Genomic DNA, 57,671 nt, shown 5'->3' with positions numbered 1-57,671 from the left:
TTCCTGTATACTCTTTTAGAAATTGCTCTAACCACTCGACTGCAAATAAGTCCAGATGATTTGTTGGTTCATCTAATAAAAGTAAATCTGGTTTCTGCAATAGCATATACGCAAGGCTTACTTTTGTTTGTTCTCCACCACTTAACTCCATAAATGATCGGGAAAATAGTTCCGTCACCTGTAGACCATTTGCTACCTTCATAATATTCGCTTCTATTTCATAACCACCGAGAAACGCGTACCTTTCTTGAATTACTCCGTATCTCTCCATCAATTTTTGTAAAGCAGATGATTCCTGTTCTTCCGCCATATTTTTTTCTAAAGCATGCATTTCTATCTCCAACTCTTTTTCCTTTTTAAAAGCGGAGCTTAATACATCATATACATTCATTTCATTATTGAATTTTGGAATTTGTGCTACATGACCGATGCGTGTACCTTTCTTTATATGAATGGCTCCTACATCCAAACTCTCCATTCCTGTTAGAAGCTGAAAGATAGTTGTCTTCCCACTACCGTTACGACCAACTAATCCAATACGTTCTCCATTCTTTATTTCAAGCGATATATTTTCAAATATGATGTTTCCACCAAAAGATTTCGTTACATTATTTACACTACAAATTGTCATTTTCCGTACTCCTTTCAATATAAAAAACCATGGGAAAGAAACGTTCCCCATGGTTTTTGGCATAGAAAAAGGAAGCCAAATAGCTCCCTTTTCACACGTTTATCAAAAATGGGTGAAGAGATTTCTATCGTTCAATAGCTACTATGCAATTGTTAAAAAAGGGCATACGTATCCCGTTAACAACTACATCATGAAAAATCGCACGACAAATATAGATATAATCTAAAAATTTTGTGCGCGTAGCTAAAGAACATTTCATCTCATTCACCCCTTTCGTACGGAATTTAATACTTACTTCTTTATTATACTTTCCCATTTCATGTTTGAATAGTCATTTTTCTGAAAATAATGAAGATAGACTAAACATTTCAATAAGTGACATCAAATCTTACAAAACTGTTATGTTCACGTAATGGAAAGCGATAGTACGAAAAGACGCCTCCCTATACAATAAAGATGTAAACAAGAGAGACAAATAAAGGAGGAAACAATCATGATAAAAGAAATCGTAAAAGCAATCTTTGAGGTATTAGTGAACGGACAAGCAGTTGTAAAAGAACTAAACGAATTATAAAAAGGAGTGAAGGAATATGATGAACATGGTAAAAATGGTTTTACACGCTTTAGTCGATGCAAAAGCAGTTAGCCAAGAATTAAACCAACAATAAAAAGGGGTATATGAATATGAAGAAAGCCATTATTGTAATCGCAAGTACAGCAATTGCCTTATACACAATAAAAAATAGAAAAAAGAAACAAAATGAAAGTGCTCTATATTATCCATACACACTATTAAAGAAAAAATAAAAGACAAGGTACCCTATTGTAATGAGGATATCTTGTCTTTTATTTTTTCTCTATTTCCTTTAAAGGATTTCCCCCTCCTTTTCCCGAATGTATTAGACGGAAGTTTTACACACATTTAAAAGGGGTATAGAGAAATGGATACACAACAACTATATTTTTTAAACGATATCGGTAAACAAAAACCAGAAAGCATTCGGAACAGAAGCGCTACATGTCCTTTTTGTGACAGAGAAAATTTAACTGATATTTTAGCAACCGAGGGTTCTATTATTTGGTTGAAAAATAAATTCCCTACACTAAAAGATACATTTCAAACCGTGCTAATCGAAACGGATAATTGTGATGATCATATCGCAACATATACAGAAGAACATATGAGATCACTAATTCGTTTTTCCATTAAACACTGGTTAGACTTACAGAAAAGTGATGAATTTACATCTGTTATTTTATATAAAAATCATGGTCCATTTTCAGGTGGAAGTTTGCATCATGCACATATGCAAATTATCGGAATGAAATATGTAGACTATCTCGCAAACATAGAAAACGAAAATTTCCAAGGGGTAATTGTACAAAAAAACGAACGCATTGAACTTAATATTTCAGAGCGCCCCATTATCGGTTTTACTGAATTTAACATCATCATTGAAGATATTGCATTTATAGATGAAATGGCAAGTTACATTCAGCAAACTGTATGTTACATATTAACGGATTTCCATAAAGGGTGTAGTAGTTATAACTTATTCTTCTATCACCTGAACGGAAAAATCATTTGTAAAGTTGTTCCCAGGTTTGTAGTTTCACCGTTGTATGTAGGCTATAAAATACCGCAAGTTTCTACAAAACTAGAAGATGTGAAAATACAATTAGCGCAGTATTTCACGAGGCAAGAGGATACAATTATTCATAGAAAAACAGAGTAGGTATAGAAAACCTACTCTTTAATTACACCTTTATTTCGATAGTACACATCCTCTAATCCGATGTTATACTTCATATTGTTATCCGTCCACTCTGGTCCTAAATTCCCTGGCCATCCAGATGTATTCGCTATATATTTCAGTAATGCAAAATCAGTCAAACCTTTTTGCACCCCGCGCTTATAACCTTTCATTAAATGCGGCATTGCAATTTGTGCATTTATACGTGGATCTTTCAGCTCTTCATCAGTTAAATGATCTGGCGCAAGCCCACCACCGCGGTGTAATTGAAACAATCCGAATGAAGTTCCGTTATCTCCAACACTTCTTGGATTTAACCTACTTTCATGTTCGGCAATTGTAAGAGGTATCCATTCCGGAAGGTTTACTTTCTTTGCTTCCTCTATAATGATTTGTTTCATCTGTTTTACTTCTTCTGAATCAACATAGCTTGTTTCATTCATTAGCTTACCCATTCCTTCAGACTTTCCTTGGAAATATAAATACACTCCAAGAACAACTAAAAATCCTACAAAGAATTTCTTCACTACCTCTACCTCTTTCTCCGCTGAAATTTGTCCCCCTTCAGCCTTCCCTTTACAATTACCTACACTCTATCATTCTCTTACCCTTCAATCATAGCAAATAACTATACATATTATCATCATGCTTTAGACCGATTTTGTGAAAAAAAAGGTGGTAAATACGTACAAAAATGTAACTTACATGGACTACAACTCATTTATTGTATATAATTGTAAATTGAATTCTATATAGACTAGGAGCATATATAAATGAAAAAATTCCTACTACTCTTTTTTAGCATTTTACTACTCTTTCCTATACATATCTCTGCACAAACATCATCCAAGCCAAAAGTACTTATTTTGTATAGTACAGAAAACAACAAAATTACAAACAATGTACAAATCCTTAATACTCAGTTAGGACACTTTACAAATAATATAACAGTAAAAAGTTTAAAAGAAATGAATGAAACTACTAACTCATCTTCTTATACACATATTGTTTATATTGGAGAGAAAAAAGAAGATTTTTCTACTAAAGCAAAACAATTTCTAGAAAACTTCTCGGGTCCAGTATTAGTTTTAGGACAAAATGTTGAACAATTATCTAATCGTTTTTCTTTCATTACCTCGAAAGAAACCGATATACGAACTCACACTATAGAATATCCGACTCACCAGTTAAAAAATGAATTACATGAAGAACGCTTAATGAAGAAGGTTGAAACAAAAGGAACAGCTCTTGCTTACGCCTTGAGTGCCGATGGAACCCATCCGTTAATCGTTCAGCAAGGAACATCATATTATGTTGCAACTCCGAACCTTTTTGATTGGATGTCCCATTACGTCGGTGAAATGCTATTTTCTTACTTCGAACAAAAGCCTATGACAAATAAAACTACAGCTTATTTACGTCTTGAAGACGTTCACCCAGCTGTAGATGTAAAGCAATTAAAAGAAATCGCTGAATTACTAAAAGAGAAAAAGCTCCCTTATATGATTACCGTTATCCCTGTTTACAAAGATCCAGACACAGGAAAAACAGTACATTTAAAGGATAACTCTGAATTAATCGATGTTTTACGCTTTATGCAAGATAATGGTGGCTCTATCGTTATGCATGGTTACACACATCAGTTTTATGATAGTGAAACTGGCGAAGGTTTTGAATTTTGGGATGTAAAAACTGATCAACCAATTCGTCAACCGAACCATGAAAAACCAAAAACAAAAGACGATTTCCAATCTACAGAGGACTATAATAAATACGTTAAAAACGGAAAAGCCTTTGAAGAAAAGTATATTAAAGAGCATATTGAAAAAGGGATTACAGAGCTTGTAGAAGCTAAATTGTATCCAGTTGCTTTTGAAGCTCCGCACTATACAATGTCTCAAAAAGGATATGAAATACTATCACAATATTTTTCAACTTATGTAGGACAAATACAACTAAACGATAAAACTTGGAAATCGATGCACTCACCGGCTTATATAAGTACACCTTCATTTTTACATGGGATGAAATTAATTCCTGAAACTGTTGGCTTTATTGAAGAAGATAAACCACAAGCTATAGCAAAAATGAAAGAACGTGCTTTATCTGTCGAAAAATTATCCGATGGAATTATCGGTGCATTTTATCATCCTTACTTGGGCGTTAAACCATTAAAAGAAGTATTAAAAGAACTAGAAAGTATTCCAAACATAGAGTGGATTGATTTACAAAAAGAAACGAATGAAGTAAAAATGAAAGATATTCATATTACTACTAATAAAGACGGCATTCATGCTGAACAGCCAACAAGTGCGAAGGACATAATTGATTATATAAAACAACATGGGTTCTTCCTTATAATTGGGTTCATTATAATTGTCTTTCTTTTATTATTAAGACGCGCGAAAAAATTAGAGTCATAATAAAAACACCAAGCGAGATGCTTGGTGTTTTTATTATGACTCAATAACTTGATAAAATCGCACCGTATTCTCATATATTTGCTCTGCAACTTTCTCTACAGACATTCTTTTTATTACACTAATTTCTTGTAATACATCTTTAATCATTTTAGGGTGCGTCATAACACCATCTTGAAATTCCCATGGCCCATCTGTTTCTACCATCATATATTTTAAAGGATAATACGAAACAATTTTTCTAATTTTCTCCTTATGTAAAACATCCGGTGTGATAGAAATATAATAACCGTTCCTCATCATCCGTTTCATTGTCTCTTCACTTCCTTTAAACCAATGGAAGTGTGCACGTGAAACTTTATATTCTTCAAGTAAATCACATACAGTGTCAGCATCTTCATAAACCGCATGCAGTATAATTGGTAAATCGTATTTACTAGCTAGTTCAACAAACTCTTTTAACACCGCTATGTATGGATCGACAGCAATATTTTCATCTTCTTTCCTTAAATAATATGGGAGCCCCACTTCACCAATCGCAACGATTTCCTCTACATGATCTTCAATTAATTTATAAATTTGCTCACATTCCTCTTTATGAGTCGGTTGCTCCGGATGAAAACCTATTGCTGGATGTACAAAAGGATATCGCTTTGCTAAAGATAGAGTTTCTAGACATGATTGATAATTCATAGATACTGCAATAAGCCCTTGTATCTCTTTACTGTTTTCCACATCTATAAGTAATCTACTTTTCTCTTCATTCTCATATTGATCAACATGTATATGGCTATCAATCCATTTCATCTTTATGCCCCCATAAAAAAAACAAGAAAGGGTCTCCTTTCTTGTTTTATCATCTATATTAGTTAACAATTAAATTTGTTATTATATCAAATAATCCAATACATACTATGGCAACAGTAAAGTAGCTACAGAAATCTTTAATTGGAAACTTCACTACTTCTTCTTTACGCATCCCGGTTTTCTCCCTTCTTAATATATCCCTAATTATTTTTTATCTATTTGTATCTATTATGCAAAAAATATGACAAAATTACTATCGAATTAACTTACGTAAACCTTACAATATTGTAAGGTTTTAAAAAAGGCCCTCATCTTAAGCTAAGATGAGGGCTATTCAAAGTTAGTTGGTTTTTCGTTCTTCATTAACATTACGAATCAGAAAGTAATAAAATGAGACTTTCTAGTTACACTATATTAAATTTACTATCTTTTAACTATCGAATTGCATTACAGAAGGCTTACATGTTTGTAAGATATGTGTAATGTAATTCGATAGTTTCCCTTACCTATATTTCGTACAATAAGGTTAGAAAGTAAGCCAAATAAGAAGCATACTCACATAACCAAATTACATTGCCGGTAGCCCAATCTTCTTATACTTTCATTTTTATTACTGCAATGTGTCCCCTTCCCCTTTATATAAAAAAACCCCTAGTTTATACGAACTAGGGGGTTTTTTTATGAGTCAAAAATATACCCCAACCCAGTATTTTTACTTTCGACAAAAAATAGATGGGGGTATATTTCGCTATCTCATCACCAAAAGTTTACTCTTCGCATTTATAGGAATACTTGTAGTCTCAATCTCTTCAATTGACTCACCGTAACGCCCTTTTGCGAACACCTTTAACGCTTCATCTCTCTTTAACATATGTTTAACAGTTTTCTTTATTTTTTGTTCTCTTCCACGTTCATCAAATGCAATAAATTCATATTCATACCATTCATCACCGACATGCTGACCGATCGTATCCACAATTGTATAGTATTCTTTCGTCGTATAAAGCGGATTATACTTATCAATAACTGGTCCAAGTTTCGTAGGTAGCAATACTACTACTATCGCTACCATAGCTATTACAGTAGTAATCATTTTTTTCTTCATAATACTGATCTTCCTCCTCTGCAGGATACTTATACATCCATTCTAAAGAGCGGGAATTTGATCTACCATTCAATCCCATTACATTACCCTTACATTTTTGTAAGAATAAAAAAAGATGAACGAATTTTCTCGTTCATCTTTTAGCTCGCTTTAAAGCCACCACCAAGTACATCACGCACATCGTGAATGACAACGAAGGCATCTTCATCAACTCTACTAATAACTTGCTTTAACTTAACAAGCTCTTGTTTATTAATAACGACATACAATACTTCTTTATTTTTACCAGTATATCCGCCACGTCCTTCTAATACAGTGACACCGCGTGTCATGTTTTTCGTAATAGTCTCTCGAATTAAGTCTGGTTGATTCGAAATAATCGTAACAGCTGTTTTTGTATCCATACCTTCCACGATGAAATCAATCACTTTCGCTCCGACAAATACAGCTACAAGTGTATACATCGCCTTTTCTTGTCCTATTATAAATACAGAACCAGCAATTACAATGATATCAATAATAAGTACGCCTTTTCCGACGCTCCAACCTAAATATTGATTTGCTAACTGCGCTAAAATTGCCGATCCTCCTGATGTACCTCCAGCTTTGAACATACATCCTAATCCGACACCTACAAATACACCAGCGAATAAAGCCGCTAATAATGTATCACTATTTACTTGATACTGAATGTGCTCTGTAACGTATAAAAACAAAGATGTTTCCACAATACCTATAATTGTGTAAACCATCGTTTTCTTATCAAAAAATTTATAACCTACAGCTAATAAAATTGCATTTAAACCAAAATTCACAATTCCTGGTGACCAATCAAATAAATAATAAGTAACAACCGTTAAACCGATGATTCCACCCTCTGATAAACGGTTTGGAATTGCGAAGTAATTAATACCAATTGCAAATAGTAATGAACCGATTGTAATTAATGCGATTTCCTTTATACGTTGATTAACCATAGTTCATCCCTCCCCCCATTTGACATTGTATCACTATCTCCTAGAGGTTTAGAAGTGGTTTTTATTACGCATTCTTTCTCATAATGACCATAATATTATGTTTAAACAAAGGGGTGATTAATTATTCATATTTGCTCTAACTGCACGAACAAATTGCTCCACATTCCCTTTCTGAATATACTTAGCTCTAACGGTTTCATGATTACAAGTAAACTCGAAACATGGACGGAAATCTATGTCATCTATATGCAAATATGAGTAATCTTTAAATATTGCGGGATAGTACGGAAATTTCCCGTAAAAAAGGAGACGTCTAGTCGTGGCAGCAAAAATTCCATGTTGATAACATAGCGTGAAATTATCATTCTCAAATATCCCTACCATAAAGGCTAAAATCTCTTCGTCATCCTTTACATATTTTTTCATACTCGATAAAAGTTCATTCATGCATATTCCTCCAAATTCTATTCATTGTTTTAACACTCGAAAAGAATCCATGGATTATTACATACCGGTGTAAATCATTTATAAAGTATGAAACGCGTTTCCTGTCAAAGACATTTCAAAAAAATAATCCGTTATGCGATTATACACATAACGGATAAAGGCTAAACTGTAGAACGCTCCACAAGTTCATACGGAATTTCCACCTTTTCTTGTCTAGGAAAATTCTCATCGCTTACTTGCCTGTAAAACATTTCAAAAGCCGTCTTACCTATTCCCTTTAAATTTTGGTCAATGGTTGTCAGTTGTAAGACTTGAGAAATCGGTTGATTATCAAAACCAATAATCGCTAAATCCTCAGGAACTTTAATACCTAATTTTTCAACTTCTGTCATGATCCCAATAGCAACTTCATCCCCTGCCACTATTAATGCTTCAGGAGGATTCTCCATCTCCTTGAATTGATGTGCAACTCTTACACCATCTTCTAATGTAAAGCATTCTGTGAAAATCCGATCTTCCATCACTTCTTCATCTATTAATTGCAGCTGTTGTTTATAAGCATCAAAACGTTTCTTACTACTTGGCCCTAACTTTCTTCCCGTACAATATCCAATCTTCTTATAACCTTTTTCAATAAGGTAACTCATCCCTAATTGAAAGGCATTAAAATGATCTGTATATACACTCGATATGCTTTCAATATCATTATCCTCACAAGCAATAACCGCCCCATATGCTGCATAAGGCTCTATAATTTCCCACTCATTGGCACGAGAACAAATGATAAGACCGTCTAGTTGCTTTGTTTTCAACATATGTAAACTTTTCATTTCTTCTTTTTTATTGTAGTTCGTTTGACAAAGAAGCACTCGATAATTATGAGCTAACGCAACTTCCATCATTCCACCCACCATCGCATCAAAAGACGGATGATTAATATAAGGTAAAATCACGCCAACAATATTCGTCTTCCCTTTTGATAAATGAACAGCATTTGCATTTTGTGAGTAATTCAATTTCTCAACTATTTCTAAAACAACTTTCCTTTTTTCTTTGCTTACATACGGATGATCATTTAATACCCTCGAAACAGTCGTAACTGAAACCCCAGCCATCTTTGCAATATCTTTAATATTAGCCATACACTCACCTCTACTTTTAACTTAATAAATCACATGAACATATGTCAAATCTTCTCATCATTACACTTTCATTTGTTTTTCTTACAAAAGTGTAATTTTCCTGTAAGCTAATTCGATAGTGACTCTCCTCAATATTTCATACAATTAAGTCAGAAACAAGGCAACAACTATTCGAAAAGGAGCGGATCTATATGATGAACAAAATGAAAACGAACAATTTCTTAAATACAATGGGCATGGTGTTTTCCGCTCTTATCGATGCAAAAGCTGTTGCTTCTACATTAAACAAGTAAGGAGAATTTATAATGAATAACATGACTTTTAACAAATTAGATTTTTTAGGCCTAGCTAGCGGCTCGATTCTTCTTACTGCTTTCATTTACGCTGCTACGCTTATATAACTTTGTGTCCCCTTTCCCCTTTATATAAATAATAATAGAAAAGACGACCGTCTATGCCCGGTCGTCTTTTCTTACTTTTAATTTGGCTGTAAAACTTCCTTTAGTTCTTCAAACTTTGCATTTAATTCATCTGTCATCATTTTCATAGCCGTTTTTCGATCTATTTGTTCTTCAGCATCAATTTGAATTGGTTCTCCAAAAACTAATTGCGCTTTTTTTCCTTTTATCAATTCTTTTACACTTGATGGACCAACATAAGCGGCCGGTATTAACGGAACGTTAGAACGCATTGCAATCGTAACAGCCCCAGCTTTTAATGAAACGTCTTCTGATGATCTCGTCCCACTTGGGAAAATCCCTACTACTTTTCCCTCTTTTAATAAACGCGATGGTATTTTCAATGTGCTTGGCCCTGGATTCGCACGGTCTACAGGGAACGCATTTACATTTTTAAAAAACCAATTTTTAAATTTACCTTCAAACAATTCTTTTTTTGCCATGTAATGAATTTGAGTTGGATACATTCCTGCAGCTAACATTAAAACATCCATAAAACTTGTATGTGTGCACGCAACAACGTAAGGGCCACCTTCCGGTAATTTCTCTCTCCCTTGTACTTCTACTTTCCCAGCTGTTTTAAATATATATTTCAACGAAAATGTAATTAGTTTATACATTTGTTTCGTTCCTTTCTGAATATCCGAAGTATAATCATTTTCTTATAACGATTATAACACTAAGTTTTAGGAGTTGGTAATAAAAATAAGTATTTATTGTTAAATTTCAATTCTTACAAAAGTGTAATTTTCTTGTAAGCTAATTCGATAGTGACTCCCTCCACTATCGTATACAATTAAGTCAGAAAGTAACAACAACCATTTGAAAAGGAGCGGATCTATATGATGAACAAAATGAAAACGAACAATTTCTTAAATACAATGGGCATGGTATTTTCCGCTCTTATCGATGCAAAAGCTGTTGCTTCTACATTAAACAAGTAAGGAGAATTTATAATGAATAACATGACTTTTAACAAATTAGATTTTTTAGGCCTAGCTAGCGGCTCGATTCTTCTTACTGCTTTCATTTACGCCGCTACGCTTATATAACTTTGTGTCCCCTTTCCCCTTTATCCCGCTATTTGCGGACAGTAAGACTCCCACCTCAAAATTCGGCTGTAGCAAAGAAGTTAGGTGAGAGATCCACTGCCCGTAAACGCCCGATTGGTGAGGACTAATAATCAGTGAGGAATGAACAAAATCCCCACTAATTAAAGTTTCACTTTATATAGAAAAAGACGACCGTCTATGCCGGTCGTCTTTTTAATTTTTTCTTTCCTTCAATTCTTTTAAAAGCTGTATCAGTTCAGCTTGTTGTTTTATATTCTTACGACCATTTCGATTAATTGCTGCAAGCTCGCAGGCAACTCCAGCAGCAAAGAAAAACAATAAACTTTCTAACATGTAAAAATCCTCCAGTTGCCTATTAAACAGCTTGACGCAATTGCTCTTCTTGTAAAACTTGTTTATTTATATTTTCTTCTTTTCTCTGACAAACATTATTACGAATAAGCGCTGCAATAACAAATAATGTTCCTAATACATCAAATGTCGTTATTTTATATCCTTGCATCATCATAATAACTAAAGTAGTAATTGGCACAAAGTTAATAAATAAAATACCATTAATTGATGATAAGATTTTCACACCGTAGTTCCAAGCAAGTAGTGCTACGATACCTGGTAATGTCATCATAAATAACAAGTCATACTTCACAACAGAAATCGTTCCCATACTTGGAACTGATACATATCCAAGTGAGGTAATGATCATAGTTATACTTCCTGTAACTGCTGTCCCAAATACACAAGTTAATGTTGAATAACGTAATGTTGACCAATCGCTACACGTTTGACCACCCATCGTATAAATAACCCAGCCTACAACACCAACAAATATAAATGCTAGTGAAAATATATTATCTTTCAATGTTAAAAAGAAACTCATATCACCTTTCGTAATAACAAATACAGCCCCTACAAATGCGATAATCATGCTCGTTATCATATACTTCTTCGGCTTTATATTTTTATATCCCCATAAAATACAAATTGAAATCATCGGCATAAGCGCCTCCATAATAGAAGCTACCATTACACCTGATTTTCCCATTAACATTTGTCCTAGAAAAATTAATACATTGTATACGGTAAACGCCATTGTTCCAAAAAAGACGAGTAACTTTCCTCTTCCTTCTAAGCGAAATGCTTTCTTTCCTTCTTTCATTAGCAATAATACCATCAGTACAATTGCTACCGCCCCATAACGAATTAACGAAAAATAAAACGGATCTATGTATTCTAGCGCATGATCAGCAACCGGAAACATCGCTCCCCATGACATACTTGCAATTAAACATGCCAACGCACCTATTATCATTTGACTTCTTCTCACCGCAATCCCTCACTTCTTTCTATTTGCACAAAGAGAATTGTAAAAGAAAAAATATATCACGTAAAATGATTCAAAATGATGTTAACTATCATTTATAATGATAGTTAACATCAAGGGGGAGCATACAATGGAATTACGAGACTTACAAATCTTCCAGAGCGTTGCTGACCGAGGTAGTGTAAGTGGCGCAGCAAAGGAATTAAATTACGTACAATCAAATGTAACCGCACGTATTAAACAATTAGAAAACGAGCTAAAAACACCGCTCTTTTACCGTCATAAACGAGGCATGACTTTAACAGCTGAAGGAAGAAAAATGCTCGTTTATGTTCATAAAATTTTGCAAGATGTTGAAGAGCTAAAACAAGTGTTTTTAGATAGTGAAACACCATCTGGTATATTAAAAATTGGTACAGTCGAAACAGTCAGTACACTACCTACCATTTTGTCTTCTTACTATAAGAGCTATCCAAATGTCGATTTATCATTACAAGCCGGTCTAACGGAAGAACTTATTAGAGAAGTACTCGATCACCATTTAGACGGTGCTTTTATATCAGGTCCTATTAAACATCCACTAATTGAACAATACGATGTTAGCACCGAAAAATTAATGCTGGTTACACAAAATAAAGCTTTTCATATAGAAGAATTTACTACGACGCCCCTACTCGTTTTTAATCAAGGATGTGGATACCGTTCCAAGCTAGAACGTTGGCTTAAAGATGAAGGTTTGCTACCAAAAAGAATTATGGAATTTAACATATTAGAAACCATATTAAATAGCGTAGCGCTCGGTCTTGGGATTACACTCGTCCCCCAGTCTGCGGTGCAGCACCTTTCTAGAGCAGGTAAAGTACACTGCCATCCAATTCCGGAGAAATACGGTAGTATTTCAACTGTTTTCATACGCCGTAAAGATAGTTACATGACCAATTCGATGCGTAGCTTTTTAAAAACAATTGAAGAGCATCATCATATCAATATGCTGTGAAGGACATTCTTACACGAATGTCTTTTTTTCTTACAAAAGTGTAAGTCTCCCGTAAGCTAATTTGATAGTTGCAGGCGGCCATATTTCATATAATTAAGACAGAAATTAGGGCAACAACAATTCGAAAAGGAGCGGATACGCATGATGAACAAAATGAAAGCAAACAAATTTTTCAATACAATGGGCATGGTGCTATCCGCACTTGTCGATGCAAAAGCAGTTGCAACTACATTAAACAAATAAGGAGAGATTATAATGAACAACATTACATTTAACAAATCAGACTTTATCCCGCATTAACGGGCAGTAAGACCCCTACCTCAAAATTCAGCGAAAGCAAGGAAGTTAGGCAGGGGATCAACTGCCCGTAAAAGCCCGATTGGTTCAACTAATAATCAGTGGGGGATGAAGAAAACCCCCACTGATTAAAGTTTCACTTTATCGGACTCGCAAGTGGCGCAGCTCTTCTTACAGCTTTCATTTACACACTTGCTCAAAGTCTCGTTTAACAATTTGTTTCCCCAACCACCTTTATATAGAAAAGGCTGCTCGTCTTATAGACAAGCAGCCTTTTAATTTGTTTCATATATAATTTGGCCTGTTTTGCTTATATCATATCCACCAATTGCTTTTAATTCATTGTGAAACTCTTCAGATTGCAAAATCCCTTTTATAACCTCAATAAGTTCCTCATTTTCTTTATTCTTCAGAAGTACTAAATCATACTGCTCTTTCATTATCGGAATAAAGTCTACGTTCACAATTTGGGAAAACTTTTCTGAACCTACCCCAACATCAGCTTTTCCATTCGCGACTTGCGAGGCAACACCAAGATGATTCGATTCTTCCCATTCATACCCGTTAATATCTTTACTTAATTTTTGAATTCGCAATTGCTCATCCACTAACACCCTAATACCAGAACCTTTTTCTCGATTTACAAATCGTATAGATGACTGAGCTAAATCAGCCCATGTTTTTATATTTTGTGGATTCCCTTTTTGCACATAAAACCCAACATTTCTCGCTAATAAATTAATCATAATATATGGTTGTCCAACTAAAATACGTTTTACGTAAGGAACATTATATGTACCTGTTTCGCCATCAAATAAATGCAAACTAACGACGCTTCCTTCTCCTTGGTACATCTTCACTAAACTCGTTAAACTACCTTGATATGCTCTTAATATATTAGAATTTGGCAGACGATTTTCTATATGTTTTGCCAACATATCTAACGTTAGTTCTTGACCACTAATGATGCGTGTATTCGAACTACTAATTTCGTCCTTCTTTACAGAAGTAAATTGCACCTTACCTGTTTTCATTTGCTTGATATATTGTTCTAAATCCGCTGCATCAATACGCATTTGTCTACCAACCCTATAAGAAGGAAGTTCTCCTTTTTTAATTAGGTCGTATACAGTTAATTTTGATACTTTTAATCGCTTTGCTACTTCTTCCGTTGTGTAGGAATGATGATCCATAGACGATTCCTCACTTTCTCCCTTCATTGTAACAAAGAAAAGAATATTTCTCCTAGTTTTTAAAAACAACTATATCGTTCAAATTATATTCAATTATAACTAGTTATAATTAGTTATATTTAGTTATAATTAATTTAGTAAACGAAGGGGGATTTTTTATGAACAAATTTACATTACGATCCATTGGGGTACTTATACTTTCTTTTCTTCTTATATTCAGTGTAGCTTGCTCAAGCGAAGAAAAGTCAGCTGCTAAAGAGGGAGAATCAGTGGAGCTGACTATATCAGCGGCTGCAAGTTTACAAGATGCATTAAAAGAAATTGAACAGCAATATAAAGAAAAAGAACCAAACATTAAGCTTTCTTTTAACTTCGGTGCTTCTGGTGCACTTCAACAACAAATTGAACAAGGTGCGCCTGCTGATTTATTCTTCTCTGCAGCAGAAGATAAATTCCAAACCCTTGTTAAAAAAGGATTCATTAATGAAAAAGAAGGGAAAAACCTTCTTGGAAATGAACTAGTTCTAGTCGTTCCAAAAGATAGTTCTCTTACAAAATTTCAAGATTTAAAAGATGAGAAAATCAAGAAAATCGCACTTGGTACACCCGAATCCGTACCTGCAGGAAAATATGCAAAAGCTTCTCTCACACATGAAAATCTTTGGAATGACGTTCAAAATAAAATCGTATTTACAAAAGATGTTCGCCAAGTGTTAACATATGTAGAAACAGGTAATGTTGATGCTGGTATTGTATATAAAACAGACGCTCTCGTTTCAGACAAGGTGAAAATTGTAGAGGCGGCAGCGTCTAATTCTCATGAGCCAATCCACTATCCTTTAGGTGTTATAAAGGAATCTAAGCATAAGAAAGAGGCGACTTCATTCTATGAATATTTACAGTCAAAAGATGCACAATCTATCTTTAAGAAATATGGATTTACACTCCTGCCATAATTGCTATGAGCTTTGATACAATTTTGTCACCTGTCTTTCTATCTTTACGAGTAGCTGCGTGCGCCACCATTATCGTTACGATTTTGGGAACGATTATTGGACGAGCATTAGCGCGCTCCTCGTGGCGATATAAAGTACTACTAGAAACTATTTTCTTATTACCAATGGTGCTTCCACCAACTGTTATCGGCTTTTTTCTAATTATCATTTTCGGAAATAACAGTCCCATTGGAAAGTGGATTGAATCATTATTTCAGCAGTCCATTATGTTTACATCTACTGCTGCTATCATTGCTTCTACAGTTGTTGCATTTCCGCTCATGTACCAATCAGCAAAAACAGGATTTTCTATCGCAAATGTACAAATTGAAGATGGCGCGCGCGATCTTGGTGCAAGTGAATACCAAGTTTTTCTACATGTCACACTCCCGCTTGCATTTCCTGCGTTACTAAGTGGTATGATTTTAAGCTTTGTTCGCGCACTTGGTGAATTTGGTGCAACTTTAATGTTTGCAGGAAATATACCTGGCAAAACTCAGACGATTCCAACGGCGATTTATATGGCTATTGATGCAAGTAATATGCAACTAGCTTGGACACTTGTAATCATAACGATTAGTATGTCCCTTCTATTCTTACTATGTATTCAACTCATTAATAGCAGAATTACTACTTCTTAAAGCAACTTTCGACAAAAGTTGCTTTTTATTTCCCGAAAAATAAAATGATTTGATTAATGACTGAATTTTACCTCTTATTTAAATATACATTTTATTTGAATTCACTTTCTAAAATAGGTAATTTCCTGTTATTATATGAAAGTGTTTCAAAAAATGAAGAAATGAAAACGCATTTATATCGTGAATTCTTCATCCTGTTTTAGCGATCGGTAATCTTCTACTCTATTAGTGGGGCATTACCGATCGTTAGAACGATATGTAATTATATTGGTATAGAAAACCGAAGGGAGTCTTGTAATGGACATTTTATTAGCGCTTCTTCCTGCAATCGCATGGGGAAACATCTTATTAGTAAGCGTAAAAATGGGCGGTGGTGCATATAGCCAAACGGTAGGTATGACAATCGGTGCTCTATTCTTCGCAACAATTATGTATGTATTTACTCAACCAACTTTAACAATGACAGTCTTGATTGTTGGCTTTATTTCAGGTTTATTCTGGGCTTTAGGACAAGTAAACCAATTAAAAACAGTTGAAAAACTAGGTGTTTCAACTACTGTAACTATTTCTACTGGTATGCAACTTGTTGCAACTTCTATCTTTGGAGTTATCGCTTTTCGTGAGTGGACTACTACTACAACGATTGTTCTGGGAACGATTGCAATCCTATTAATCGTAGTTGGTGTTGTATTCACATCACTAGATGATAAAGAAAATGCACAGCCACCAGGACAATTGAAAAAGGGACTTCTTACTTTAATTGTTTCTACTTTCGGTTATCTTGTATATGTAATTATTATTCGTTGGTATAACATTGATGGTTGGTCTGCTATTTTACCACAGGCAGTTGGTATGTTTGTTGGTGCGGTTGTACTGACATCTAAACATAAACCATTTAACAAATATGCAATGCGTAATGCTTTATCTGGTTTACTATGGGGAACAGGAAACTTATTCTTACTCCTTTCATTACCACGTGTTGGAGTAGCAACAAGCTTCCCATTATCTCAAACTGGAATCGTTATCTCAACATTCGGTGCGATTGTCTTCTTAGGTGAAAAGAAAACAAAACGTCAATTGATCTTTATTGCACTAGGTAGTGTTTTAATTATCGGCGGCGCTGTATTGCTTGGTATGACGAAAGCATAAGCTTATAATTTATCAATCCCTGAAGCATAAATGCTTCAGGGATTTTTGATTATAACTATTTTTCAAATATAATAATCTTCATAGCCCTTTTTATATAACCTGCCCTCTCTCCAATTGTATTCCCTCTACTATAAGCCGTTTCTTTTTACAAAATTCTCTTAAAAATGGTATCGTTTTTTATAACATATTCTCATCAGAAAGGAATAAAGGATATGCCTAATAAACATCGAATTTTATTTATTGGTGCCGGTCGTATGGCAGAAGCTATATTTGCTGGACTACTTACAACAAGTAAAGAATACATCGAAGAAATTATTGTTTCCAACCGAAGTAACAGAGAAAAACTAACACAATTACAAACTCAATATGATCTCTCGATTACAACGGATTGGAAGCAGCATATTAAATCTGTAGATACGATTGTTTTAGCAATGCCGCCTTCTGCACATGAAGAGCTATTAGCAGAGTTATCTCCGTTAATATCAAATCAACTTGTTGTAACAGTAGCTGCTGGCATTGGCCCATCTTATTTAGAAGCTAGACTCCCAGAAAACACACCTGTTGCCTGGATTATGCCTAATACAGCTGCTGGCATTGGAAAGTCTATCTCCTTATACACGACGGGAAATTCCGTAGATGAAAGACATCATGAAACGTTACAACTTCTTTTAAAAGGTATTGGTACCTCACAGTTTTGTACCGAAGAGGAAGTTCACCAACTTACCGCAGTTACTGGTAGTGCACCTGCTTTTCTCTATCACTTTGCTGAAGGTTTAATTGAAGCAACGAAAAGCTATGGTATTGATGAGGAAACAGCAAAACACCTTGTCATTCAAATGATTGCTGGCTCTGCCGCTATGCTCCAGCAAAATCAGGATCCAGCTATGCTCCGCGAACAAGTAACAACACCAGGAGGTTCAACGGCTGAAGGCTTAAAAGTTCTATATGAAAATAATTTTTCAGAAGTCATTCAACAAGCAGTTGAAGCGACCAATAAAAAAGCTAGGGGGAATTAATATGACTTTAACAAGTTTAAACGACTACACAACATTACATAACGGCGTGAAAATGCCTTGGTTCGGCTTAGGTGTTTTTAAAGTAGAAGACGGATCAGAAGTAATCGATTCTGTAAAAGCAGCTATTAAAAATGGATACCGTAGTATCGATACTGCTGCCATATATAAAAACGAAGAAGGCGTTGGACAGGCAATTCAAGAATCTGGTATTCCTCGTGAAAATTTATTCATCACTTCAAAAGTGTGGAATAGTGATCAAGGTTACGAGTCAACATTACAAGCATTTGAAACTACATTAGAAAAATTAGGTCTAGAATATTTAGATCTATATTTAGTACATTGGCCTGTAAAAGGAAAATACACTGAATCATGGAAAGCTTTAGAGCAGCTTTATAAAGATGGTCGTGTTCGTGCTATCGGTGTGAGTAATTTCCATATTCATCATCTGCAAGACGTATTTGAAATTGCAGAAATTAAACCAATGGTTAACCAAGTGGAATACCACCCACGTTTGGCACAAGAAGAACTACATGCTTTCTGTAAAGAACATAGCATTCAACTTGAAGCTTGGTCACCATTAATGCAGGGGCAGCTACTTGATCACCCAACATTACAAGAAATCGCTACAAAATATAATAAATCGACTGCACAAGTTATTTTACGTTGGGATCTACAAAATGAAGTTGTAACAATCCCTAAGTCTATTAAAGAACACCGCATTATTGAAAATGCAAACATCTTCGATTTTGAATTAAGCTCGGATGATATGAAAGCAATTCAAGCTTTAAATGAAAATCATCGCGTTGGTCCAGATCCAGATAACTTTAACTTCTAGTAAGGAAACCACTGCCATATGCAGTGGTTTTTTTATTTTTAATAAAACTGAAAATTTAAACTATATTTCATTCGATTGACACTTCATTATCTAAGGTGTAATATTTTGAATTATCAAAGAAACACAAAAATTAATAAAATTTATTTGTTTACTCATTGTATCAAGAGAGGTGGAGGGACTGGCCCTTTGAAACCTCGGCAGCAGGTTCATTTTGAATACTGTGCCACTTCCTGCAAGCTTTGTGCTTGAAAGATAGAATGAGGGACTTCGTTTATATACGGGTGCATAACTTGTACGTAGAAATCCCTCTTTCTCAATACGAAAAGAGGGATTTTTTGTTTTTCATTTCCCTCATCATCATCCAATCTTATTAACTATTTAGGAGGAAAATCAAATGAAAAAGAAGTTTGTACCCGGTATTGCATCAGTTGTAGGAGTAAGTATTTTATTATCTGGTTGCGGTAGTTATAAAAACGAAGCGAGCGGAGCAAATGCAAAAGATGAGGCACCTAGTAAACAAGTTTTAAACTTATCTTCACCTACTGAGATTCGAACAATGGATACGGCTCGTGCTACAGATACTGATTCTGGTCAAGTAATGAGAAACGTATTTGAAGGTTTGTATAATCTTGGTGAAGGTAACAAACCTGTCCCAGGTGTTGCAAAAGCTCATGAAGTGAGTGGCGATAAAACGAAATACACATTCCATTTACGAGATTCAAAATGGTCGAACGGCACACCTGTAACAGCGAAAGATTTTGTCTTCGCTTGGCAAAGAGCTGTTGATCCAGCAACAGCCTCTGAATATGCTTTTTTATTCTTTGATATTAAAAACGCTAAAAAAATTAATAGTAAAGAGCTTCCAGCCGATCAACTTGGTGTAAAAGCAGTTGATGACCATACGTTTGAAGTAGAATTAGAGCGTCCTGTTCCCTATTTTATTAGCTTAACGGCGTTCCCAACATTTCTACCAATCAACGAGGAATTCTTTAAAGCACAAGGTGATAAGTACGCTTTAGAAGATAATAAAATCTTATACAACGGAGCTTTTACACTAAACGATTGGAAGCATGAACAAAGCTTTAAATTTAAGAAAAACCCTACCTATTGGGATAAAGATAATGTCAAACTCGAAGAAATCAATTTCAACGTTGTAAAAGAGAAATCAACGGAAGTAAATTTATTTGAATCAAAACAATTAGACCGTATAAAATTAACATCTGATTTCGTTGATAAGTATAAAAAAGATGAGGACTTTAAAGAACGTCCAAATGTAGGCGTACAATTTTTACGTATGAATCAACAAAACAAAGTACTTCAAAATGTCTCTGCACGCCAAGCGATTGCTCAGACAATTGACCGAAAATCTTTTGTAAATACGTTATTAAACGATGGCTCTACACCAGCTAATAGTCTCGTTCCAAAAAACTTTGCAAAAGGACCTGACGGAACAGACTTCCGTACTGCAAACGGCGATTTAACAAAAATCGATACAAAATCTGCACAAGAATTATGGAAAAAGGCAAAACAAGAACTTGGATCTGAAAAAATCACATTAGAATTACTAACTAGTGATGGTGACCTTGAAAAGAAAACTGGTGAGTTCCTAAAAGGACAACTAGAAAAGAATTTAGATGGCTTAACAGTAAATATAAAACCGCAACCACGTAAACAACAAGTTTCACTCTTATTAAAAGGTGATTACGAAATCGGAATTGACGGTTGGAGTCCTGACTTTGCTGATCCAATTACATTCCTTGAATTGTTTACAACGAATAACCCTTACAACTTAGACCATTACTCTAATAAAGAGTTTGATGACACAATTGAAAAAGTTAAAACTACCTTGGCTGGTGATGAAAAAGCTCGCTGGGAAGCGTTACTAGCATCAGAAAAAATATTATTTAAGGACTCTGTTATCGCTCCTCTTTACCAAAAGGGAGAATCTTATCTAGAGCGTTCTTATGTAAAAGGAATTGTGCAAGTTGACTTTGCAGGCCAGTTAAACTTCAAGTGGGCAAAAATCGAAAATTAAATTGTAACTTTGATCAACGTTATTCCACCATACTAATTATTTTTTCATAAAATACATTAAAAGTAGGTTCCTTAATACACGGGAATCTACTTTTTCAATATATTATTTCAAGAAATTAACATTCTATTTTTATTATTGACATATAGTTCTTTCCAATGTTAATATTCTAAATAATCAAAGAAACGAAATATTTTATCATAAAAATGTAATGTCTACTATGTTGAAACATATAACGATAGATTATAGTTCAACATGTATATACATATAGAACACCTGATTACCTATAAACAAATATTCATGATAGGTTTTATCTCCTTCTATAGCTACTTCAAGACATGGACATTATGACGTTACGAACAACACATTTAGGGAGGAAAGAACAATGAAGAAAAAAGTTGTACCTGTTGTTGCATCTGTTTTAGGGGTAAGTCTACTACTAACAGCTTGCGGAGGAAATAAAGATAATGCAAGCGGAGCGAAAGCAAACGATAAAGCACCTAATAAACAAGCGATTAACTTATCATTCGCTTCAGAAATCCCAACAATGGATGTTGCAAAAGCAACGGACGGGGAATCCATGAACGTAATGAGAAATGTTTTTGAAGGTTTATATGCAATGGGAGAAGATAATACACCGATTCCTGGTGTTGCTGAGTCGGTTGACATTAGTCCAGATAAAACAAAGTATACTTTCCATCTTCGTGATTCAAAATGGTCAAACGGTACTCCTGTTACAGCAAAAGACTTTGTCTTCGCTTGGCAACGTGCCGTAAATCCTGAAACAGCTGCTGAATATGCATTCTTATTCTTTGATATAAAAAATGCGAAACAAATAAACCAAAAAGAAGCAGCGATCGATCAATTAGGTGTTAAAGCTCTTGATGATAAAACTGTAGAAGTACAACTGGAGCGCCCTGTTCCCTACTTCTTAAGCTTAACAACATTTTCAACATTCTTACCAATTAATGAAGAATATTTAAAATCTCAAGGTGATAAATACGGTTTAGAAACGAATCATTTAATTTACAACGGTGCTTTCACGTTAGATAACTGGAAACACGAACAAAGCTTCCAATTGAAAAAGAATCCTAACTATTGGGATGCTAAAACTGTAAAACTAGAAGAAATCAACTTCAATGTCGTTAAAGATAAATCTACAGAAGTTAACTTATATGATTCAGGACAAATTGATCGTGTTGCTTTAACTGCGGAGTTTGTTGATAAATATAAAAACGATGCAAACTTCAAAGAACGCGCTGAAGTAGGTATTCAATTCTTACGACTGAATCAAAAAAATACAGTATTAAAGAATCAACATGCACGTCTTGCTATTAACGAAGCAATGAATAAAAAGGCTTACGTAGAAACAATTTTAAATAACGGTGCAATCCCAGCAGAAGGAATGGTTCCTGCGAAATTCGCAAAAAGTCCAGACGGTAATGACTTCCGTAAAGAGAATGGAAATCTAGTAAAAGATGATGTGAAAACAGCAAAAGAAAACTGGAAAAAAGCGAAACAAGAACTTGGTACTGACAAAGTAACAATTGAACTATTAACAAGTGATAATGCTTTAGCTAAAAAGACTGGCGAATATTTAAAAGGTGAACTAGAAAAGAATCTAGATGGATTAACAGTGAACTTAAAGCCTCAACCACGTAAACAACAGTTAAAACTACTATTAAGTGGTGATTACGAAATCGGAATCGATGGCTGGGGCCCTGACTTCGCGGATCCTATTACATTCTTAGATCTATTCACAACAGATAGTGCTTATAACTTTGATAAATACTCTAACAAAGAGTACGACGAGCTTATTCGTAAAGTAAAAACTGATTTAGCTGGTGATGAAAAAGCACGCTTTGAAGCAATGAAGCAAGCTGAAAAAATCTTATTACAAGATGGTGCTGTCGCTCCTTTATACCAACAAGGTCGTTCTTACTTACAACGCGGATTTATTAAAGGACTTGTAACAACTGACTTCGGCGGTGAATTTAACTACAAGTGGACAGAAGTTGCAAAATAACAAACGCTAGTAAAAAAGGTATCCACATGAAGGATACCTTTTTTACTTTATACGTCTTTAGCTACAAAACCTCTTCCCTTTACTATTCCTTTTATACCTATAGCGATTCCCGCTACCAATTATGTAACTAGTATAATAAATAATAACGAAATAATATTTTTCTCTAAATTAACTCCACCAAATATTATTGTGTAATAACCATTCGCTGCGTATGTTGCGGGAAATAATCCCGAACGGCAAACCTGTTTTTCCAATGCAGTGATTAATACATATGTATTAATACTAAGAAGACTAAGAAGACTAAAAGGACGATTATCAACTCTCTTCATAGCTCTCTTTTTGTATTGAACCAAAACTCATCATAAATATAACCATAAACATCAAATATGTTCTCCACGTCAAAGAAGGTATATGCCCTGACCAAAGATAGCTAATTAAATAGTTAATTCCCATAATACAAGACGATACCACTAAACTAATACTTATTAGTTTTACATATTCGAGCATATCTTTTCTCCTTACTTTTTAATTTTCTATTTCTTCAAATTGCAGATTCACCGGCTCTTCTAGGAGTGTTTCATAAAAGTTTTCTGCCAAATCTGTTGAAGGAATTTTTTCATCCACTTCATCAAATCGAATACTATCTAGCCACACACAACCTTCTCCTGATAATAAAACACCAAATGCAATACCAAGTGCTTCTTCTTTTATATCTAATACAACCGAGTACGATTGCCAGTTATTCGTATTTTTGATTGGGCGATTTTGCATGTTATCCATAGCAAGTGGCTCTGTATCTTTTCCATCTACTCGCATCCATAATCCCGCCCAGTCTCTTACACTCTCACTCTTAATAAATGCTGTTAAACGTAATCTCTTACCTACATATTTATCCGCTCGGAACATTTGCATTACTGTTGAAAACCCTCCGTGTGTAACGTTCTCTTTTCCTTTTATATATGCAGATACTTTTCCTTGATGAACAACTTCGTAATCTAAACCCATCTCATATTCAGCAGGATGACTTCCACTTAATACCCATCCTTTCGGTATACCTTTTTCCATTGAAACGCCCTCTCTTTCTATATAAAATGACTGGAAATACTTTCGATATTTTTTTGGTGGTAATTGAAACATTCTTTTAAAAGCTCTAGTAAATGCCTCTTGTGAGGAAAAGCCATATTGCACTGCAATATCAATGACTGCTCTTTCAGTCGATACTAAAGCCTGTGCAGCATGAGTTAATCTTCTCTTACGAACATAATCCGTTACACTCATCCCGATATAACTTTGAAAAATACGATGAAAATGGTACATCGATACTGCACCGTGAAATGCCACTCTTTCTGTTGTAAGCTCTTCATGTAAATGATTCTCTATATATTCAATCGCTTTTTTTATCATCTCTTTATATTCTTCATGCATTTCAGTACCTCCTTACAACTTCAATTTACCATATACATACAAATCATTTTTGATTTAAATTGCGGATTAACCCTTAAAGCTATGAGAAAATAATTTATTTTCAACACATACATAATTACATGAAATTGGGAAAAACTTGTATAGAAAGAAGTTACATAAGGAGGAATTTATAATGAGAATTTTACTATCAGCTTTATTAGCTCTTATGCTAGTACCTGCATTAACAGGATGTAAAGCTCCTGCAAAAGAAGATACAACTTCTAATAAAAAGACAACTGAAGAAGCAAAAAATGAAGCTCCCGCTGATTTAAAACTAAACTTCAATGAATTCGATTTAAAAGCAGACTATCAAGATACGAAGAAAGACTACGAAGCTGATTATAAAAATGTAGCAGCTGATAAGAAAATGGAAGCAAAACTTGAAGACCATAAAACAGATGCGAAATTCACAGGCAACGAGGCTGTTACTAAATTAAGTCCCCTTCTACAAGAATTAAAATTTGATAAAAACACACCAGATCAAGAAGTAATTGATCAAGTAGTAAATGTATTCAAACTTGATAAAGACTACCAAAAATTCGATTTAGAAGTTGTCTTTTCTGATGGAACGAAAAAAGAATATAAAAGAGAAATAAAATAAAGAAGTAGGCGATTGCCTACTTCTTTATTTTATTTTTTAATTTTTACATATCTTAGTTCTGGACTAGAACCGATAATGAATTGGACGCCAGATACTGATGATTTTTGTAAATACGAAGAGCTTGGGAAAATAATTGGGATTAATGGTGTATCATCAAACATAATATCTTCTGCTTTATGCAATAAGTCAAAACGCTTATCTTCGTTTTGTTCAACTTTTGCTTCTTTTACTAAAGCATCAAACTCTTTATTATACCATTTTGCATAGTTATTCGGACCATCACCTGCATATAAATCTAGTTTAGTAATTGGATCTAATAGCGAGCCGCCCCATCCCATATAAGCTAATTGGAAATCACTTTGCTTGTATGTGTCGATGTAACTCTTCCACTCTTTATTTTCTAATTTAATATCTACACCAAGATTTTTCTTAAACATTTCCTGCATTGCTTCTGCTACTTTTTTATGCTGTGTATCTGTAGTGAATTTTAATGTTACTTCAGGTAATGTAGACCATCCTTGTTCTTTCATACCTTCTTCTAATAATTTTTTCGCTTCTGCTGGATCGAATTTTACGTAATCGCCTTTTTCTTTACGGAAATCACGACCACCTTGTGTTTTTGCCCCTTCTGGAACAAAAGCATATGCTTCCTGTGCATTATTTTTATACAGTTTTTCAACGATGAACTTACGATCAACCGCTAATGAAAATGCTTTACGTACTTTCGCATTTGTAAATGGCTCTTTTTCTACATTAAATGAGTAAATATAAGATGAGAATCCCGCAACACGCTTATATTCTTTATTCCCTTTTTCTTTCTCAATCATCTCTTGTGGTAAGCTACTTAATAAATCTAATTCTTTTGATTTGTACAATTGATACGCTGTTTTAGAGTCTGGAATAATACGAAACTCAATTTCTTTTAATGTTACCTTTTTATCATAGTATTCTTTATTTTTTTGTACTGTAATAGCTTGGTTATGCTTCCATTCTTTTAACGTGAATGGTCCGTTCGTAATTAACTCTTTTGGATCTGTTTTTAATTTATTGTTATCATCAATTGATTTTTTAGATAATGGAATAAATAATGAACTTGCTAACTTTTGTTTAATAGAAGCAACTGGGTGCTCAAGCGTTACCTTTAATGTTTGAGGATCAACGACTTGAATACCAACTTGGCCTTCTTCACCTTTTCCAGTATTATATGCCTCTGCTCCTTTAATAAAATACATTTCTGTCGCATTCATAGAACCCGTTTTCGGATTTAATAATCGCTTCCATGCGAACTCAAAATCATTTGCTGTAATAGGAGAACCATCTGACCATTTAATATCTTTCTTTAAATGTATTGTATATTCAGTTCCATCAGCATTTACTTCTTCTTTCTCTGCTAATTCATTTTGATATTTCCCGTCACTATCTTGCGTATATAAACTTGAAAACAACTGCCCAATTACATAACCTGACGTGCTATCTGTCGCAATAGCGGAATCAAGTGTATATGGATCACTACTAATATTCGTTACTAATCGATCTCCTTCCCCCTTACCAGCACTGGCCTTTTGCGTCTCTTTCTTACCGCAAGCGACAGAAGTTATTGCTAAAACAGTCATAATGACAAACAGTAAAAACTTCTTCATCCTACATTCTCCTTTAACCTGAAATTTTTGGTGTTGATGCTAATAATGTTTTTGTATAAGAATGTTGTGGATTACGGAATACTTCTTCCGTATTTCCAAATTCAACAAGTTCTCCTTTGTATAAGACAGCCACTTTTTCACATAAATAGTGAACCATCGGTAAATCATGTGCGATAAATAAATATGTATAGCCTTGTTCCTTTTGAATCTTTTGCAGCAAATGTACAATTTGGATTTGCAGTGAAACATCTAATGCTGAAATTGGTTCATCAAGGATTAATACTTCTGGCTCACATAATAGCGCTCTTGCAATGGCAATACGTTGACGTTGTCCACCGCTAAATTCGTGGGGATAACGATCAATATATCGTCTATCTAATCCAACACGCTCTAGTGCATCACCTGCGACTTTATCTTTCAATCCTTTATCGCCTAAACCGAATGAAATATATCCTTCCGTTACGCTATCGCGTACTTTCCAGCGCGGATTTAATGCAGCTGTGGAATCTTGAAAAATAAACTGTACTTTCTGTAAGAAATTCCGCTTATTAGCTGACTTCAGCGTGTGAACAACTTGACCGTTATAATCAATTTCACCAGACGTTGGTTTTTCAATCCCAGCTATGAGCTTACCAAGTGTTGTTTTTCCTGAACCACTTTCTCCGATAATGCCAAGAGTTGTTCCTTTCGGAATAGAAAGTGATATACCTTTTAGCGCCGCAATTTCTTTATTTTTACTTCCATATGTTTTTGTGACTTGTTTTACAGCTATTAAATCTGTCGTCATGAAGCATTCACCTTTTCTTTTGATTTCGCTTTATTATGCTCCAGAATATGCTGCCAGCAATGTGAACTATGCTCCTCAGAATATGTTGTTCTCTCTGGGAAACGATGAATACATTCTTTTATCGCTACTGGACAACGATTCACAAACGGGCATCCAAAACTATTTAACGTTTCAATTGAAGGTGTTGTTCCCTCAATTGCTCTAAGTACCTTTTCTGAATCATCCATATTTGGAATTGCTTGCAATAAGCTTTTCGTGTAAGGATGCTTAGGAGAGCCAATTACTTCCCCTATCGTTCCTTTTTCAACAATGCGCCCCCCGTACATAACAACTACTCGGTCAGCTATTTCACGCACAAGTGCCAAATCGTGAGTAATTAATAAAATACTAGTATTTTGTTTTTCTTTTCGCTCTTTTAATAACCCCATAATTTGTTTTTGAATTGTTACATCTAACGCCGTTGTAGGTTCATCTGCAATAACGAGCTTCGGATGACATGCAAACGCAATTGCTAAACAAATACGCTGCCTCATACCTCCGCTCAACTGATACGGATATTGTTCAAAGCGTTTCTCTGCTTCATGTATCCCTAAATCATTTAGTAAGTTAATTGCAATTTCTTTTGCCTCTTTTTTCGATTTCTTTTCATGCTGCACAATTACTTCTGTAATTTGTCTTCCCACCTTCATCGTCGGATTTAAAGATGAAAGCGGGTCTTGAAAGATAAAGGAAATATCTTTCCCACGAATTTGATTCCATTCTGATTCTTGTAAATCCGTTAATTCCTTTGATTGGAAAGATATATTTCCATCATCAATATGAATCGATTCTTGATTTAAGCCGATAATTGATTGTGCTGTAACACTTTTTCCTGAACCACTTTCTCCAACAAGTGCAACTATTTCACCTTCGTTAATAGAAAAGGAAACATGCTTCACAATTGCTTGCTTACTATTCTCTTTTTCAACGGCCAACGTTACGTTTTCTAAAGATAAGATTTGTGCCATGTTTTTTCTCCTTTCGATTACGTTTTACGATTTTCGGATCAATCGCATCTTGCAAACCATCACCAATCGCATTAAATGCGAACATGATTAGTGCAATCATGATTGCCGGGAAGAAAAGTTGCCACCATTCTCCGCTTAGTAATGTCCCGAGTGCATCGTTCGTCATCGTGCCCCAGCTCGCTGCTGGTGATTGTACTCCAAGTCCGATAAAACTTAAAAATGATTCTGAGAAAATAGCTGCTGGAATTGTAAATGATAAATTTACGATAATAATCCCTGTTAAGTTTGGAATTAAATGCCCATATATAATTTTCATATGAGGTGTACCTAATCGCTCTGCTGCGATAACAAATTCTCTTTGCTTTAAAGACAAGACTTGTGCTCTAATGAGACGTGCCATGCCAATCCATCCCGTTAACGCAAGGGCGATTATAATTGTAAAAAGTCCTGGTTTCATAACGATTAATAGTAAAATAACAATTAATAAATATGGGATACCGTATAACACTTCAATCCCTCTTATAATCCACTCATCAATTAACGTTCCAAGACGATTACGCCCTCTCACATATCCACTAAAACCTCCGATAAGTACACCAAGCCCTATATCAAGAGCTGCCGCTACCAATCCAACTGTTAATGAAATTTTCCCACCAGCCCAAGTACGCGCCCAAATATCTCTCCCTAAATCGTCTGTTCCGAACCAATGCTCACTACTAGGCGGTAAGTTAGTTGCTTCTTTTATTTGTTCACTCGCAGTAAATGACGTTAAACTTTCGCCAATAAGCGAGAAAACAATAATTAGTAATAACGTCACTGCCCCTAAAACTGCTATAGGGTTTGATATAAACTTGCGAAACACTTCCTTTTTTCGGCTAATCGTTTGCTGATCTTTATTTATCGTTAATTCTTTTTTCTCTTCATTCGTTAATAACTGGTCATTAATTTCATAAGCCCCCATTTAAACATTCCCCTCCTTACGTAATAGAACGAATACGCGGATCAACAATACGATGAATGATATCTGTAATAAAAATACATACAATTAATAGCGAACTATAGAAAATGGTTGTTCCCATAATTACCGGATAATCTCGGTTAAAAATACTATCTACAAAATATTTTCCTAAACCAGGAATTGAAAAGATTTTTTCAATAACGAAAGTTCCTGTTAAAAGTCCAGCCATTAATGGGCCAACAAATGTAAGTACTGGAACAATTGCATTTCGAAGAGCATGTCTTATAATGATTTTCTTAATTGGTATACCTTTTGCTCTCGCTAGCTTAATATAATCACTCTGCAACACTTCAATCATATTAGAGCGAACAAATCTTGTAATAACTGCGATTGGCCCGAGCGCTAATGCGAAAGAAGGTAATACAGTATGCTCAAACGTTCCCCACGACGCCACTGGTAGTAATTCAAATTGGATGGCGAACACTTGTATAAATAGTGGCGCTAAAATAAAACTAGGAATAGAAATACCGAGAATCGCAAGCAAGCTCACACTATAATCAATCACTTTCCCATGATATAGCGCGGCAAATGTACCTGCGGCAATTCCGACTAACAATGAAATAACAAGTGCTTGTAAACCAATAATTGCCGACGGTCCAAAACCAGTTGTTATAATTTCCGATACACCTTGACCTGTTGATTGAACAGATTCACCAAAATCAAAATGAACTACCCCATCCAAATAAGCAACATACTGATTCCATAACGGTTCATCAAGGTGATACTTAGCTCTCATGTTTTGTATCACTTCTTCAGGAAAGATTTTCGCATCTGACGAAAATGGATCCCCTGGAATAATATGCATAATTAAAAATGTTACTGTCGTAATGACCCATAGCGTAAACACCATAACCGATAGTTTTTTAATAACATACACTTCAATAACCCCCTAAACAAATGAATTTACTTTGTTTTATTGACATATTTGTTCCTATTACTCCTTTTCCACTTCTTAAAACACAAAAAGCCTTGATCTTAAAAAATAAGATCAAGGCTTAATAAAACTATGCCCATCACTTATCTTTCAAGCCTTGCTTGCTGGAATTAGCACGGTGTTCTATTACAGAACCCGCTGCTGAGGTGTCATAGGGCCAGTCCCTCTACCTCTCTGGATAAGTAAATTGCTATATTATTATTTGGTTCAAATTGTATATTTTGAATTATAATTCTGAAAAAATGAAAAGTCAATCTAATTGGATATATTTAGAAAAATCAGTTTTCGATGGCGTTATTTCTTAAAATCACTACTTTAACTTATAGTAAAGGTAATTACTTTAAAGGAGTTATAAGATGGATCCCTTACTTCTGGCTACTATAGGATTGCCATTAACAATTGTCATACTCGTTATCATTGGTTTCTATAAACTCTTCATTAAAAAGAAACGTATCACTTCTTTTTATACACCCTTCGATAATATTACTGGACAAACAATTTCAGAATTTCACGAAGAGCAGAAGGTATTAGTATGCGAGGATGAAGACGGAGATGGTAAGAAGAAAAAATAACCTTGCGCATGCGCAAGGTTATTTTTTCGTTTCCGTTTGAAAACGTTTATAGTATGTCGATGCTGTTGAAAAATTAATTTCTATATCACGAATCAACGATGAATCTTCTTCTTTAGCTAACTTCTGTAATTTTTTCATCGCTTGTTCTGATTCATTTAAGAAACCAACATACATTTCATGTTCTTGTTCTTTCGACTTCGGTACATGAATTTCTTTACGCATATGATCTATATCTTCTAACATGCCCGTTGTTACATTTTGCACGTCTTCCTTAAATTTAGCATTAGTTATTTCCTTACCGCCCTTTTCTTTTGCCACTTCAAATAACTGTAACGCTTTATTAATTTCCTTGTTCATCTTCGCATCATACTTTTCATGTACCTCACGATACACTTTCGTATCTTCTGTCTGTTCAGTAGATTGCTCTACCTTTTCTTTCGGTTCTTTCGTATCTTTCGTGTCTTTATTTCCATTACATCCCGCTAGAAGGAGCATACCCCCAAGCATTGCAATACCGAAAACCTTCTTCATCTCTTATTCTCCTTTTATCTACATCTACTACGAATTACAGTTTCTCTTATCTCCACTTGTTTTATTATACCGAGAACGTCCTAAATTTTGCACTTAAGATGATCTCTTAATAAATATACCCACATTTTTGTCACATTATCGTCACTTTATGCAAGTAACTTCTCCATCACTTCACTACCTTACAAAACTGTAAGCACTCATAGAGAACAAACCATGCTAGACTTACATATGCATAACGCAAGCGTAGTTAAGTTTTTAAGGAGAATCACCTATGTACAATACAATACCTTTTATGGGAGAAGATATTCGTGTCCTTATTCGTGAAAGATCACTTCATATTGAAAACACAGAAAACCTTCGCCGCGTATTAAAAAAGCAACATGCTCCATTTAAGTTAGCCCAATATTTAAAACAACAACATACAAATCAATTTCATACTGTGCTAAATATATCGGATAAATCATTAACAATCGAGATTATCGGTCATGTCTACATTGGAAATTTTGCAGATGTCTTAAAAGAAATTCCACGCATACCGAAGATTGCTCCTATTATCGTTGAGAGGGCATATAGAATTACAGATCATACTGATATTATTGACTGCGGGGAGAAAGAGGTCGACAGTAACCGCTGGGTATGGGATAAACTTGCTTTCTTATATGATGCGATCATGAATAATATGTATGAGTTATTTCAAAGAAATGAAAAAAAGAGCTGATTCAGAGAAATGTTTGAATCAGCTCTTTTTTGTTAAGCCTCTAAATTTTGTTTTTGTTGCAGTTCAAACTGCTGTTCACTTCTTTTTGCCATGAATAAATAGCATAACACAGCACCAATTTCACAAAGAGCTATAACAACACCCATAGGAAGTGCTGTATTACTTCCGCCAATACCTACTAGTGGTGCAACAAGCGCTCCTGAAATGAACTGTAATAAACCTAGTAAAGCTGATGCTGTTCCTGCTGCTTGTTTTTGATTTCTCATCGCTAACGAGAAGCCAGTTGTTGATACAACCCCAACACTTGATACAACGAGAAATAGCGAGCATAAAACACCAATTAGACCTATTCCTAATACGATTGTAAGTAGTAACGATAGACCGCCAACAGCCGCAATAACAATACCGGAAACAAATAATGTCTTCTCATTCACTTTCCCTGCTAAGCGGCCAGTAACTTGGCTAGCAATAATAATACCGATACCGTTAATTGCAAAGAACAAACTAAACTGTTGTGGTGATGCCCCGTATATATTTTGCAACACGAACGGTGAACCAGAAATATAAGCAAACATTGCAGCTGTTACTAATCCTTGCGACAATGCATAACCCATAAATAAACGATCTTTCAGAAGCTTTCCGTATGTCGCCAGCGTTCCCGACAAACCACCTGTCTCTCTTTCTTCAGGAGGTAATGTTTCACGTAATACGAAAGTAGATGATATTAGCATGAATACACTAATTGCTCCAAGAACGATAAAAACGCCGCGCCATGATGTGAACTGTAATAATTGCCCTCCAATAATCGGTGCCAAAATAGGTGCTGCTCCGTTTACTAGCATAAGCAGTGAGAAAAACTTCGTCATTTCAGAACCCGAATACATATCACGTACCATTGCACGTGATATAACGATACCAGCAGATCCTGAAGCACCTTGTAAGAAACGTAAAAGTACTAAACTCCAAATAGATGGTGCAACAGCACAAAGTAAAGAAGAAGCAACATAAATAATAAGAGCGATAATAAGAGGTTTGCGTCTTCCGTAAATGTCACTAATTGAACCAACAAATAACTGTCCCACTGAAAGCCCAAGCAGACAAGCAGTTAATGTAAGCTGCGCAAGGGATGCACCCGTTTGTAAATCATCCGTTAACTTTGGTAAAGAAGGCAAATACATATCAATAGATAATGGCCCAATTGCCGTAAGTGTCCCTAATACAAGAATCATCCATAACCTGTTTGTCTTTACAGGTTTATATACTTCGTGATTAACTTCATTCACTTTTTCCATTCACCCTTTCATATAACTACTTAACCGTAACAATTATAGTTACAACATAAATATACGTCAAGTATACCGTATTTTCCTGTTTAATAATGTAAAAAAAGCGATAGAATCTCTATCGCTTTACTGTTTCAAATTACTATTTGTAAATTTAGATACAGATGCCATCATTTCTCCTGTGTCTAAATATGTGATTTGAATTGGATCTCCTACTTCTGTAAACATTGCATATGGGAATTTCTTCGCCGGTACCATGAATACTTTTTGCTCGTTTTCTAATAGTACGTACACAATCGTATTTTCACCTGATTTTTCTTTATACACACGTTGTACAGTACCTTCTTTTTGCGCTTCTTTTCCATTTGAAGTCGGTCTAAATGAATCACCACTTCCACTCAGCGCATTTTTATAATTCTCAAGTGCTTCTTTTTGCGTTGAACCTGTTGCAAATATTTTCGCATTAGAAGCATATATAACAGTATGAGCACGTACTAATCCCCCGTCATCAATAACCGGTACAATCCAAGAAGGTTTACCATATACGTTATAAATAACCGGCATTGTTCCATGCCATTTCTCTCTCTTAAAGGAATTATCCACTACTTCTGTAGCAGCCGAACCGTCCATAATTCCCTTCACTTCTTTTCCGTTATAGTAATACAACTTTCCTGTACGTGCATCAACTAATGAGTAACCGAGGGCAGAATCTACTCCTTCTTTCGGAGAGGTAAAGTCTGTAAAGTAATACAGTTTACCATCCTTTCCGAAGATTGGCGTAACGCCTTCCTTCGTCCCCCACTCAGTCGGAATCTTCATGTCAGTTTGTGAGAATTTCGTATTCCAAAATCCGTGAATATATTTTCCGAAGTACGTATTTAACGTAGATGCTGTTTCATGATTTAATACACCATCAACGAATTTAGGTGCATTCCCTTTATCATATCGTTTCACATCACCTGTTTGTGCATCAACAACGACAACGCCTTCTACTTCAAACCCTGATCTTCCTGAAATAAACTCACCGTATGTCATTGTATAATACGGTTTTCCTTTATCATCAACTTCAAATTTTGGATTCCCTTTAAAAATTAAATCTGGCTCTGCTTTTCGAACGACACGTTCTAATTTATTACCGAAAAACATGCTTGGTACATACTTCATTTTATATCCAAGATGTAATTTCGCTTCCGCATCAGGATTTGTACCTGACATTGTTACGTAACCTGGAATTGTTTCCGCTTTACGTGCTTTAAAAAATCCCGAAACTTCTATCGGTGCTACATACAAGGCTTCACCATTTACCATTTGTGGCGTTAATTCCCCTAGCTCAAAATAAGCTACTTTCGGAATATCACCAAATACCTTTTTCATTTTATTTTCCGCTGTTTTAGGCGGAACTGTAAACGGTTGGTCATTTTCAGTAAATGGCTCCGAAATATCTTTCTCTACCTTCACGACCGAATCATATTTCTTTTGCGAGATTACTATATCGTGCAAATAACCAAAATAGCCGTAACTTGCGAGTAAAACAAACATTAGAAGTCCTTTTAACGTACCTTCTAATTTCCCTACCTGCTCTTGTGAGAATAAAACAAGCCCAATTAAAATCGCTACTGCAACAGAATAATGAGTAAGAATAGAATCTGCTCGATCATCAATTAGCCAAAAATATTCATAGATTGCAATACCTATCCAAAATAAAACAGGAATAACTAAAATAGATGATTTCTTACCCTTTACAACTTTCTCATTTCCTCCTTTATCCACCGCGCGAATTTTATTACCGCTTCTAGTCCATGGAATCAAAAATAAAGTGAGAATAGCTAAAACTATAAATTTCATCAAAGGCAATGTCCCCTTTTCTTTTGTCTTCTCCATAAGTATAACAAATAAAGGGTAATCAGGTAAAAATGGGTATGATTATATTTTTTTGCTACTTAATACAATTCCACTCACTACATATAAAACTGAAGCAATGTAAAAAATAGTCCCTATCGTAAAGAAATCCACTAGGTAACCAGTTGCAATTATAGCTACTCCGCCACCAATTGATGTCCATACATGGTATTTTCCAATTTCGTAACCAGCTTCCTTATGCGCTACCTTTCGTGCTAACGATGTCTTCTCCGTATTACGCTGCACAGCACCTAAAATACCCATTAAAATTTGGAGAATGTATACATGCCAAACTTCTGTTGCAATAGGGAAACAAAGCATTAATATAGCCATGGACCATGCGTATATAATTAATAACTTTCTATCACCTATCCTATCAGAGGTTCTTCCAACTAACGGATATACTAGAGCTGAAGTTAAGGCAAATAAACCGTACGCCCAGCCAAATTGCGAGAAACTATTTCCAACATTTCGAAGCAATAGTATATAAAAAGGAAATACCATGCTACCCGCCATCATAATAATGCTTTGTGAGGCCACAAATCTTCTATATGTCATTTGCTATACTCCTTATAAAATAAATTCACAAACCTTTCCTCTGGGTCTACTTCCTTCTTTTTCTGAAGGAATTCTTCTATGCGAGGATACGCTTTCTTTAGTTGCTCCTTTTCCGGATAAGAATAATACGGTAAATAATAACTTCCATTATGCTTTAAAGTAACATCAATCATCTTCTGAATGACCACTTTTGTTTTCTTTATTTCATCCTCAGAACGCCCTTGATTAATTAGAAGCACAAGCGCAAACATATCATCTTTCGCATAAGATAGCACCGCATTCTCATTCTTTTCTACATAGCGGATTGTAATGTTAAGAAGGTTTAATTCCTCTTCATTTAAAACGCTTCGCAAATCATCTATATACTCTGCAAAACCATCTATCGGTACAAAGTACTCTTGTAAAACTTCGGTCAAGTTTGGATTATCGTATTCCATAAAAGCACTATCAGATCTCATTACGTTATTTCGAGTTTCGTACTTACCATCTGTACGTTCAAAATAACTTCTTTGTATATCCCAAAATGCGCCCTTTCCCCAGTCACTATAACGTGATAATCCAAGTAAGAATTTCGGCGCAGCTATAATATTTTCTTCTTTTAATTTGCTGTACTCTTTCAACTTCTGTTGATCTTCTGCTAGTACATAATCTGTCACATACATTTCTTTTAAAAATGAATTTGGGGCAACAGAAATACGTGCTAAATGCATACGTATATTCTCGTCCCTTCGCACTTTATTCTTAAAGTATGAAGAGTATTCTTTATAATCTAGTACCTTCGTATGCGTTTCATACAATTCATCGTTTGTTAACTGTAGCGTCACATCTAAAATCACACCAAACAATCCATATCCCCCAATTACATACGGAAACAAATCAGCATTTTCTTCTCTACTTACATTACGCACTGTACCATCTGCCATTAAAAATCTGAACGACTCTACTGTATCAATCAATGCTTCATGACGAATATCACGCCCATGTACATTTACACTTAATGAACCACCAACAGTAAAAATATTTTGAGATTGCATCACTTGAACTGCAAGACCATATGGATTGATTTTCTTTTGAATGTCATTCCATGTGACACCGCTTTGCACCCTAATCCTCTTCTTCTCCGGATCGAATTCTAATATTTCATTATACCCTTTCATATCAAGCATCGTACCGTTCGGATAATACGTCTGCCCGCCTTGGCTATGTTGCATACCTGCAATAGAAATCTTCTCTCCAGAAACATTTGCATCTTGCACTAATTTTATTAACGAATCTTCATCCGTAGCACTTTCAACACGTTTAATCTTTGTCGGGAGTAATTTACCTACATCACTCATAATAGGATGATCGAGCTGCTCTTTATATGTATGTACAGATGCAGTTAACAGCACAGTATACGCCACAATGACAACTACTATCTTTCGCTTTTTCAAATGGCACTCTCCTTGTTTAAATTCCCTTCAATCTATGTTTACAAAAAATATATTGGTAACAAAAAGAGATACCCGTTCTTTCAGGTACCTCTCTTAACAGTCATTACTTTGCTGCTGGCAATTGTATTGGATCAAATTTATCATACGATGTAAACTTTGCATCCGTAATAATATGTGCTTTATCCTCACCATTGCTACTCATAACCATATCTATCTTTGCTGATTCATATTTAAAGTCTTTTGTAATAATATATTCCCCATCTATTTCTTCTATCTTTGCATTTTGTCCTTGTAGCATTTGTTTCTGTGCTTCATCCATACTAGCTAGCATACTCTCTGTCTCTTGCCCTTTTAATGCAAACTTCAGCTTATACTTATCTCCACTTTTCTCCATCTTCACTTTATTTAAAATTTCCGATGGAACCTCTAAATTATCTACCATTCCTTGAGTTGCATTCATTCCGTTAGCATTTAATTGTTCCTCTGATACAGACATAACTTCACCCGTATTAGGATTTTTCACCTGACCAGCAACTTTGCCACCCACATCATAAACAATAACCTCTGTACCAGAAACATTCATTTCAGAACGAGAATTCTTTTTCTTCGGCTCTAGTTGCATTTTAGCCTTCATTATATTCATCTCTGTTCCTTCAGCCTTTATTCCCACATCATATGTCATCGTTACATTTTCTTCGTTTTTAAAAGCTTCATTCGCTTTATTAAAAACATCCTTCGCTGCTAATTCTTTTTCTTTCTGCACAGCTTCCTTTTTCGGTTCATCAGTCTTTTTGGTTTTCTCATTACTACACCCTACCCCTAGACCGACTGCAAGTACTAAACTTGAAATTAAAATAAATTTTTTCATAACGTCGCCTCCTTCCCCAAAATAATATCACCTCTTTTCCTATTAAATCTATATAATTCGTAATATTTCTATTTAAACTTATTCACTCTATAGCAACATGTTTGAGGAAAGGTTTAAATATGATGTAAATAAAAACAACTAAATTCAGGAGGTCATTATGAAAGCAATTATTTGCACAAAGTATGGGCCGCCTAATGTTCTCAAACTTCAAGATGTAGAGAAACCTACTCCAAAAAAGAATGAAGTATTAGTTAAAATTCACGCAACAAGTGTAACGACTGGAGATTGTAGAATGCGCGGCTTTAATAGCCCCCTTTTATTTTGGATTCCTATGCGGATTATATTAGGTTTTAAAAAACCAAGAAAACCTATACTCGGCGTGGAGCTATCTGGTGAAATCGAAGAAATAGGAACAGATGTAACTCAATTTAAAAAAGGAGACCAAGTTTTCGCATTAACAGAGCTTAATGTCGGTGGTTATGCAGAATATACATGTGTACATGAAAGCGGATTGATATCATTAAAACCTACCAATGTGACGTATGAGGAAGCTGCAGTTATTCCTTTCGGCGGAACTTCAGCATTACATTTTTTGAGAAAAGGACACATAAAAAAAGGACAGCAAGTACTTATATATGGCGCCTCCGGATCAGTAGGTACTGCCGCTGTACAACTTGCTAAATATTTCGGCGCGACTGTTACAGCTGTTTGTAGTAATTCAAATTTTGAGCTAGTGCAATCTTTAGGAGCTAATCACGTAATTGATTATACGAAAGAAGATTTTAAAAGGCGAGCTGAACGCTACGATATTATATTTGATGCAGTTGGAAAAATTAAAAAATCCCTTTGTCAAAAAGTATTAACGCCCAATGGAAAATATGTATCTGTTAATGGAATGATGGCAAAAGTGAGCAAAGAAGATATGCTTCTACTAAAAATGCTAACGGAAGAAGAAAAATTAAAGCCAGTTATTGATAAAACTTACCCGTTAGAAGAAATTTCAGAGGCTCATACGTACGTAGAGACCGGACATAAAAAAGGGAATGTTTCCATTACCTTAAAATAAAATATATTCAGAAAATAACATTGACAATTCCTTTTGTAAGATTTACTATTAGTACCATATTTAAAAACTAAATACACATACTCTTATCAAGAGTGGCGGAGGGACTGGCCCGATGATGCCCGGCAACCGAGCTTATAATGTATAAGCTAAGGTGCTAATTCCTGCAGAACGATTTTCGTTTTGGAAGATAAGAGAGGAACCTATTTCGTCTATTCGGCACCTCTCTTATTTTTGAGAGGTGCTTTTTATTTTGGAACGTATATTAAGGGGGAATTATAGATGAAAAAGGTATTAGTAAGTATTGTAAGTGGAGCTGTATTATTGTTAGGCGCATGTGGTGCTAATTCTGATAAAGAGGTAAAAGCATTAGATGAGAAAAAGATTACCGTTGGTGTAACAGGTGGACCGCATGAACAAATTTTTGAAAAGGTGAAAGAAGTTGCAGCAAAAGATGGCCTCCAAATCGATGTAAAGGTATTTAATGATTATGTAGCACCAAACGTATCTTTAGATGAAAAAAGCCTCGATGTAAATAGCTATCAAACCAAATCTTATTTAGACGTATTTAAAGCTGAACGTAATATGAAATTAACTGAAGTATTTTCCACAGTAACATTCCCTATGGGTATATACTCTAAAAACTTAAAAGATGTAAAAGAATTAAAAGAGGGTGACGCAATTGCTGTCCCAAATGACCCAACAAATGAGCTGCGTGCTTTAAAGCTATTTGAAAAAGCAGGAGTTTTAAAAGTTGATCCAAAGGCTACGGAAAAAGCGACTGCAAAAGATGTAATTGAAAATCCGAAAAATTTAAAGATTGTTGAATTAGAGGCATCTCAATTACCAACGCAGCTAAGTGAAGTGAAGGCAGCTGCGATTAATACAAACTTTGCATTAGGTGCAAAATTAAGTCCAGCGAAAGATTCTATTTTCCGCGAAGGAAAAGATTCACCATATGTGAACTGGGTCGTTGTTCGTACTGAAAATAAAGATGATGCAGTTGTAAATAAATTAAAGAAAGCTTATCAATCTAAAGAAGTAAAAGATTTCATTGAGAAAAAATTCGATGGTTCTATTTTACCGTCTTGGTAGGAGCTGACTATAATGATTGAATTAAAAAACGTCTCCAAAGTATTTACAACAAAAAAAGGGAATGTTGAGGCCCTTAAACCAACTTCCCTTAAAGTAAAAAAGGGCGAAGTATTTGGAATCATCGGATATAGCGGCGCTGGTAAAAGTACATTAATTCGCTGTGTAAATTTATTAGAAAAACCAACGACAGGAAATATCATTGTAAACGAACAAGATTTAACAACCTTATCGACAAAAGAACTCGCAAAAGCGAGACAAAAGATCGGCATGATTTTTCAAGGATTCAATTTACTTAAAACCGTTACCGTTTATGAAAACATCGCACTACCCTTACGTCTATCTGGTCTTCCCAAAAATGAAATTGAAAAAAGGGTAGAAAAGTATTTACGTATTGTTGATCTTTTCAATAGAAAAGATGCCTATCCAAGTGAACTTTCTGGTGGTCAAAAACAGCGTGTAGCGATCGCTCGCGCACTATCTCATGAGCCTGAAGTTTTATTAAGTGATGAAGCAACAAGCGCATTAGATCCGGAAACGACCGATTCTATTCTTGATTTATTATTAAAGATCAACGAAGAAATCGGAATTACGATTTTGCTAATTACACACGAAATGAATGTCATCCAGCGTATTTGTGACCAAGTTGCTGTAATGGAACATGGATCTGTCGTTGAAAGTGGAACAGTGAAGGACATTTTTACAAACCCACAACATGTAACAACGAAGAAATTTGTAAATAGCGCATTTGCAGCTAAAATTCCAGAAGAGGTACAGAAAGAACTACAAAGTACTGGAGAAATCGTAACACTTTCATTTATAGGAACCGCTTCAGGAGAACCCGCGTTAGCTATCGCTACAAAACGTTTCCACGTATATCCTAATATTTTATCAGGCAATATTACGCAGTTAAAACATGAGGCATATGGAAAACTGGTCGTTCATATACAAGGTGAAAAAAGTGAAGTACACCGTGCCTTATCATTTTTACAAGAACAAGGAATTATCGTAGAAGGAGGTAGAACAGATTATGGGAAACAAGTCCTTTTTGGATGAGTGGGGTAACGTAATATGGGAAGCAACAATTCAAACATTTCAAATGACATCTATTTCACTACTTATATCTATCCTTATTGCATTACCACTCGGTGTCACACTTGTTTTAACGAGACCTGGTGGACAGCGAGAAAATAAAATTATCTATCCTATTCTTAATACAGTTATTAATATCATTCGTTCTCTTCCATTTATCATTCTATTATTCTTCATTTTACCTTTTACAAAGTTTCTAATGGGAACGTCCATTGGCGTGCAAGGTGTTATCGTACCACTTGTTGTCTTCACAGCCCCTTATATTGCACGTTTAATGGAGACAGCTTTACTAGAAGTAGATCGTGGTGTTATTGAAGCATATCAAGCGATGGGAGTTTCTACTATTAAAATCATTTGGCACGTCATGGTTAAAGAAGCTCGTCCATCTCTCGTACTCGGATTAACAATCGCAACGATTGGCTTAATCGGTGCAACAGCAATGGCCGGACTTGTAGGTGCTGGAGGCCTTGGTGATCTCGCATATCGATTTGGGCATTTACGCTACGAACCTGAAGTAATGTATGCAACGGTCTTTATTTTAATCATTCTCGTTCAAGGGTTGCAGTCTTTAGGGAATGGTGTTGCACGAAGATTGAAGAAAGATTAAAAAGAAGGTATCTCACTGAAATGAGATACCTTCTTCACTTTTGCTTATTTTCTAAATATGTAATGTTGATACTCTTAATACATTTTATTACATACAAAGAAATTGAAAATACAGAAACACCAAATAGCAATTGCACTTCTGTATCAGTGAATTTATAGTCTTTAACAAATAAATTAACCAATGAACTAACAATTGAGACGATAAATAGTGCACTCGCAATCGCATCAATCCCATCTCGATTCCATTTTCGCTCCTCTAATAATATAAAATCACCATAAATTTTTTTAAAAATAACTTTTAAAATAGCCTCACAAATGAAATATACCATTACCATGATTATGAGACCTATAATAGTTGGTCTACCAAAAAGTTCTATTGCAGCGGTATTATTCGATATCTTCTGTGGAAATGACTGGTAAAAAACAAACATGAACAAAACTCCATACATCAAAACCTCAAATATAACAAAAAATATATTACTGACAAAATAAACAAACCTCGAGATATACCTTGTACTACGTTTTTTTGCATAGTCTAAATCCAAATAAGATGCGCGTATCAAATAAAATGATAGTATCATTGTGATAAAGATTGCGCTTAGCATTCCGATAGTCTTCCATGTATCTAATGAAGGCCCTAATGCCTTTTCATAAATTAAGCCTCCAATAGCCTGAAATACTTCGAATATATTAGTTCTTTTTAAAAAAATCAAAAGTACAATAATTGCAGTTACTACAAAAGTAAGGATTTTAAACCATTTCTTAAAAATAAGGATTTTAAACCATTTCTTAAATAAGGAATTCTGGTTATTTTTCAATTTAACGTCTTTCTTCTCCAAAATACCATTCTCCTCCACTTCATATTAAATACCACACCGAAACATTTGTTCTTGTTTTAAGTATAAACAATTGGATATAAACTGGCAATATACAGCGCACAAAAGATTTTTTAAATTTTCCTTATTAAGCAGATACAATATTTACCTGCCGAATAAATCCGCACCCTAAAATATTTATAAAATGCTTTTACATAATAAACTCAATTAAACACAAATATTTTAATTTAAGTGTATACATTTATGATTACCTATTCGTTGTATAAGTGTAGGGAGGAAAAATGATGGGAAAAGAAAATATATTGACCTCCTATCTTATCAGTTTAGGAGAGGAAGTGTTCAAACTATTACTAGCGAAAGGGGCTATAAAAGAAGACGCAGAAGACATCATCCAAAATACTTTCTATAAAGTATATACGTTGCTAGATGACTTAACCGAGAGTAACATACGTCCATGGTTTTTCAGAGTCGCATTAAACGAATACATTGACTTGAAGAGAAAAAAAGAGCAGCAAAACATCTATTTAACTGAAGAGATTTATTCAAAATTACAATATACAGACCGAGAATTGGATGCTGTTTTAAATAAAGATGAGATTTTCTATCTATTAAAAGATATAAAACTAGAATATAAAGAAGCCTTCTTTTTAAAGTACTATTACAACTTTTCATATGAAGAAATCGCTCTAATATTAGATATTCAAGTGAACAGTGTCAAACAAAAATTACATCGCGCACGTAAAACAATTCATTCTACAGTAGGAGGAAAAACTTAATGGACACTTCTTTAAAAGATGCGTTAAAAAAAGCGAAAAGGAAACAATTACTCAAAATCATTATTACTTCTATAATCGTTGTAATCATGCTTATCCCTATAATTTATAAAGTTGGCAATTATTTTGCAGCGAAAAGCTCTACGAAGCTTCACGAACGGCTCTTTTTACATAACGCAATTGCAGAACCGAATGTGCAAATCGATTCTCAAGTAACGAGTAATTCATCTATGTTTGGAGGCAATATTATATCAAATCGTTCTAAAAATATTAATGGTTACGTAGTCCCATGGAACACATTAACAAGTTCCTATGGTTGGCTCCGTACCAACATTGATACCAACGAATTAACACCCGGCTTTTATTGGTCCGATACAGAGTTCTATGAGTACGATAAACAAACTAAAAATAAATTCGCGACATTTTATAATCCAGCTATTAAAGAATATCATGATGGTGTCAAAAATGAATTAGGCGAAGTTTCACAAATGAACAACTATGTTGCGGAAGTTGCTCTCTCATTCCATCAACCCTACACACTACAAGAAATTAAAGAAAAAATTCCAGACAACTTAAACATTGTATGGCTATATATGACATCACCAATCAGAGATGAAAGCAAAGGTCCTGCTGGTATGCCAGTTTACGGATTCAACCCCGAAAAAAAACCTGAAGAAGCGTACAAAGAGTTCGTTGATTCACTTAAACAATACGATGACGATGGACATGATGAAGACATTCAGAAGTTTTTAAAGTCAAACAAAAACAAACCATTTGATCAAGTGAAAATTTCAGGTGTTATGCTAACTGGGAAAACAGAAAACTTTAAGGCGTTAGAAAACCAAGACTTTATTCGTGGTGCCTCTGTAGGAGCTACTGCACAAGTAGTTCCTTATATAAAACCAGAGAAATAATAAGGAAAAGATAAGATAAACTAATAGTAAATAGTTAAAAAACGTGCATTAATCTATTTACTATGGGAGCTATCTATTTTAGTGGAGAGCTCCCGTCTTTCATTTATTGTTCACCCTCAAAAAAATAAATTTCTAAATACTTTATGTACAAATAAAAAATCATAATTTTTGTTCACATTATATCCATTGTGAATTTATTCACAATGGATATATAATAAACATGTAAATACAATACATTGGAGGGATTTCAATGGTTATCAATTTTTTAAGAACTGATAAACGTGCTACTTTCTTATTATTATTTTTACGACTTTACATAGGATATGCATGGCTCGCTGCCGGAATAGGAAAAGTTTTTGGACAATCTTTTGACGCAAGTGGTTTTCTAAAAGGCGCTATCGCTCAAGCATCAGGTAGTCACCCTGCAGTACAAGGCTGGTGGGCAGATTTCCTTCAACATTTTGTTCTTCCGAACGCAGACCTATTTAGCTTTTTAGTCCAATGGGGAGAAATTTTAGTAGGTCTAGGTTTGATTTTAGGTGGATTAACAAAAACAGCTGCATTTTTCGGAATCATAATGAATCTTTCATTTTTATTAAGCGGAACTGTTAGTGTAAACCCAAACCTGCTTATTTTAACTATGTTCATTTTAGTTGCAGGACAGAATGCTGGACGTATTGGATTAGATGGTTATGTTTTCCCAAAACTTTTCAAAAAAAATAACCGTGAAGCATATAAATTAAGTAAAACTGCATAAGAACAGTTCATCTTTTAAATATCAAATAATAAGAAACACGATCATTTTCTCAAATAAAGTGAAACTTTAATCAGTGGGGGGTTTTGTTCTTCCCCCACTGATTATTAGCCCTCACCAATCGGGCTTTTACGGGCAGCCCGACTCCCACCTAACTTCTTTGCTCCAGCCGAATTTTGAGGTGGGAGTTTTACTGCCCGCAAATAGCGGGATAAACCGAAACCGAAATCTATAATCAGATTTCGGTTTTTTGATATACAATAAATCACCTAAACTATTCACAATTTGATATAATACAAATTTATCTATAGAAGTAATTTATATTTATATAAACGTTACAATTTACCTTATAACGTTGGGCTATCTGAAAATCTAATAATACGTATACTTGCAGATGAACCAGAAGCAAGAGCTACAATCACAAGCTAAATATGAAAAAAGCTTCCTTATGACGACTGTTTCATCCTTATATATCCTGTGAGAATATCCATTATAAAGCCCTAAAATCTTTCATACTTTCTCCTAGAATATAGTGTGAAAACCACATCAAATTCTGCTTCATAATAGCCACATGAATTCCTGGCTGGTCAGAACTATATGCCATTCCTTTAAAAATAATTAATTCTGTATCAACTTCCATATCCCTTAATCCTTCATATAGCTCATATGCATTGGAAGTTGGAATCCTTGCATCCTTTTCGCCATGTTGAATTAAGGTAGGCGTACATGCTGATTTAATATATGTCATTGGCGATATTTTCCTATATATCTCTGGATCATTCCATGGATTATTTCCTAAATGCATCCTAATGAAGTAAGGGATATCGGTATTTACATAATGGGTACTCCAGTTAGTAATTCCGCCTCCTACTGAAATAGCTTTAAACCTACTACTAAATGTAGAACAGAAAGCTGATATATATCCCCCGTTGCTCCATCCCATAATCCCTACTCTATCTTTATCTGCAATCCCTTGCTCAACTAGTTTATCCACTCCAGATATAACATCATCGTAGTCAGCAATTCCCTGTTTTCTATAGTTTGCTTTTAAGAATTCATTACCATAACCAGAACTTCCCCTGTAGTTTGGTTCTAAAACGATAAAACCTTTTTCGATAAACTGTTCAATAGGATATTTCTCATTAAAACAATCTGAAAATATTGGAAAGGATGCCCAAGCCGGACCACCATGGATTACCACTAATAAGGGATATTTTTTATTTGCATCAAACTCTACTGGGGTTGATAAAACACCCTCTATTTCAAGACCATCACTACTTTTCCATGAGATTATTTCCCTATTGCTTTTAAGCTTTCCTTCGAAAAAGCTATTTTCATTCGTTATTTTTTTATCGTCTAAATAGATTTCAAAGGTCTCATTTGTTATAGCCTTATTATAGGATATATGATTTCCATCCCTTGTTATAGAAGCATCCATTATAAAGCCATCTACTTTGTCACTTAACATTTCCACAGTGCCATCCTCACATAGCAATCCAATAAGGTAATTCGTTTTATCCTGCCATCTAATTAAAATCCCCTTAGCTGTCCACTGTAATGGCATAACCGTACTATCAAAATCTGTTAGAGGCTGAATTGCCTCTCCAGTATTCATATCATATATCTCTAATGTACTGTCTTGTATATGGTTTCTATAGTAATCCTTCTCTCTTATACTTGCTGAGTAACATATTTTGCTGCCCTCAGGAGAAAAGCAAACGCTCCCGCCCAACAACTTATCTACATTCATCTTTTTTAGTTCCTCAGCTTCAACATCTACTATGTATAGATCACCATTCATATGATCGTTTAGGCTTGGTGTAGCCATAAATACAACCTTTGTCCCATCATTTGAAATATCAAAGTTATGTATATAAAAATCCTTACCCTCCGTTAATTGATAAACACCGCTAATTTCTCGTTCCCCTTTATCATTTTGTATCACTTTTTCTATTTCAATGTAGTATAAACAATTATTCTGGTGTTCCTTACCTATATGTTGAAAATCTCCATATAGTTCCTTACGTTTCTTTATCTCCTCGCATTCTTTTGACTGCGCAACATAATAAAAACCCTTGCCAGTAGGCTCCCATTTAAAATTACTGACCCCTTCTTTCTCATCAGTAATTTGAACCACGCCATAACCATCTATCGACTTAACAAAGATCTGATTTTTCCCATTACCAACAGGGCTAAGGTATGCAATGTTCCTAGAATTTGGAGACCATAATGGACATGCACTATCTATATCCCCATTTGTTAATGGGTAACTCTTCCCCTTATCTTTTTCATATATCCATACATGATTCCTATATGTATTGTCTTTCCAGTTAGTCATCTTCTTAACAAATGCTACATTCTTGCCATCATCACTTATGTTTGTACTTGATACGGTTGGTAACGAAATAATCTCTTCTATACTTAAATATGTTTTTTCTTTCACTTTCATTAATCCCCCTCGTAATATCTAGTAATCTAATTTGTTCAATAAAGTGAAACTTTAATCAGTGGGGGTGGTTTCCATCACCCACTGATTATTAGCCCCCACCAATCGGGTTTTTACGGGCAGCCCGACTCCCACCTAACTTCCTCGCATTCGCCGAATTTCGGGGAGTCTTACTGCCCGCAAATAGCGGGATAAAACCTCTGCCATATGCTGAACCCTTTAGAACTGTGTTTAGCTTTCACCACTGTAATACCCCAACCTTTACTAACTGTTAATAAAAAGTTCGTTGTCATAATAATTGGATCAGCTGGGTGTTTAATCCCAAGCTCTTCAGCAATAATAATCGCCTCTTCTTGTGGTAATAAAGGAAATTGTTCACGAATATCTAAACGATAACGGAAAATTCAGTTAAATGAAAGTAGTTCCGTTCCAAATCTGATAAAAATTCCTGTTGTCTGGCGGTCTTTATACCTTTTAATCTTGTTGAACACCCTAATGAGGAAACACTTTAAATTTTAAGCCAAGGCTGATAATCTGCTTCACTACCCTCTTTAAGCCACTTATCGATTTTAGTTGTTCTTTTTCTTTTCGACACAAAAACACCCCTTTAGATAAAAATATCCAAAGGGGCAAAGCTTCACAACTTTATTTTAAATCCACAATAAACTAGTTACTCTACCAATTTCCTACTCAACCGTAACAGACTTAGCTAAGTTACGTGGCTTATCAACATCACATTCGCGGTGAAGTGCTGCGTAGTATGAAATAAGTTGTAATGGAATTACTGCTACTAGCGGTGCTAGTGCTTCGTGTACAGCTGGTAATATGAAGCTGTCACCTTCCATTTCTAAGCCTTTCATTGAGATGATACATGGGTTAGCTCCGCGTGCTACTACTTCTTTCACGTTACCACGAATTCCAAGGTTTACGTGCTCTTGTGTAGCAAGTGCGATAACTGGTGTACCGTTTTCGATTAAAGCGATTGTACCGTGTTTTAATTCTCCTCCAGCAAATCCTTCTGCTTGGATGTAAGAGATTTCTTTTAGTTTTAACGCACCTTCTAAACCTACGAAGAAGTCTACGCTACGTCCGATGAAGAAGCAGTTACGCGTTGTTGCTAAAAATTGTTTTGCTAATGCGTCCATTTCTTCTTTTTGATCACAAAGTACTACCATTGCATTTGCTACAAGTCCTAATTCGTGTGTTAAATCGAAATCAAGAACTTCACCTTTCGCTTTTGCAATGTCAGCTGCTAAGATTGAAAGTACTGCAAGCTGTGCTGTGTATGCTTTCGTCGATGCAACTGCGATTTCCGGTCCCGCATATAACGGAAGTGTATAATCAGCTTCACGAGAAAGCGTAGAACCAGGTACATTTGTAATCGTTAATGCTTTATGACCCATTTCATTTGTTTGCACAAGTACTGCACGGCTATCAGCTGTTTCACCACTTTGTGAAATGTAAATAAAGAATGGTCTTTCTGTTAATAATGGCATGTTATAAGAGAATTCACTTGCTACGTGTACTTCAACTGGTACTTTCGCAAATTTCTCAATGAATTGCTTTCCAACAAGACCTGCATGATAACTTGTTCCGCATGCAATGATGTAAATGCGATCGCTATCTAAAATTGCGTTACGGATATCTGCATCCAGTTCAATCTCGCCATTTTCACCTTGATACTTTTGAATAATATTACGGATTACAAGTGGTTGCTCATCGATTTCTTTTAGCATGAAATGAGGATACGTTCCTTTTTCAATATCACTTGCATCTAATTCCGCTGTAAACGGTGCACGTTCAATCGTTTCACCTTGTAAGTTTTTAATTGTAATGCTTTCTTTTGTTACAATTACGATTTCTTTATCCATTAACTCGATAAATTGATCTGTAACTTGTAACATCGCCATAGCGTCGCTCGCCACAACATTAAAGTTGTCACCAACACCTACTAATAGCGGGCTTTTGTTTTTAGCAACATAAATCATGTTTGGATTTTCAGCATCAAGTAGTCCAATTGCGTAAGAACCATGTAAAAGAGATAACGTTTGACGGAACGCGTCTTCTACACTTAGTCCTGTACTTACTTGTTGTTCCATAAGCTGCACGATAATTTCTGTATCTGTTTCACTTACGAACGTTACATCTTGTAAATATTCCTTTTTCACTAACTCATAGTTTTCAATTACACCGTTATGAACTAGTGTAAAGCGTTTTGATGTACTTTGATGCGGATGCGCATTTAGTTTGCTTGGAACACCATGTGTAGCCCAGCGTGTGTGACCGATTCCCACGCTTGCTGCTACATTCTCTTCTACGACTTCGCGAAGTTTTGCGATACGGCCTTTTTCTTTGTATACAATAACACCGTTCTCTGCTTGTACTGCAATACCTGCTGAATCATATCCGCGATATTCTAGCTTTTCTAAACCTTTTAATAAAATTTCCTTTGCATCTTGCTCTCCAATAAATCCTACGATTCCACACATGTTTAGTCGCCGTTACAAATGCTTACACTGCTCTGCGAACATGTAACGACATAGTCCGATACCATTTTTATTTATACTAAAAAACGGATTACATATTGCTAGCCCTGTAAGCTTGTAACGGCTTTCACCTTCCTCTCGATTGGGTTAAAGTCCGTATATACTTATACAGCTAGTATTCATCCGTTCCTCTTCTCTCATCACACTTTCACCTTTGTCCACTAAGTCACCTTAATGTTTTAAGTAAAAGTTTGCGGTTGTGATGAACAACCGGGAGTCATCCGCCGAAATCTCGATAAACTCCACCTCGTCAACTACACTACTTGTAGTTCTGGCGCTTTTATAATTTACAATATTTCCTTTGAGAAAAAGAACAAGACCATCTTATAACAAACAATATAAATCGTCAATGAAATTTTTTTCATTGTCTATAAAACATATGAAAAAGGAGCACTTTTTGTGCTCCTTTTAAATAAAATCGGCTAATTATTCAACGCCAACTTCAGCTTTCACAACTTCTACAATACGATGTACATACCCATCACAAATTTCTTGTGTCGGTGCTTCTGCCATTACACGAATAAGTGGTTCTGTTCCAGATGGACGAACAAGAATACGACCGTCTCCGTTCATTTCTTCCTCTACAACACGAATAATTTCTTTAATTTTTTCATTTTCTAATGCTAGTTTTTTATCTGTTACACGAACGTTTACTAGTAATTGTGGGAATTTTGTCATCTCACCTGCAAGTTCAGATAATGGCTTTTTCGTCATTTTCATGATGTTTACAAGTTGAAGCGCACTTAACATTCCATCACCAGTTGTAATGTAATCAAGTAAGATAATGTGACCTGATTGTTCTCCACCCAGGTTATATCCACCACGCTTCATTTCTTCCATTACGTAGCGGTCACCAACTGCTGTTTTATCACTTGTAATACTGTTTGCTTCAAGTGCTTTGTAGAAACCTAAGTTACTCATAACTGTTGAAACAACTGTATTATGTTTTAATTGACCAGTTTCTTTCATATACTTCGCGCAAATAAACATAATTTGATCGCCATCAACGATGTTTCCTTTTTCATCTACAGCGATTAAACGGTCGCCATCACCATCAAAAGCAAGTCCGATATCCGCACCTTTTTCTTTTACTAATTCAGCTAAGACTTCTGGATGTGTAGATCCTACGCCTTCGTTAATATTCATACCGTTTGGAGAAGTTCCCATCGTTGAAATATCAGCTTCTAAGTCTGCAAATAAGTATGGAGCTAAAGAAGAAGTCGCACCGTGTGCGCAATCTAAAGCGATATGTAAACCAGAGAAATCTTCCTCTACAGTTTGTTTAATGTATTGTAAATATTTTTGTCCACCTTCAAAGTAATCACTCACTTGGCCAAGGTTAGTACCTGTTGGACGTGGTAACTCGTCAACTTCTTTGTCTAATAATGCTTCAATTTCTGCTTCTTGCTCATCTGTTAATTTGAAACCATCTGAACCGAAGAACTTAATTCCGTTATCTTGTACTGGATTATGAGATGCAGAAATCATAACACCCGCTTGTGCATCTAAAGCTTTTGTTAAATAAGCCACACCTGGTGTAGAAATAACACCAAGACGCATTACTTCTGCTCCAGTTGATAATAGACCTGCTACTAAAGCTCCTTCTAACATATGTCCAGATACACGTGTATCACGACCAATAATTACTTTTGGACGATCTGTATCTTTTGTTAATACATAGCCGCCAAAACGTCCAATTTTGAATGCTAATTCAGGTGTTAATTCCTTATTTGCAACCCCGCGTACTCCGTCTGTACCAAAATATTTACCCATTATTATTCGCTCCTTTTTCGTGCTCTTTTTGATTATCTACTGTTGGTTCTTGGCCGTTTTCTTTGTCTTTTTCTTTGTCTTGTTCTTTATCTTTTTCTTGTTCTTTATTTTTATCTTTTTCCTGATCCTTTTCTGGATCCGGTTCAGGATTTTTTGGTTTTTCAGTTTGATTTTCTTGATTGTTTTTTGAATCTGGTGGTTCAATATTACCTTGTACTTCTTTATCCGGCTTTTCTTTCTTCACAATTGTGACTTTAGCACTTTTTTGTTTTGCTTCTATCGAAATATTACCAGGACCGCTCACTTGAATAGAAACATCCTTCGTCCCCGGAGATACATTTTGCAGATTAATCGCTGCTGTTATTTGAGCTGCTGTTATTTTATCTACTATACTTGCTTCTCCTGAAATATCAACGCTTATCTTTCCATCTTGTGGCGAAAGTAGCTGAGCAGTAACATCATTCGGAATTCCATTTTTTTGAATCGGGATACCATCAATAGTTTTACTTTTCGTTTGTTTTACCTTTTGTACCCCTACGGAAACCTTCACTTGATTTGGTTTTGCACTTGTTACACCTTTTGGCAATAAAACAGAGGCATCGAATGTTGTAGAATCCGTCAATTGACTAAGATCTACCTCGACCCCCTCTATAGATTGTATATTATCCAAAATGTCTTTTGGACCTGCTATCGTTACTTCTTTTGGTTCAACACTAATATTTGTAACAGCTAAACCTTCTGGTAAATTCCCTTTTTTCGAATATGTTAAAGGAACTGTTTTTTCGACGTTATTTGCTGTAGCTTGTGTCGCTACATTCACCGTTACACTTATTTTAGATGGATTTGTTTTTACATTTAAACGTTTTCCTTCTTTATTGTATAATGTAACGTCTGCTGTTTTTGTAACAGTTTTATTAACGCCTTTTAAGTCGATATATGCCTTAGCCGATGAGATACTTTCTATTTCTTCTTTTGTTCCAACGACTTCAACAGTGTCGGGCTTAATACTTGATTTCTCAATAGTAGCACCTGCTGGCATCTGATCTTCATTTGATAATTTTAAATCTACATGAACATATTTTTTAGCTTTTTCGTGAAGAGTGACTTTAATTGTTGCTGGTTGAACTATCCCTTTTACATCATCTGGGAGACCATTTGCTTTTAAAGAAACTTCATAAGTTCCTTCTGGACGATCCCGCAAATCAACAGGTATATTAAATTGGCTTTTTGCTTTTGCTGTAGCAACCGCTGCTTTTGGCCCTTCTAACTTCACCTTGACTCCACCTTGTGGAATACCACTTACAATATACTTTTCTTCATCATATTTAAGGGTAATGGGATAATCAGTTAATGTTTCTTTCGATTCATTTACGAAAGGTAATATACTTGATGTTGTATTTTTTTCAGTTAAAGTTGCTGACATAAAAAGCATACACGCCAATAGTAATGAGATTCCTTTTAAAAACCAATTATTCTCCATTAACTTATCCATGATGCTTTCTCCTCCAATTCCATAAAGACGAAGAAGTCGTTTTTTCATTCCCACTAAATTCTGTTAACAACATATCCTTCAGCTGTTCTGTCTTCAAATCACGATGTAACTCACCGTTTTTCGTTAAAGAAATTTGACCCGTTTCTTCCGACACAACTACTGTAATACTATCAGTAACTTCACTAACTCCCATTGCAGCACGATGCCTTGTTCCTAACTCCTTAGAAATAAACGGACTTTCTGATAGCGGAAGATAACATGCTGCTGCTTTAATTGTACTTCCCTGCATAATTACTGCTCCATCATGAAGAGGCGTATTAGGGATAAAAATATTAATGAGTAATTCTGATGAAACATTTGCATTCAGCGGAATACCCGTTTCCACATAGTCACCCATCCCAGTCTCTTTTGACAACGTAATTAATGCACCAATTCTACGTTTTCCCATATATTCCGTTGCTTTCGCTATCGCTGTTGCAACAATTTCAGGTTCATCGTCCTCGTGAGTTCCTACACGTGAAAACAAGCTGCCTCGTCCTAGCTGCTCAAGTGCTCTTCGTAATTCTGGCTGAAAGATAATAATAACAGCTAAGAATCCCCACGTTAATACTTGTTCCGTTAGCCAATATAGCGTACGCAATTCAAGTAAAATACTGATCATCCGGACGACAATAATAACTGTAATACCTTTTAAAAGTTGAACAGCCTTCGTGCCCCGGATTATAAGAATTAGCTTATATATAATAAACCATACAACAGCAATATCTAATGCCGTACTAAGATATTTCAAAATGGTCGTATCTTCAAAAGGCATGCTAACCCTTCCTCCTACTTACGAGCAATTCTATCCATATATTGAAATATTATTTTATGCTCTATCTGTATGTATTTCCAACAACTAGTTAATTATACCATACATGAAACAAACGACAATTACAAACGCCCCCTTAGCTTAAATTGGTAAGATGTCAAACTTTCTTATCCCACAGTGTAATACAAGTTATTATACGCCTATTTTCCAATAAAAAAAGCAACTTCACAGTTGCTTTTCTTACATTCATTTCAGTTTTTCACCGAATAAAGAACCCATTAAAGCAACCGCTGTTGTTGCTGTTCTGTTTCTCTCATCTAAAATTGTATTTACTTCAACAAATTCAGCAGATGTAACAATATCGGCTTCTGCTAACATCTCCATCGCTAAGTGGCTTTCGCGATAAGATAGACCACCAATTACAGGTGTTCCAACTCCTGGTGCGTCATGAGGATCAAGCCCATCTAAGTCTAATGATAAATGAACACCATCAGTATGAGATAAATACGCAATTGTTTCTTCCATAACAGCCGTCATACCCATACGATCAATTTCATGCATTGAGAATACTTTAATGCCTTCTTCACGAATAAAGTCTTTTTCTCCTTCATCTAATGCACGTGCACCGATAATTACAACGTTCTCTTTCTTCACCTTTGGATATGCCCCATATAAGTCTACAAGTGAAGAATGCCCATATCCTAAACTTGCAGCAAGTGACATACCATGAATATTTCCAGATGGTGAAGTCTCTTCTGTATTTAAATCACCGTGTGCATCATACCAAATAACACCTAAATTTTTATAATGTTTCGCTACACCAGCTAACGTACCGATAGCAATACTATGATCGCCACCCAATACAAGTGGAAAACGACCTTCTTCTATAATATGATCAACCTTACTTGCTAATTCATTACATACAGTTGCAACTTGTGTAAGGTTTCTTAATTTTGTATTTTCAGCTATTTCTTTTTCTCTCTCTATACATATATCTCCCATATCTTTTACGTTATATCCAATTTCTTCGATTCTTTCAATTACCCCTGCATAACGGATCGCGCTTGGTCCCATATCAACCCCGCGACGCATCTGTCCTAAATCCATTGGAACTCCAATAACTGAGATTTCTTTTTTCATAGATAGTATCCCCCTTTTATGCCTTCACTAAATATTTTAAATCTTTTATATAGTCTGACTCAACTCGACATTTTTCTGCATGGATATACATTTTATTCACTTATATTTACGTTAGAATCCCAATTTTTAAACTATTCGATGTATAAAGTTAACTTAATGAACCAACTAACTTTTCTATCAGCTGATATTTTTATCAGTTCTTTTCTCCATCACCACCTAGAATTACACAAAATATCCTCAAATAACTGGATTTAAAAAACGCTTCTACATTTAGGAGCGTTTTTCTGATGCTAGTTTCCACACTGCTGCAATATTTTTTGCTGTCATTTCGATATTCTCTTCTGCCGCTTTATATGCTTCTTCTAATGTCATTGGACTAGCTGTAATACTAAACACTGCATCAATTCCCTTTTCATAAACAATTGCATAGTTCGGAGATACAGATCCACCAATAGCAATTACAGGGATATGACGACATTTCGCCCGCTTCGCGACACCAACAGGAGCTTTTCCATAAGCTGTTTGTTCATCTATTCTTCCCTCACCAGTTACAATAAGATCGGCACCCTCTATACACTTATCAAAATTTGTGTAATCTAATACAATTTCAATCCCTTTTCTTAGCTGTCCCTTTAGCACTGCAACGACAGCAGCTCCCATTCCTCCAGCTGCCCCCGCACCCGGTATCTCAGATACATCAAAAGACACATGTTGTTTAAGTATATTAGCATAATGTTTTAAATTCTCATCTAGCTCTTTCATCATCTCTACATTCGCACCTTTTTGTCTCGCAAATACAAAAGACGCCCCGCTCAGTCCAACTAAAGGGTTATCTACATCACATGCTGCTTCTAACTTTATATCCTCTAGGCGTGAATCAATCCTAGAAAGGTCAACAGTGGTTATCCAATGCAATGTCCCTCCAGAGGGTTCTATTACCTCACCTTTCTTATTTATAAATCTTGCGCCTAAGGCAGATAGCATACCAGCCCCACCATCATTTGTAGCACTTCCTCCAAGCCCTAAAATAATGTGTTTGGCTCCTTGATCTAATGCATGTAATATAAGTTCGCCTGTCCCTTTTGTCGTTGTAATAAGTGGGTTTCTCTTTTCAGTTGGAACGTGTTGTAATCCTGATGCTGCCGCCATTTCAATAAATGCTGTCTTCTTATCTTTAGACATACCATAAAAGGCTTGCACGCTCTCTCCAAGCGGCCCTGTCACATTAAGTGATATAATTCTCCCCATTGTAGCACCAACAAGAGCTTCAACCGTTCCTTCGCCTCCATCTCCAATTGGTATTTTAACATACTCTGCTTTAGGAAAAATTGCTGCAAAGCCTCTTTCAATAGCTTCACATACCTCTATAGCTTTCAAGCTTTCTTTATATGAATCCGATGCAATGACAACTTTCATAATTACCTCCCCCTTATTCAATCCCCTTTTTTCATTTTAAACGATATATGGAAAAGTTGCCTTTTGGAATGGAATTTAAACACAAAAAAAGCTTACATCATTTGATGTAAGCTTTCCCTATTTATATGGAGCCTAGCGGGATCGAACCGCTGACCTCCTGCGTGCAAGGCAGGCGCTCTCCCAGCTGAGCTAAGGCCCCTTAGTAATTAAGCGGAAGACGGGATTCGAACCCGCGACCCCAACCTTGGCAAGGTTGTATTCTACCACTGAACTACTTCCGCGAAAATG

General features: G+C 35.3%; 56 protein-coding genes, 2 tRNA genes, 4 pseudogenes and 3 riboswitches (1 of these 65 running past the window's edge). Of the genes and pseudogenes, 24 read left to right on the top strand and 38 right to left on the bottom strand.

The window, feature by feature from the left end; all coding sequences use genetic code 11:
• Positions 1-631, bottom strand: partial view of a ribosomal protection-like ABC-F family protein gene (gene abc-f, locus JTF23_RS22435; protein WP_204209768.1) — the beginning only. 1,262 nt of this gene lie to the left of the window's left edge; only the first 631 of its 1,893 coding nucleotides appear in the window; it begins with the start codon at positions 629-631; the stop codon falls past the left edge of the window.
• A 124-nt stretch (positions 632-755) separates the two neighbouring features.
• Positions 756-890 carry an RAxF-45 family protein gene (locus JTF23_RS22430; RefSeq protein WP_286674645.1) on the bottom strand — a complete coding sequence of 45 codons (135 nt, stop codon included), beginning with the start codon at positions 888-890 and terminating at the stop codon, positions 756-758.
• Between the two features lie 419 nt (positions 891-1,309).
• On the opposite strand from JTF23_RS22430, the gene JTF23_RS22425 reads away from it, so the two are divergent.
• Positions 1,310-1,438, top strand: a complete 129-nt coding sequence (locus JTF23_RS22425; protein WP_204209765.1) for a spore coat protein B — start codon at positions 1,310-1,312, stop codon at positions 1,436-1,438.
• A gap of 134 nt (positions 1,439-1,572) precedes the next feature.
• The gene (locus JTF23_RS22420) at positions 1,573-2,367 is read left to right on the top strand and encodes a DUF4931 domain-containing protein (RefSeq protein WP_204209764.1); all 795 of its coding nucleotides are present in this window, start codon (positions 1,573-1,575) and stop codon (positions 2,365-2,367) included.
• An 11-nt stretch (positions 2,368-2,378) separates the two neighbouring features.
• On the opposite strand, the gene JTF23_RS22415 is transcribed toward JTF23_RS22420, so the two are convergent.
• Positions 2,379-2,912, bottom strand: a complete 534-nt coding sequence (locus JTF23_RS22415) for a transglycosylase SLT domain-containing protein (RefSeq protein ID WP_002159554.1) — start codon at positions 2,910-2,912, stop codon at positions 2,379-2,381.
• Positions 2,913-3,158: 246 nt separating this feature from the next.
• On the opposite strand from JTF23_RS22415, the gene JTF23_RS22410 reads away from it, so the two are divergent.
• Positions 3,159-4,808 carry a DUF2334 domain-containing protein gene (locus JTF23_RS22410; RefSeq protein WP_204209762.1) on the top strand — a complete coding sequence of 550 codons (1,650 nt, stop codon included), beginning with the start codon at positions 3,159-3,161 and terminating at the stop codon, positions 4,806-4,808.
• Positions 4,809-4,841: 33 nt separating this feature from the next.
• Here JTF23_RS22410 and JTF23_RS22405 read toward each other — a convergent pair whose 3' ends face one another.
• The 5 genes from JTF23_RS22405 to JTF23_RS22385 form a co-directional block, all read right to left on the bottom strand.
• On the bottom strand, positions 4,842-5,612 hold the full coding sequence (locus JTF23_RS22405; protein ID WP_204209761.1) for a TatD family hydrolase: 771 nt from the start codon (positions 5,610-5,612) through the stop codon (positions 4,842-4,844).
• 748 nt (positions 5,613-6,360) lie between these two features.
• Positions 6,361-6,717: a YxeA family protein gene (locus JTF23_RS22400; RefSeq protein ID WP_204209759.1), complete on the bottom strand. Its 357-nt coding sequence runs from the start codon at positions 6,715-6,717 to the stop codon at positions 6,361-6,363.
• A gap of 140 nt (positions 6,718-6,857) precedes the next feature.
• Entirely contained in the window at positions 6,858-7,694 is an 837-nt protein-coding gene (locus JTF23_RS22395; RefSeq protein ID WP_002159558.1) for a YitT family protein, read from the bottom strand.
• A gap of 117 nt (positions 7,695-7,811) precedes the next feature.
• Positions 7,812-8,141, bottom strand: a complete 330-nt coding sequence (locus JTF23_RS22390) for a PH domain-containing protein (protein ID WP_016103343.1) — start codon at positions 8,139-8,141, stop codon at positions 7,812-7,814.
• 161 nt (positions 8,142-8,302) lie between these two features.
• Complete coding sequence (locus JTF23_RS22385; RefSeq protein WP_204209757.1) at positions 8,303-9,283, bottom strand: LacI family DNA-binding transcriptional regulator; 981 nt, start codon at positions 9,281-9,283, stop codon at positions 8,303-8,305.
• 305 nt (positions 9,284-9,588) lie between these two features.
• Here JTF23_RS22385 and JTF23_RS22380 point away from each other — a divergent pair, with 305 nt between their 5' ends.
• Positions 9,589-9,684: a DUF3948 family protein gene (locus JTF23_RS22380; RefSeq protein ID WP_002124767.1), complete on the top strand. Its 96-nt coding sequence runs from the start codon at positions 9,589-9,591 to the stop codon at positions 9,682-9,684.
• A gap of 77 nt (positions 9,685-9,761) precedes the next feature.
• Here JTF23_RS22380 and JTF23_RS22375 read toward each other — a convergent pair whose 3' ends face one another.
• Positions 9,762-10,361, bottom strand: coding sequence for a lysophospholipid acyltransferase family protein (locus JTF23_RS22375; protein WP_204209755.1), 600 nt, complete (start codon positions 10,359-10,361; stop codon positions 9,762-9,764).
• A gap of 336 nt (positions 10,362-10,697) precedes the next feature.
• Here JTF23_RS22375 and JTF23_RS22370 point away from each other — a divergent pair, with 336 nt between their 5' ends.
• A complete protein-coding gene (locus JTF23_RS22370) occupies positions 10,698-10,793 on the top strand; it encodes a DUF3948 family protein (protein ID WP_002124767.1) in 96 nt (31 codons plus the stop codon).
• A gap of 213 nt (positions 10,794-11,006) precedes the next feature.
• On the opposite strand, the gene JTF23_RS22365 is transcribed toward JTF23_RS22370, so the two are convergent.
• Both JTF23_RS22365 and JTF23_RS22360 read right to left on the bottom strand, forming a co-directional pair.
• Positions 11,007-11,147, bottom strand: coding sequence for a YrzO family protein (locus JTF23_RS22365; protein ID WP_002151322.1), 141 nt, complete (start codon positions 11,145-11,147; stop codon positions 11,007-11,009).
• A gap of 22 nt (positions 11,148-11,169) precedes the next feature.
• Positions 11,170-12,138, bottom strand: coding sequence for a DMT family transporter (locus JTF23_RS22360; RefSeq protein WP_204209754.1), 969 nt, complete (start codon positions 12,136-12,138; stop codon positions 11,170-11,172).
• Positions 12,139-12,265: 127 nt separating this feature from the next.
• Between JTF23_RS22360 and JTF23_RS22355 the strand changes: the two genes are divergently transcribed.
• Both JTF23_RS22355 and JTF23_RS22350 read left to right on the top strand, forming a co-directional pair.
• Positions 12,266-13,132 (top strand): LysR family transcriptional regulator, encoded by an 867-nt coding sequence (locus JTF23_RS22355; RefSeq protein ID WP_204209752.1) that lies wholly within the window; start codon positions 12,266-12,268, stop codon positions 13,130-13,132.
• Between the two features lie 428 nt (positions 13,133-13,560).
• Positions 13,561-13,641 (top strand): annotated as a pseudogene (locus JTF23_RS22350) (DUF3948 family protein); the annotation flags it as partial.
• A gap of 63 nt (positions 13,642-13,704) precedes the next feature.
• Here JTF23_RS22350 and JTF23_RS22345 read toward each other — a convergent pair.
• Positions 13,705-14,649 carry a substrate-binding domain-containing protein gene (locus JTF23_RS22345; protein ID WP_070127836.1) on the bottom strand — a complete coding sequence of 315 codons (945 nt, stop codon included), beginning with the start codon at positions 14,647-14,649 and terminating at the stop codon, positions 13,705-13,707.
• A gap of 131 nt (positions 14,650-14,780) precedes the next feature.
• Here JTF23_RS22345 and modA point away from each other — a divergent pair, with 131 nt between their 5' ends.
• From modA to JTF23_RS22310, 7 genes are all read left to right on the top strand, one after another.
• Positions 14,781-15,578: a molybdate ABC transporter substrate-binding protein gene (modA, locus tag JTF23_RS22340; RefSeq protein ID WP_204209751.1), complete on the top strand. Its 798-nt coding sequence runs from the start codon at positions 14,781-14,783 to the stop codon at positions 15,576-15,578.
• A 5-nt stretch (positions 15,579-15,583) separates the two neighbouring features.
• Positions 15,584-16,258, top strand: coding sequence for a molybdate ABC transporter permease subunit (gene modB, locus JTF23_RS22335; protein WP_002151307.1), 675 nt, complete (start codon positions 15,584-15,586; stop codon positions 16,256-16,258).
• A 297-nt stretch (positions 16,259-16,555) separates the two neighbouring features.
• Positions 16,556-17,407: a GRP family sugar transporter gene (locus JTF23_RS22330; protein WP_002113377.1), complete on the top strand. Its 852-nt coding sequence runs from the start codon at positions 16,556-16,558 to the stop codon at positions 17,405-17,407.
• A gap of 212 nt (positions 17,408-17,619) precedes the next feature.
• Positions 17,620-18,423: a pyrroline-5-carboxylate reductase gene (gene proC / locus JTF23_RS22325; protein WP_002113376.1), complete on the top strand. Its 804-nt coding sequence runs from the start codon at positions 17,620-17,622 to the stop codon at positions 18,421-18,423.
• A gap of 1 nt (position 18,424) precedes the next feature.
• Complete coding sequence (locus JTF23_RS22320) at positions 18,425-19,258, top strand: aldo/keto reductase (RefSeq protein WP_002113375.1); 834 nt, start codon at positions 18,425-18,427, stop codon at positions 19,256-19,258.
• A 154-nt stretch (positions 19,259-19,412) separates the two neighbouring features.
• Positions 19,413-19,517, top strand: a riboswitch (SAM riboswitch).
• 135 nt (positions 19,518-19,652) lie between these two features.
• Entirely contained in the window at positions 19,653-21,293 is a 1,641-nt protein-coding gene (locus JTF23_RS22315; protein WP_204209750.1) for a peptide ABC transporter substrate-binding protein, read from the top strand.
• Between the two features lie 382 nt (positions 21,294-21,675).
• Positions 21,676-23,316: a peptide ABC transporter substrate-binding protein gene (locus tag JTF23_RS22310; protein WP_204209749.1), complete on the top strand. Its 1,641-nt coding sequence runs from the start codon at positions 21,676-21,678 to the stop codon at positions 23,314-23,316.
• Positions 23,317-23,363: 47 nt separating this feature from the next.
• Here JTF23_RS22310 and JTF23_RS22305 read toward each other — a convergent pair.
• The 3 genes and pseudogenes from JTF23_RS22305 to JTF23_RS22295 all read right to left on the bottom strand — a co-directional run bounded on the left by JTF23_RS22305 (position 23,364) and on the right by JTF23_RS22295 (position 24,741).
• A pseudogene (locus JTF23_RS22305) lies at positions 23,364-23,645 on the bottom strand (hypothetical protein).
• Positions 23,632-23,823 carry a hypothetical protein gene (locus JTF23_RS22300; RefSeq protein ID WP_002159572.1) on the bottom strand — a complete coding sequence of 64 codons (192 nt, stop codon included), beginning with the start codon at positions 23,821-23,823 and terminating at the stop codon, positions 23,632-23,634. The pseudogene JTF23_RS22305 and the gene JTF23_RS22300 overlap by 14 nt, the downstream one beginning before the upstream one ends.
• An 18-nt stretch (positions 23,824-23,841) precedes the next feature.
• On the bottom strand, positions 23,842-24,741 hold the full coding sequence (locus JTF23_RS22295) for a helix-turn-helix transcriptional regulator (protein ID WP_204209748.1): 900 nt from the start codon (positions 24,739-24,741) through the stop codon (positions 23,842-23,844).
• Positions 24,742-24,913: 172 nt separating this feature from the next.
• Between JTF23_RS22295 and JTF23_RS22290 the strand changes: the two genes are divergently transcribed.
• Positions 24,914-25,381: a YusW family protein gene (locus tag JTF23_RS22290; RefSeq protein WP_204209747.1), complete on the top strand. Its 468-nt coding sequence runs from the start codon at positions 24,914-24,916 to the stop codon at positions 25,379-25,381.
• 29 nt (positions 25,382-25,410) lie between these two features.
• Here JTF23_RS22290 and JTF23_RS22285 read toward each other — a convergent pair whose 3' ends face one another.
• From JTF23_RS22285 to JTF23_RS22265, 5 genes are read right to left on the bottom strand one after another with little or no spacing between them, the layout of a single operon-like run.
• Positions 25,411-27,021, bottom strand: coding sequence for a peptide ABC transporter substrate-binding protein (locus JTF23_RS22285; protein ID WP_204209746.1), 1,611 nt, complete (start codon positions 27,019-27,021; stop codon positions 25,411-25,413).
• A gap of 13 nt (positions 27,022-27,034) precedes the next feature.
• Entirely contained in the window at positions 27,035-27,808 is a 774-nt protein-coding gene (locus JTF23_RS22280) for an ABC transporter ATP-binding protein (protein ID WP_070127835.1), read from the bottom strand.
• Positions 27,805-28,815, bottom strand: a complete 1,011-nt coding sequence (locus JTF23_RS22275) for an ABC transporter ATP-binding protein (protein WP_002113364.1) — start codon at positions 28,813-28,815, stop codon at positions 27,805-27,807. Before JTF23_RS22275 ends, JTF23_RS22280 begins: the two co-directional genes overlap by 4 nt.
• Positions 28,772-29,776 (bottom strand): ABC transporter permease, encoded by a 1,005-nt coding sequence (locus JTF23_RS22270; protein ID WP_088077259.1) that lies wholly within the window; start codon positions 29,774-29,776, stop codon positions 28,772-28,774. The genes JTF23_RS22275 and JTF23_RS22270 overlap by 44 nt, the downstream gene beginning before the upstream one ends.
• Before the next feature lie 16 nt (positions 29,777-29,792).
• Positions 29,793-30,710: an ABC transporter permease gene (locus JTF23_RS22265; RefSeq protein ID WP_000289323.1), complete on the bottom strand. Its 918-nt coding sequence runs from the start codon at positions 30,708-30,710 to the stop codon at positions 29,793-29,795.
• Positions 30,711-30,847: 137 nt separating this feature from the next.
• Positions 30,848-30,952, bottom strand: a riboswitch (SAM riboswitch).
• 171 nt (positions 30,953-31,123) lie between these two features.
• On the opposite strand from JTF23_RS22265, the gene JTF23_RS22260 reads away from it, so the two are divergent.
• The gene (locus JTF23_RS22260) at positions 31,124-31,339 is read left to right on the top strand and encodes a DUF3951 domain-containing protein (RefSeq protein WP_000371385.1); all 216 of its coding nucleotides are present in this window, start codon (positions 31,124-31,126) and stop codon (positions 31,337-31,339) included.
• A gap of 18 nt (positions 31,340-31,357) precedes the next feature.
• On the opposite strand, the gene JTF23_RS22255 is transcribed toward JTF23_RS22260, so the two are convergent.
• Entirely contained in the window at positions 31,358-31,870 is a 513-nt protein-coding gene (locus JTF23_RS22255) for a hypothetical protein (RefSeq protein ID WP_002113360.1), read from the bottom strand.
• Positions 31,871-32,141: 271 nt separating this feature from the next.
• On the opposite strand from JTF23_RS22255, the gene JTF23_RS22250 reads away from it, so the two are divergent.
• Positions 32,142-32,588: a hypothetical protein gene (locus JTF23_RS22250; protein ID WP_002113359.1), complete on the top strand. Its 447-nt coding sequence runs from the start codon at positions 32,142-32,144 to the stop codon at positions 32,586-32,588.
• Positions 32,589-32,620: 32 nt separating this feature from the next.
• On the opposite strand, the gene JTF23_RS22245 is transcribed toward JTF23_RS22250, so the two are convergent.
• The 5 genes from JTF23_RS22245 to JTF23_RS22225 form a co-directional block, all read right to left on the bottom strand.
• Positions 32,621-33,880 (bottom strand): multidrug effflux MFS transporter, encoded by a 1,260-nt coding sequence (locus JTF23_RS22245; RefSeq protein WP_002159578.1) that lies wholly within the window; start codon positions 33,878-33,880, stop codon positions 32,621-32,623.
• Positions 33,881-33,997: 117 nt separating this feature from the next.
• Positions 33,998-35,716, bottom strand: coding sequence for a DUF3981 domain-containing protein (locus JTF23_RS22240; RefSeq protein ID WP_204209777.1), 1,719 nt, complete (start codon positions 35,714-35,716; stop codon positions 33,998-34,000).
• A 78-nt stretch (positions 35,717-35,794) separates the two neighbouring features.
• On the bottom strand, positions 35,795-36,328 hold the full coding sequence (locus tag JTF23_RS22235) for an MFS transporter (RefSeq protein ID WP_002113356.1): 534 nt from the start codon (positions 36,326-36,328) through the stop codon (positions 35,795-35,797).
• A complete protein-coding gene (locus JTF23_RS22230) occupies positions 36,325-37,761 on the bottom strand; it encodes an FAD-binding oxidoreductase (RefSeq protein WP_204209745.1) in 1,437 nt (478 codons plus the stop codon). Before JTF23_RS22230 ends, JTF23_RS22235 begins: the two co-directional genes overlap by 4 nt.
• A gap of 103 nt (positions 37,762-37,864) precedes the next feature.
• Positions 37,865-38,629, bottom strand: coding sequence for a hypothetical protein (locus tag JTF23_RS22225; protein ID WP_204209743.1), 765 nt, complete (start codon positions 38,627-38,629; stop codon positions 37,865-37,867).
• A gap of 157 nt (positions 38,630-38,786) precedes the next feature.
• Between JTF23_RS22225 and JTF23_RS22220 the strand changes: the two genes are divergently transcribed.
• The 4 genes from JTF23_RS22220 to JTF23_RS22205 all read left to right on the top strand — a co-directional run bounded on the left by JTF23_RS22220 (position 38,787) and on the right by JTF23_RS22205 (position 42,483).
• On the top strand, positions 38,787-39,695 hold the full coding sequence (locus JTF23_RS22220; RefSeq protein WP_204209741.1) for an NAD(P)-dependent alcohol dehydrogenase: 909 nt from the start codon (positions 38,787-38,789) through the stop codon (positions 39,693-39,695).
• Between the two features lie 80 nt (positions 39,696-39,775).
• Positions 39,776-39,889, top strand: a riboswitch (SAM riboswitch).
• A gap of 85 nt (positions 39,890-39,974) precedes the next feature.
• Positions 39,975-40,787 carry a MetQ/NlpA family ABC transporter substrate-binding protein gene (locus tag JTF23_RS22215; RefSeq protein WP_204209739.1) on the top strand — a complete coding sequence of 271 codons (813 nt, stop codon included), beginning with the start codon at positions 39,975-39,977 and terminating at the stop codon, positions 40,785-40,787.
• A gap of 12 nt (positions 40,788-40,799) precedes the next feature.
• Positions 40,800-41,840, top strand: coding sequence for a methionine ABC transporter ATP-binding protein (locus JTF23_RS22210; RefSeq protein ID WP_204209737.1), 1,041 nt, complete (start codon positions 40,800-40,802; stop codon positions 41,838-41,840).
• A complete protein-coding gene (locus JTF23_RS22205) occupies positions 41,815-42,483 on the top strand; it encodes a methionine ABC transporter permease (RefSeq protein ID WP_098561489.1) in 669 nt (222 codons plus the stop codon). The genes JTF23_RS22210 and JTF23_RS22205 overlap by 26 nt, the downstream gene beginning before the upstream one ends.
• 34 nt (positions 42,484-42,517) lie before the next feature.
• On the opposite strand, the gene JTF23_RS22200 is transcribed toward JTF23_RS22205, so the two are convergent.
• The gene (locus JTF23_RS22200) at positions 42,518-43,321 is read right to left on the bottom strand and encodes a hypothetical protein (RefSeq protein ID WP_204209735.1); all 804 of its coding nucleotides are present in this window, start codon (positions 43,319-43,321) and stop codon (positions 42,518-42,520) included.
• 281 nt (positions 43,322-43,602) lie between these two features.
• Between JTF23_RS22200 and JTF23_RS22195 the strand changes: the two genes are divergently transcribed.
• The 3 genes from JTF23_RS22195 (at position 43,603) to JTF23_RS22185 (ending at position 45,762) form a co-directional block, all read left to right on the top strand.
• Positions 43,603-44,094 (top strand): RNA polymerase sigma factor, encoded by a 492-nt coding sequence (locus JTF23_RS22195; protein WP_002113346.1) that lies wholly within the window; start codon positions 43,603-43,605, stop codon positions 44,092-44,094.
• Positions 44,094-45,005 (top strand): sigma factor regulator N-terminal domain-containing protein, encoded by a 912-nt coding sequence (locus tag JTF23_RS22190; protein ID WP_204209733.1) that lies wholly within the window; start codon positions 44,094-44,096, stop codon positions 45,003-45,005. Before JTF23_RS22195 ends, JTF23_RS22190 begins: the two co-directional genes overlap by 1 nt.
• A 250-nt stretch (positions 45,006-45,255) precedes the next feature.
• Positions 45,256-45,762 carry a DoxX family membrane protein gene (locus JTF23_RS22185; protein ID WP_204209731.1) on the top strand — a complete coding sequence of 169 codons (507 nt, stop codon included), beginning with the start codon at positions 45,256-45,258 and terminating at the stop codon, positions 45,760-45,762.
• 487 nt (positions 45,763-46,249) lie between these two features.
• Here JTF23_RS22185 and JTF23_RS22180 read toward each other — a convergent pair whose 3' ends face one another.
• The 11 genes and pseudogenes from JTF23_RS22180 to JTF23_RS22130 form a co-directional block, all read right to left on the bottom strand.
• Positions 46,250-48,208: a S9 family peptidase gene (locus JTF23_RS22180; RefSeq protein ID WP_204209729.1), complete on the bottom strand. Its 1,959-nt coding sequence runs from the start codon at positions 48,206-48,208 to the stop codon at positions 46,250-46,252.
• A 245-nt stretch (positions 48,209-48,453) separates the two neighbouring features.
• A pseudogene (locus JTF23_RS28265) lies at positions 48,454-48,800 on the bottom strand (PDDEXK family nuclease); the annotation flags it as partial.
• A gap of 91 nt (positions 48,801-48,891) precedes the next feature.
• Positions 48,892-50,694, bottom strand: a complete 1,803-nt coding sequence (gene glmS, locus JTF23_RS22170; protein WP_002159592.1) for a glutamine--fructose-6-phosphate transaminase (isomerizing) — start codon at positions 50,692-50,694, stop codon at positions 48,892-48,894.
• A gap of 12 nt (positions 50,695-50,706) precedes the next feature.
• Positions 50,707-50,892 (bottom strand): annotated as a pseudogene (locus JTF23_RS22165) (hypothetical protein).
• 285 nt (positions 50,893-51,177) lie between these two features.
• Positions 51,178-52,524 carry a phosphoglucosamine mutase gene (glmM, locus tag JTF23_RS22160; protein ID WP_002113341.1) on the bottom strand — a complete coding sequence of 449 codons (1,347 nt, stop codon included), beginning with the start codon at positions 52,522-52,524 and terminating at the stop codon, positions 51,178-51,180.
• On the bottom strand, positions 52,517-54,016 hold the full coding sequence (locus tag JTF23_RS22155) for a CdaR family protein (RefSeq protein ID WP_204209728.1): 1,500 nt from the start codon (positions 54,014-54,016) through the stop codon (positions 52,517-52,519). Before JTF23_RS22155 ends, glmM begins: the two co-directional genes overlap by 8 nt.
• Positions 54,009-54,830: a diadenylate cyclase CdaA gene (gene cdaA / locus JTF23_RS22150; RefSeq protein WP_204209726.1), complete on the bottom strand. Its 822-nt coding sequence runs from the start codon at positions 54,828-54,830 to the stop codon at positions 54,009-54,011. The genes JTF23_RS22155 and cdaA overlap by 8 nt, the downstream gene beginning before the upstream one ends.
• A 243-nt stretch (positions 54,831-55,073) precedes the next feature.
• Positions 55,074-55,967, bottom strand: coding sequence for an arginase (gene rocF, locus JTF23_RS22145; protein ID WP_002113337.1), 894 nt, complete (start codon positions 55,965-55,967; stop codon positions 55,074-55,076).
• A 270-nt stretch (positions 55,968-56,237) separates the two neighbouring features.
• Positions 56,238-57,383: a glycerate kinase gene (locus JTF23_RS22140; protein WP_204209724.1), complete on the bottom strand. Its 1,146-nt coding sequence runs from the start codon at positions 57,381-57,383 to the stop codon at positions 56,238-56,240.
• Positions 57,384-57,509: 126 nt separating this feature from the next.
• A tRNA-Ala gene (locus tag JTF23_RS22135) sits at positions 57,510-57,582 on the bottom strand.
• A 10-nt stretch (positions 57,583-57,592) separates the two neighbouring features.
• A tRNA-Gly gene (locus tag JTF23_RS22130) sits at positions 57,593-57,664 on the bottom strand.
• Positions 57,665-57,671 lie beyond the last annotated feature (7 nt).

Source organism: Bacillus sp. RIT 809 (assembly GCF_016892495.1).
GTDB lineage: Bacteria > Bacillota > Bacilli > Bacillales > Bacillaceae_G > Bacillus_A > Bacillus_A cereus_U.
The sequence above is the reverse complement of the archived record's forward strand: the minus strand, read 5'-3'. Positions and strand labels throughout refer to the sequence as shown.

Bases quoted from the DNA above. Each gene is read 5' to 3' on its own strand.
- JTF23_RS22430 (WP_286674645.1), bottom strand. From the start codon at position 890: ATGAAATGTTCTTTAGCTACGCGCACAAAATTTTTAGATTATATCTAT.
- JTF23_RS22425 (WP_204209765.1), top strand. From the start codon at position 1,310: ATGAATATGAAGAAAGCCATTATTGTAATCGCAAGTACAGCAATTGCC.
- JTF23_RS22420 (WP_204209764.1), top strand. From the start codon at position 1,573: ATGGATACACAACAACTATATTTTTTAAACGATATCGGTAAACAAAAA.
- JTF23_RS22410 (WP_204209762.1), top strand. From the start codon at position 3,159: ATGAAAAAATTCCTACTACTCTTTTTTAGCATTTTACTACTCTTTCCT.
- JTF23_RS22405 (WP_204209761.1), bottom strand. From the start codon at position 5,612: ATGAAATGGATTGATAGCCATATACATGTTGATCAATATGAGAATGAA.
- JTF23_RS22400 (WP_204209759.1), bottom strand. From the start codon at position 6,717: ATGAAGAAAAAAATGATTACTACTGTAATAGCTATGGTAGCGATAGTA.
- JTF23_RS22395 (WP_002159558.1), bottom strand. From the start codon at position 7,694: ATGGTTAATCAACGTATAAAGGAAATCGCATTAATTACAATCGGTTCA.
- JTF23_RS22390 (WP_016103343.1), bottom strand. From the start codon at position 8,141: ATGAATGAACTTTTATCGAGTATGAAAAAATATGTAAAGGATGACGAA.
- JTF23_RS22385 (WP_204209757.1), bottom strand. From the start codon at position 9,283: ATGGCTAATATTAAAGATATTGCAAAGATGGCTGGGGTTTCAGTTACG.
- JTF23_RS22380 (WP_002124767.1), top strand. From the start codon at position 9,589: ATGAATAACATGACTTTTAACAAATTAGATTTTTTAGGCCTAGCTAGC.
- JTF23_RS22375 (WP_204209755.1), bottom strand. From the start codon at position 10,361: ATGTATAAACTAATTACATTTTCGTTGAAATATATATTTAAAACAGCT.
- JTF23_RS22370 (WP_002124767.1), top strand. From the start codon at position 10,698: ATGAATAACATGACTTTTAACAAATTAGATTTTTTAGGCCTAGCTAGC.
- JTF23_RS22365 (WP_002151322.1), bottom strand. From the start codon at position 11,147: ATGTTAGAAAGTTTATTGTTTTTCTTTGCTGCTGGAGTTGCCTGCGAG.
- JTF23_RS22355 (WP_204209752.1), top strand. From the start codon at position 12,266: ATGGAATTACGAGACTTACAAATCTTCCAGAGCGTTGCTGACCGAGGT.
- JTF23_RS22345 (WP_070127836.1), bottom strand. From the start codon at position 14,649: ATGAAGGGAGAAAGTGAGGAATCGTCTATGGATCATCATTCCTACACA.
- modA (WP_204209751.1), top strand. From the start codon at position 14,781: ATGAACAAATTTACATTACGATCCATTGGGGTACTTATACTTTCTTTT.
- modB (WP_002151307.1), top strand. From the start codon at position 15,584: ATGAGCTTTGATACAATTTTGTCACCTGTCTTTCTATCTTTACGAGTA.
- JTF23_RS22330 (WP_002113377.1), top strand. From the start codon at position 16,556: ATGGACATTTTATTAGCGCTTCTTCCTGCAATCGCATGGGGAAACATC.
- proC (WP_002113376.1), top strand. From the start codon at position 17,620: ATGCCTAATAAACATCGAATTTTATTTATTGGTGCCGGTCGTATGGCA.
- JTF23_RS22320 (WP_002113375.1), top strand. From the start codon at position 18,425: ATGACTTTAACAAGTTTAAACGACTACACAACATTACATAACGGCGTG.
- JTF23_RS22315 (WP_204209750.1), top strand. From the start codon at position 19,653: ATGAAAAAGAAGTTTGTACCCGGTATTGCATCAGTTGTAGGAGTAAGT.
- JTF23_RS22310 (WP_204209749.1), top strand. From the start codon at position 21,676: ATGAAGAAAAAAGTTGTACCTGTTGTTGCATCTGTTTTAGGGGTAAGT.
- JTF23_RS22300 (WP_002159572.1), bottom strand. From the start codon at position 23,823: ATGCTCGAATATGTAAAACTAATAAGTATTAGTTTAGTGGTATCGTCT.
- JTF23_RS22295 (WP_204209748.1), bottom strand. From the start codon at position 24,741: ATGCATGAAGAATATAAAGAGATGATAAAAAAAGCGATTGAATATATA.
- JTF23_RS22290 (WP_204209747.1), top strand. From the start codon at position 24,914: ATGAGAATTTTACTATCAGCTTTATTAGCTCTTATGCTAGTACCTGCA.
- JTF23_RS22285 (WP_204209746.1), bottom strand. From the start codon at position 27,021: ATGAAGAAGTTTTTACTGTTTGTCATTATGACTGTTTTAGCAATAACT.
- JTF23_RS22280 (WP_070127835.1), bottom strand. From the start codon at position 27,808: ATGACGACAGATTTAATAGCTGTAAAACAAGTCACAAAAACATATGGA.
- JTF23_RS22275 (WP_002113364.1), bottom strand. From the start codon at position 28,815: ATGGCACAAATCTTATCTTTAGAAAACGTAACGTTGGCCGTTGAAAAA.
- JTF23_RS22270 (WP_088077259.1), bottom strand. From the start codon at position 29,776: ATGGGGGCTTATGAAATTAATGACCAGTTATTAACGAATGAAGAGAAA.
- JTF23_RS22260 (WP_000371385.1), top strand. From the start codon at position 31,124: ATGGATCCCTTACTTCTGGCTACTATAGGATTGCCATTAACAATTGTC.
- JTF23_RS22255 (WP_002113360.1), bottom strand. From the start codon at position 31,870: ATGAAGAAGGTTTTCGGTATTGCAATGCTTGGGGGTATGCTCCTTCTA.
- JTF23_RS22250 (WP_002113359.1), top strand. From the start codon at position 32,142: ATGTACAATACAATACCTTTTATGGGAGAAGATATTCGTGTCCTTATT.
- JTF23_RS22245 (WP_002159578.1), bottom strand. From the start codon at position 33,880: ATGGAAAAAGTGAATGAAGTTAATCACGAAGTATATAAACCTGTAAAG.
- JTF23_RS22240 (WP_204209777.1), bottom strand. From the start codon at position 35,716: ATGAAATTTATAGTTTTAGCTATTCTCACTTTATTTTTGATTCCATGG.
- JTF23_RS22235 (WP_002113356.1), bottom strand. From the start codon at position 36,328: ATGACATATAGAAGATTTGTGGCCTCACAAAGCATTATTATGATGGCG.
- JTF23_RS22225 (WP_204209743.1), bottom strand. From the start codon at position 38,629: ATGAAAAAATTTATTTTAATTTCAAGTTTAGTACTTGCAGTCGGTCTA.
- JTF23_RS22220 (WP_204209741.1), top strand. From the start codon at position 38,787: ATGAAAGCAATTATTTGCACAAAGTATGGGCCGCCTAATGTTCTCAAA.
- JTF23_RS22215 (WP_204209739.1), top strand. From the start codon at position 39,975: ATGAAAAAGGTATTAGTAAGTATTGTAAGTGGAGCTGTATTATTGTTA.
- JTF23_RS22210 (WP_204209737.1), top strand. From the start codon at position 40,800: ATGATTGAATTAAAAAACGTCTCCAAAGTATTTACAACAAAAAAAGGG.
- JTF23_RS22205 (WP_098561489.1), top strand. From the start codon at position 41,815: ATGGGAAACAAGTCCTTTTTGGATGAGTGGGGTAACGTAATATGGGAA.
- JTF23_RS22195 (WP_002113346.1), top strand. From the start codon at position 43,603: ATGGGAAAAGAAAATATATTGACCTCCTATCTTATCAGTTTAGGAGAG.
- JTF23_RS22190 (WP_204209733.1), top strand. From the start codon at position 44,094: ATGGACACTTCTTTAAAAGATGCGTTAAAAAAAGCGAAAAGGAAACAA.
- JTF23_RS22185 (WP_204209731.1), top strand. From the start codon at position 45,256: ATGGTTATCAATTTTTTAAGAACTGATAAACGTGCTACTTTCTTATTA.
- JTF23_RS22180 (WP_204209729.1), bottom strand. From the start codon at position 48,208: ATGAAAGTGAAAGAAAAAACATATTTAAGTATAGAAGAGATTATTTCG.
- glmS (WP_002159592.1), bottom strand. From the start codon at position 50,694: ATGTGTGGAATCGTAGGATTTATTGGAGAGCAAGATGCAAAGGAAATT.
- glmM (WP_002113341.1), bottom strand. From the start codon at position 52,524: ATGGGTAAATATTTTGGTACAGACGGAGTACGCGGGGTTGCAAATAAG.
- JTF23_RS22155 (WP_204209728.1), bottom strand. From the start codon at position 54,016: ATGGATAAGTTAATGGAGAATAATTGGTTTTTAAAAGGAATCTCATTA.
- cdaA (WP_204209726.1), bottom strand. From the start codon at position 54,830: ATGCCTTTTGAAGATACGACCATTTTGAAATATCTTAGTACGGCATTA.
- rocF (WP_002113337.1), bottom strand. From the start codon at position 55,967: ATGAAAAAAGAAATCTCAGTTATTGGAGTTCCAATGGATTTAGGACAG.
- JTF23_RS22140 (WP_204209724.1), bottom strand. From the start codon at position 57,383: ATGAAAGTTGTCATTGCATCGGATTCATATAAAGAAAGCTTGAAAGCT.